We start from the raw sequence: 57,671 nt of genomic DNA, 5'->3' as shown, positions 1-57,671 counted from the left end.
CATGATAACCAATAATGAGGTGCAGATCCGGTGAATGTTTGGGCAAAAGACAAACTTCGATCCCATCTGCTTGGACCAACGTATAGGACGCCTACTTGTAGCTAAAGTCTAAGTTGTATACGAGTACAGATAGCCCTCGTTCACTAAAGGTATTTTATACATTTGAACTCATACTGTTTCCTCCTCATCCAAGTGGATGCTATTGAGGTTCACCCATTCCTTATTGGGGATCTTCGAATAGCTCCTGCATCATCTTTTCCTTGTTGTTCAGAAATTGTTTCATGATGATGAAATGATCGGTTTCCTCCAGCGTCCGGGTATCTATGCCTTCATGTGTCAGGTGGTACAGGATGGAGTCGGGATAGGCCATCAAAATCGGGGAATGCGTAGAAATGATAAACTGCGAGCCCTGCTGCACCAGCTCGTGGATACGTGCAAGCATGGCCATCTGTCGCAAGGGCGATAACGCAGCCTCTGGCTCATCCAGAATGTATAGCCCCTGTCCTCCAAATCGATGCAAAAATGCAGCAAAAAAAGACTCGCCATGCGACTGCTCATGCAACGATTTTCCCCCGTAGGAGTCTCGGATGGGCCTGCCCCCTCCTTCCCGATCCAGCTCGTCGATATGAGTCGCCAGATTATAATAGCTTTCTGCACGGAAAAAGAAACCGTCCCGCGGCTTGCGAACCCCTCTCACCAGCCGGACATACTCATGCAGCGATGAATGCGTGGCCTGCGTAGAGAAATTAAAATTTTTGGTGCCGCCCTCCGGATTAAACCCCCACGCGACCGCTATCGCTTCCATAAGCGTTGATTTACCCACACCGTTTTCTCCAACAATATAGGTAACAGACGGGTGAAATTTCAGCTCATTCCATTGACGCATGGCTTTTAAGTTAAAGGGATATTGACTCTCGTCAGCATCCTGCGGCCACATCAGCTCCAATCGACGTACAAAAAGATCACGATCCCATATACTCATGTCCGTTCAGCTCCATTACCAAGCAAATGACTAGGCTTTTTATCATTATATTGGAATTATTTACGGCAATCAATCTGAAAATCTGGTTTTCGTAACCCTTCTGTTGTTATTCGTTCGTTTATTACAGGTATAATATATAGTAGCCTTTCATTGGGCATGATATTTCCGTGTATCATTCAGAATCTATTTCATTATTTTTCAGGCAGGTGAATCTATGAATTCAAATCACAAACCGATCCAATCCTTTAAAATCGTACAGTTCATGATGACCATCTACAGGCAGCGGCTGACACGTATTTTGCTTCCACTGGCTGTATTGGCTTTTATTATATGGGAGGCCGGACGAGAGCTGAAAAGCTTCAATCTGGCACGTATGCTTCATGAGCTGCGGCAAATGGATGCTACCTTTCTCATCGAAATCGGCTTGTTCTCACTGATAGCCGTGGCCGCCATGAGCGCATACGATTACGTGATCAGGCATCATTTCAAGCTACAGGTTAAGCCCGGAACTACATTCCGGTACGCCTGGATTTCGAACACCTTCAATAATGTCTTTGGCTTCGCCGGCTTTACAGGAGCGGGATTGCGTACGGTGCTGTACAAAAAAAGCGGTGTGCCGTTAGGTGTTATCACCTCTGCGGTTGTGTTCCTTTCGCCCGTGGTCATTACCGGGCTTTCTTTGCTGGCCTGGGGCGCAATTGCCCATCTATATCCGGTACAGCCCGTGCTGGATGCTCATCCGTGGCTTCATTGGGCGTTATGGGGAATGGCGCTGTACCTGCCGCTGTTTTTGATTATGCAGCGCTCCAAACGGTACGCCACTTGGTTCAACAAGGGAGAAGGCCAGCTTTCTTGGTCCACCATCTCCGCCTCCATCGGCGCTTCGCTGCTGGAATGGCTGCTGGCTGGTCTTACTTTTGCATGGATCGGCTCGCACTTGCTGCATGAGCTGCCGACAAATGCCGTGTTCGGCATTTATGTGATTGCCGCGATTGCCGGGCTGATCAGTCTGGCGCCCGGAGGGGTCGGCGCATTCGACATCATTGCCCTGCTCGGGCTGCAAATGGCAGGCGCCAACTCGGATCGGGCATTGGCTGTGCTGCTGGCCTTTCGCGTCTTTTATTACATCATTCCGTGGCTAATCGGCCTGGTGCTGGCTGCGCTGGAAATGATACCACGCAACGAACGTCTGAGCCAACTGGCAGAGACGGGTTGGGAAACCTCACTCAACGCTTGGCAAAAGGTATGGGGCTGGCCCGGTCAATTCCGCTTTCTGGCCGACCTCGGAGTATGGGCACTCGGCAAGCTGGTACTCATCTCCGGCGTGGTGCTTCTTCTGTCGGCGGCTACGCCAGGTCTGCTGTATCGGCTGCGTTTTGCCGAGCATTTGCTCAGTCTGCCCGTCATGCGCCTGTCGCACGAAATCTCCGTCGTCATCGGAATTATGCTCGTGGTGCTGTCACACGGCATATCCCTGCGCATTCGCAGAGCCTTGCGGCTGACGCTGGTACTGCTGCTTGCAGGGTCCATTTTCACCTTCATTAAGGGTCTGGATTTCGAGGAAGCTCTATTCCTGTTGTTCGTAGCGCTGATGCTGTGGGTCTCGCGCACGCGGTTTTATCGGGTTAGTGCGCCGCTGAATCGGCACAATATTTTAATCTGGGGCGGATTGTCTCTGCTCGTGACCGGCGCTTACTTTATCATTGGGGCAGGCTCCAATACTCCGTTTATGCGCCATCTGCACGCCAAGGTCCATCTGGACTTTTTTATGAACCGCAGCGATTACGGGGTTACAGCGGTGTTCAGTCTGATTTTGGCGTGGGTGTTCCTGACGGTATATTTCTTCCTCCGTCCCCAGCGTGGAATCGGCAATCTACCTGATGCGCAGGAACTGGATAAGCTAAAAGAATTTGTGGAAAAGCAAGGTGGAAATTTGGTTTCCCATATGCTCTTTCTAGGCGATAAATATCTGTATTGGACCAAGAACGAACAAGTGGTTATTCCCTATGCCCGCAGCCGGGACAAACTGATTGTGTTAGGTGACCCGCTGGGTCCGGAAGAACGTGTGAGCGAAGCAATTCAGGAATTTCAGCGCTTCGCAGACCGGTATGCGTTAACGGCTGTATTTTATCAGGCATCACCGGAGTATTTGTCCATCTACCATGAGAACGGCTATCGGTTTTTCAAGCTCGGCGAGGAAGCGCTGGTGCCGCTGGAGTCCTTTACACTGACAGGTAAAAGCAATCAGGTGCTGCGCAGTGCCAAGAACCGCTTTGACCGTGAGGGGTACACATTCGAAATGATCCAGCCGCCTTTGGATAGAGCATTAATTGAGGAGCTTCATCACATTTCGAATATTTGGCTGGACGGACGGAAGGAGAAGGGCTATTCGCTCGGCTGTTTCAAGGAGCCTTATCTTCAGTTAGCCCCGATTGCGCTGTTAAAGGACCCTGAAGGAAAGATCATCGCCTTCGCGACAATGGCCCCTGCCTATGACTGTGGACAGACGGTCTCCATAGACCTGATGCGTCATCTGCCTGATACGCCAAATGGCACGATGGACTACTTGTTCACACGAGTGATCGAGTGGGCCAAAGACAGCGGGTATGCGACATTCAATCTCGGTATGGCACCGCTGTCCCAGGTAGGACAAAGCGAAAAAGCGTTGCGCGAAGAAAAGCTGGCCCGGCTCGTTTTCCAATACGGAGGGCATTTTTACGGCTTTCAAGGGCTACGCCGCTTCAAGGATAAGTTCAAGCCGCAATGGGAGCCGCGCTATCTGGCCTATCCGGCTTCTGTCTTTTTGCCTATTCTGACGCTGGAGCTGGTATATCTCGTTTCCAAGCGTTCGGATTAGAGCAAAAGCATTCTTGCAACCTTACCTAGGCATAACAAAAGGGTGTTCCCCCAACCACGCCGGTTGCAGGAACACCCTTTTTATGTTAAAAATTATTCTTAGAAGCTACCTTTTACAACAACTTCAGACAATGGGAAACGTCCTGATGGACGTGCCGGCACTTGTGCTTTACCTACCGTAATCAGCATTACTGGCAGGTAACGTGCAGGAACGTTGAATTGCTCGATCAATTGCGCAGGAATGAAACCGCCCATAGCGCAAGTGTCATAGCCGAGAGATTTAGCAGCCAGCATAATGTTTTGTGCCGCAAAAGCAGAGTTCAGGATCGCTGCATCGCGAGCTACTTGAGCGTTTTGGTAAGCACCGTTGATTTGGCCTACCAAGGCGTCACGGATTTCTGCTGGCAATGAGCCTGCTTCTACCGCTTGATCATAAATCACAGCGTTACGGTTCGCTTCCAAATCACCCAATACGACAATCGTTACGGAGCTCTCCGCTACTTGACCTTGGTTGTAGGCGATAGGCAGCAACTTTTGTTTGTCAGCTTCGGTTTCAATCACGAGGAATTTCCAGTGTTGAAGGTTCCAGGCGGAAGGAGCTTCTATCGCAGCTGTCAAAATAGCTTCCAGATCTTTCTCTGGCAATTTAAAATCCTTAACATAACTTTTTACCGCATGTCTTTCACTAATGACAGACAGAGTTTCGTTTTTTTGGATACTTGACATTCTGGACACACTCCTACATTTCTCATAAGTATATATCTGAATCTTGAATCCTTATTAACTTCCCAAACTATTGTAATTATAAAAACGATAGTGAATGATGTCAATATGTTAAGTATGACCCTGCACTCAAAATACAGTACAATACGGATAAGACATCCATATCGGCAGATGCCCGCCCGGATCGGACAAGACACGGTGAGTTCGTTTTGTTCTCATTTATATCAAAAAAGGAGCGTTACTATGATTGGATCGTTTAAAAAAACGGATATTGCTTTGTTTGCCGCCTGGGTTGTGGCTTGTGTGGCTACATTAGGGAGCCTCTATCTCAGCGAGATTTTGGGGTATGAGCCTTGCAAGCTATGCTGGTTGCAGCGCATTCTGATGTATCCCCTGACTCTGCTGCTCGGAATCGCTTATTTTCGGGGAGATACAGGAATACGGCGTTATGTCATGCCGCTGGCGATCATTGGTGGGGGTATTTCGGCCTACCATTTTGTGATTCAGCGCATCCATGCAGCCGCCAAAGCGGCTACGCAGGCTTCAACGTCCTGTGGAAGAGTATCCTGTGAGCAGGATTACCTGAACTGGTTTGATTTTATTACCATTCCTTTTCTCGCACTCATCGCTTTTATCCTTATTATTGCAGCCATGGGGTATATCATGCGTCAGGAGAAAAAATCGGCGCAAGGAGAGGTACAAGCAGAGCATCTTGCATAAGTATGTTAGAGACCCGAGATCGTTGGGCCAGTCACCACAATCGAGCGTATAATCCGCTTGCCGGAGGAAAGACTGTAACTAAATATATCCATTACATATGTGGTATAATAAAAAAGATTTGCAGTCTGTCCAATAACGCTTACATTTCTTATAGAGGGGGCCCAGTCCATGTTTCATATCAGCACCCCAATTCTGCAATATGGCGCAACCTTTGGCATGATCTTGATCGCTATTTCGGCTATTTTCATCCGTATGAAGACAGGTCACCGCCCGGTTAACGCCAAAAAGATTATCATCCCTCCGCTCGGCATGAGCACCGGCTTTATGATGTTTATCGTGCCAGAGGTACGGGTTCCCTTGCTTTGGGCGATGGGCGCTTTTCTGGTTGGCTGGTTTATTTTCTCGTATCCGCTGATCCGCAGCACCAAGTTTGAGATGCAAGAAGGACAAGTTTTTGTACAACGCTCACGCACCTTCTTTTTTATCCTGATCAGTCTGCTGATCGTTCGCCTGCTGCTGCATGAGTTTATCCAGCGCTACATAACCATACCACAGACGGCGGGGCTATTTTTCATCCTCGCCTTCGGGACGTTGCTGCACTGGCGACTTCGTATGTATTTTCAATATCGTCAATTTGTTCCGGACGAGAAGGAAGTCCGCATCTGACAAACCGATGCTTACATGTATCATGGCATATTGTTGCATAAACCAAAAAGACACGTTCTCCCCACGGGGGGTCGTGTCTTTTTGGTTTATATTTGCATCGCACGACGGAAAATTCATTCAACCCGTTAATCTATACGCTACCTGATTAAATGTCTGCTTTTTATTGCTGGGTCAAAATAATCGGGCCGTCCGCTGTAATCGCCAGCGTATGCTCGTATTGCGCCGACAAACCGCCGTCCATTGTACGCGCCGTCCATCCGTCTGCATCCACTTTACTGCGGTAGGTACCCGTGTTCAGCATCGGCTCAATCGTAATGACCATGCCTTCTTTCAGGCGCGGTCCGCGATGCGGTGGTCCATAATGCGGCACCTGCGGTTGCTCATGCATATCTTCTCCGATACCGTGACCGATAAATTCGCGTACAACCGAGAAGCCTTCCGCTTCCGCATAGGTTTGGATTGCATGGGAAATATCACCGATCCGGTTACCGATTACAGCCTGCTCAATCCCTCTGTACAGGGATTCCTTCGTAACGTCCAGCAGCTTTTGCGCCTGCTCGGAAACATTACCCACTGCATATGACCAGGCGGAATCTGCCAGCCAGCCGTTCAGGTTTACGACCATGTCAATCGTCACGATGTCCCCGTCCTTCAACGGTGTCTTGTTCGGGAAACCGTGGCAAATGACATCGTTAGGCGATCCACAAGTCGCAAACTGGTAGCCGTTGTAGCCCTTTTGTTCCGGCGTTGCGCCATGCTTTTTCATAAACGTTTCCGCGAAGGCGTCAATTTCCAGCGTTGTAATTCCCGGCTTGATCATTTTGGCAATTTCCCGGTGGCAAGCAGCCAAAATTTCGCCAGCTTTCTTCATATTTTCAATTTGTTCTTTAGTTTTAATAATAATCATTAAACGGTCTCCTTCTTATCCGTGTTCGTTCCACTTTCACTGCTGCTTTTTTCTGCTTCTTTTCTGCTTCTATTGTAACGCTAAAAGCATTGAAATGGAACCGATGTCAAATGACACCGTTTACAAGTATCTTTTAAGGGGTATATAATACTTCATAACTTGTATACAAGTATGCCCGAAAGAGGCAACCGAAATTTCCAGGATAGGAGTATGCACATGAAATATCCGTCAGTCTGGCTAAAGGGTGCATCGCTTGGTGAAAGGATTGCTTGTGAGCTTCGACTTCAGATTATCCGTGGCATGCAGACACCCGGCACGGTATTATCTGAAAATCAGATTGCTGCCGATTTTGGCACCAGCCGTTCTCCTGTTCGTGAAGCGTTGAAAGTGCTCTCTGGTGAAGGATTGCTTCGTTTGGAACGCATGGGGGCGATTGTCATAGGCATGACGCCCGCTGATATGGAGGAGCTTTTCGATGTGCGAATGCTGATTGAGCATTTTGTTGTACAAAGATTTGTACATAGAGACAATGCCGGGTTGGTGACCGCTTTAAACCGGATGATTGATAAAATGGAAGTCGCTCTCAAGCACAGAGACGTCGTTGAATTTTCTCTTCAGGATTTCAATTTTCATGAGGCTCTGGTGCTGGAAGCAGGCCATACTCGTATTCTCCACACCTGGAACGGAATGAGGCAGTTGATCCTGACGGTCATGCTGGCTGCCACAGAACAACGCTTTACGTCCAAGATTGAAGAATCTCAAGTCACGATTCACAAACATCGCACCTTCGCAAACGCCTTAAACCAAGGGAATGCACAGGAGTTGTCCGAATTTATTGAGGATCATTACCGCGACACCCGCAACGCGGTTAACGATAGCGTCCTGTCTCCGTATAGAAAGACATTATCTAAGCCGCAACATGCGTGACAAAGAGCCGATGTACCGCGCCTTTATGCGTTCTCCAACTGGCGCGGTTCTCTTTTAGGCTCAAGTTGTCGACAAGTATACTTACATCTTCCTACACTATATGAATAAGGAGGCATTACTTCATGAACACATTATTCGGCTTGAGCCATAACGCTTCGCTACTTATATGGGCGCTTGTTACCGTCATTCTTTTGATTTTGCTGATTGCCAAATTCAAATGGAATCCCTTCGTCTCACTGCTGCTTTCGTCGGTATTTCTCGGACTGGTTAACGGGATGCCGGGACATGAAGTTACTGCCTCCATCACCAAGGGCCTCGGCAGCACACTTGGCTCCATCGCCATCGTGATCGGTTTAGGCACAATGCTCGGTAAAATGATGGCAGAATCCGGCGGTGCCGAACGCATCGCGACCACACTGATGGATCGTTTTGGTGAAAAACGCGTCCATTGGGCGATGATGATCGTAGGCTTTATCGTGGGTATTCCGGTATTTTTCGAAGTTGGCATTATTTTATTAATTCCCATTCTGTTCACGGTTGCCCGTAAAATGAATATGTCTCTGCTGAAAATCGGTATTCCAATGCTGGCAGGACTATCGACGGTACACGGCCTTTTACCACCCCATCCGGCTCCGATGATCGCGATTGAAGCCTATAACGCCAATATCGGACGCACGATAGGGTATGCGCTCATCGTCGGCATTCCGTCCGCTATTATTGCAGGCCCGGTCTTCGGTGCCAGGATTGGCAAAAAAATTATGGTCAGACCATCCGAGAAGCTGGACGAGCAGTTCACCAATACAACAGGACGGTCGTTGCCTCCTTTTTGGATTACTTTGTTCACTATTTTGCTGCCTGTTATTCTCATGCTTAGTGGATCAGTCGCTGAAATTGTGGACCCGTCCAATACGCATCCACTTACGGTATTTTTTAAATTCATTGGTGATGAGGTTATGGCATTGCTGATTGCGGCTGTGTTCTCTTTTTTCTCACTTGGTTATGCACGTGGTTTAAAGAAAGAGGACTTGTCCCGTTTTACCAGTGAATCTCTGGCACCAACAGCCTCTATTATCTTAATTATCGGGAGCGGCGGTGCATTTAAAACGGTATTGATCGACAGCGGCGTAGGTCAGGCCATAGCTGCTGTCGCTACAGGAGCCCATATGAATGTGATTGTGTTTGCTTTTCTGGTCGCTGCGCTCATTCGTGTAGCCACCGGATCAGCGACAGTCGCGATGACGACAGGCTCCGGTATTGTCGCACCTGTGCTGGCACTTACGCCCGGCGCGAATGTCGAACTGGTCGTCCTTGCTACAGGGGCAGGGTCGCTGATCCTTTCGCATGTGAATGACGCCGGTTTTTGGATGATCAAAGAATTTTTCAATATGACGGTTCCGCAGACTCTAAAATCATGGACCGTTATGGAAACCATCCTCTCTCTGGTCGCCTTCGGTTTGATTATGCTGCTGAGTGTGTTAATTTAACGATAATGAGCTAATAACGGTAAGTGAAGGGGAGATTGAATATGACTGACACCCGATATATGATCGGCGTTGATATCGGCACGACCAGTACCAAGGCGGTGCTTTTCGAAGAAAACGGCAATATTGCTGCTCAGCATCATGTAGGCTATCCGCTGCATACACCTGAGCCGGATGCGGCGGAACAGGACCCGGAGGATATTTTCAAAGCTGTCGTGACGACGGTGCAGGAGGTCATGAAACAAAGCGGAGTGTCAGCCGAGCATGTGCTGTTCGTCTCCTTCAGTTCGGCCATGCACAGCGTTCTGGCGGTGGACAAGAACGGCAAGCCGCTGACCGCCTCCATCACGTGGGCAGATAACCGCAGCGCCAAGTGGGCTGAAGCGCTCAAGCATGAATACAACGGACATGACATTTACTTGCGCACCGGGACACCTATTCATCCCATGTCACCGCTGACGAAGCTGATGTGGATTACACGGGATTTGCCGGATATTGCGACCCAGACGTACAAATATATTTCCATTAAGGAATATATATTCGCCCGATTGTTCCAGCAATATGTCGTGGATCACTCGATTGCATCCGCTACCGGTCTCATGAATTTGCAGCAACTGGATTGGGACGAGGAAGCGCTGCGTATTGCAGGTGTCACGAAGGAGCAATTGTCTGAGCTGGTGCCGACAACTCACGTCCTGAAGGGACTGGATGCGACCTATGCGCATGATATGGGCTTGCTGGAGACGACTCCTTTTGTCATCGGAGCCAGTGACGGTGTCTTGTCCAACCTTGGTGTGAATGCCATCAAACCGGGGGTTGTCGCTGTCACGATCGGCACCAGCGGAGCCATCCGCACCGTGGTCGATAAGCCGTTGACCGATGCCAAGGGACGCTTTTTCTGCTACGCCTTGACCGAAAAGCTGTGGGTGATCGGCGGCCCGGTGAACAATGGCGGCATTGTTTTCCGCTGGATTCGCGATGAATTTGCAGCCTCCGAGGTGGAAACCGCCAAACGGTTGGGGCTTGATCCGTACCATGTGCTGACCCAAATCGCGGAACAGGTACGTCCCGGCTCGGACGGCCTGCTCTTTCTCCCGTATCTGTCCGGAGAACGTGCGCCCCTGTGGGACCCGAATGCCCGCGGCTCCTTCTTTGGCTTGTCCCTGCGTCACAAAAAAGAGCATATGATCCGCGCCGCTCTGGAGGGTGTGCTGTTCAACCTGTACACGGTTATGCTCGCCATGGAAGAGGTCATCGACAGACCTTCGGTCATTCACGCCACTGGCGGATTCGCACGCTCGGAGCTGTGGCGACAGCTTATGGCGGATATTTTCGATCAGGAGGTCATTATCCCGGAAAGTCTGGAAAGCTCCTGTCTTGGCGCAGCTATTTTGGGCTTGTACGCACTGGGACGGATTGATTCGCTGGACGCTGTATCCGATATGATCGGCACCACTCACCAGCATAAGCCCGTGGCGGAGCATGTGGATATTTACCGTGATTTACTGCCAATCTATATCCGCATTTCGCGTAAATTTGAAGAGGAATTCAAGGATATTGCCGAGTTTCAGGCCAAATCCTTAAAACCTTTAAATTAGTGGAACCCGTTCCAACACCGCTGCGTATTACCGTTTCATAGGAACCTGTCTATGTCAAAAAATGATCTAAAAAATCAGTCGGACAGGATCAGAAGGAGGATTAGACGATGCTCAAAAAATTACTGCACCGCCTGCTACATTCCACCTCTCATTCTCATAAGCGGAAATACAGCAGCTCGGACCGTTATTACGAACGTAAACGCCGCTCTTCATCCGATTTAGGATACAAGAACAGCCATAACGGGCACCAATATTACAAGGACAAACGCCGTCATTACTCCAGTTCTTAGCCAAACAACAAGAATCAGTGACGGAATAGAGCGTAACACAAGAAGCAGGCCACAGGCTCCTTCAAACCCTATAAAGCGAAGACCCTTCTCATCTCAAGGGCCTTCGCTTTATTGTTGTGCGCCCTTCGTTATGCAGGGCAACATCTGTGATTTTACAGGAAATCGGCTATTAACAGAATTACAGAAACAGGGTTTTGGAGATGATTACCAACAAAATAAACAGAACTAGAATCGCTCCTACAGAGGTCCAGGCTCCGCCGCACCCCATACCGCCCATTCCACACATATGACTCATTTACAACACTCCCTTCGCTCATTTACAGGATCATTGTATGTAGACCTGGTCAAATGCGTAAGGGGGCATTCCCCCATTTTTGCGGCGAATGCCTGTTTATTTTTAGGGACTAACGTTATGGGTTAACCTAGCAGCAACAATGCTTCCTCCATCTCTTGCATAAACTGTCGGCTATTCTCATACCTTGGGCCAATCTGAAAAAGCCGCTCCAGCAGATGGCGCACAGGTGGACTCAGCTTCAATTCTTCCTGCCAGCTTGCCGGCGGTTGGTCCGGCTGAGGCTCGTAACTGCTGTACAGCATAAAAAGCATCAAATGCCCGACATCGTACAAATCGCTGTAGACGGCGACATCTTGTCGCTCAGGTGCGCGCTTTTCCAGCATGGATTCGGTAAATACATCCTCCTGCTGCTCGCCCATCGCCAGTGCAAGGCCAAAGTCGATCAGGTACGGTTTCCCTTCGCGGTGGATCACATTGGGAATGCGGATATCCCGATGGATATAGCCCCGTTCATGCACATGCAGAACCCGCTCCATTAACTCCAAAATGTAGACGATACATTCCTGTTCCGTAAAAGAACGTTCCTGTTCAAATATAAGCTCCTCCAGCGTCTTGCCGGAGATATATTCCATGACCAAGTACATTCCATTCCGCTGCTCTACACTTTCGAGCAGCTTCGGGATATGGGGATGTTCCATTTGCCGCATAATGTTGGCCTCACGCTGCAACAGTTGAACACCCTTCGCCCGCTTGCTAGGTCTGGGCAGTTTGACCGCCACCTCCTGTCCGCTGTGCTTGTCCAGACAGAGGTAGGTCAGACCATAGCTGCCCATACCCAGCAACGAAAGAATATGATATCGCCCACTCAACAGATCGCCGGGCTGTTTCGGGTAATCCATCCAAGATTCATAAGCATTCCGTAACCAAGCAATCATTCTTATATTCCTTTCCTATACATGCCGCGGCAACGTTCCATATGCGACTTGCTCTTGTCTTCTTGAATGCCGCCAGCTCCCCCTGCAATGATAGCTGAATTAACCAGTGAAACGGACTGAGAATTTGCCCTATATCCATTCACTCCGGTCTGTTCCGCTATTATACCATCCACAATAAAGACCACCAGAACCAGGCAGGTCTGATGGTCTTATTGGCCGATGGTCTTATCATTATCATGCCTATGCCTCTCTACGTCTGCGTGGTGCCAAACCGAGCCAGGACAGCAGCGAACCGCGTGACTTGCGTTGTCTGCCCTGATAGGTGCGCAAATTGGTGATTAGCTGCCGATCCCGTTCCTCCTCCACCCGTTCTTTCATCCAGCGCTTTTGGTCCTCCAACTGATTGGAAAGGCTGGCGTTCTTCTCCACCAAACGGCTATGCTCTACTTCCAGCTCTTCCAAACGACTCCGCATCTCTAGTAGAGCGCTCTGCACCATAATCTGCATCTCCGTCAGTGCTTGGGATTCTATGGGCTCCTGCGTTTCTATCTGCATTGGTGTTTGTTCCAGTTCTTCTTTTTCCCTCTCCCTTGTTTGCTCCAGCCTGCGCTCAATCGTTAACGCCAAGGTATGCGTCTGTTGTTCCTGCGGTTGCAGCTGCATCGGGCCTTCCGACTGTTCCTGTACGCTAACTTCATCCTCTAATCCTGCCGATTCAAGAGTAGCGGCAGCTTGCGCCTGTATTACAGACTCATCTCTGCCCTCTGCTGCAGCCAATATTTCCTCCCAGGTTGCAGCCAGCGACTCACCATCCGATACGGATGGCAGCAAGCAAACGCCTGCATCCTCGATTTGGAAGGGTGCAGTTACCCTCTCAAGTACCGCCTGAACCGCCTGCTCCATCGTCAAATGCTCCTCACGCAACGCCCCTCGCATCACCTTTAAGCACTCTACATCCTCTGGACTGAACATTCTCGATTGGTTGGCGGAACGCGGGAACACATAACCCTGCTCCTCCAGCGCTGCTGCATATTTACGAAGGGTGCTGGCCCCGATTCCCAACTGCTTTGCTGCTTCCGTCGTCGATCTGCTTTCTTCCATTGATCATTACCTCCCTGGATGGTATGGAAAGAAATAAGCTTGTATATGTACAATTCGCGGAATCAAATGGAAACCCTTTGGCAAAAATGTTCTAATATTGCGGACTGCTAGGAACCTTTGTCATAAGCGAATATTTTATAAAAATGCAAGAAGCGACTTCATATTGCCACCGCCCCCCTGATTTCTGGAATTAAGCCTATGATCAAGCAGCATTTAAAATCTGACAAAGTAGTGTTACCTCGCCTATTTCCCATTCAATAAGGGTGTCCTTTTTAGAAACGTCATATAAATGTCATACTCCCCATAATCCTATGGCATTATTTCTACCATCAGCGCGGCGTAAAGCACAATCAATGCGGATACCGCCTCAAAAAGAAGCTACTCACTCCCTGCAATACATACCTGCAAAAATACTGCTTATTCCACGTATCTTCTATATTACAGCCTATACATGTGCCTCTGGTGATCGTTATTTTTATATTTTTCGGAATGAAGGCAAAACGATGGATATTTCCAAAAGATCAGCAATATGTTATGTTATGTAACGTAAAATGGGTTTCAGACATAATTTGTAGCATATTAACGTTCGCTGGAACGAGGAGGAAACATAAATGAAGGGGAAGGCAAGGAAAGTAGCTATTGTCGGCGCAGGGATGGTCGGTTCGAGCTGTGCCTACTCAATGGTCAATCAGTCCATTTGTGACGAAATTATGATGATTGACCGCACATATGATCGAGCTTTGGCCCATGCGCTGGATCTGTCCCATTGTATGGATTTTACGTCTACACGTACCAAGGTATACGCAGGAACGTATGCAGACTGCACGGATATGGATGTTGTCATTATCACGGCCGGGGCTAACCCCAAACCAGGTCAAGATCGTCTGTCTGTACTGGATGATGCGGTGATCATTACGCGCGAAATTGTTACGGCGATTATGGAGAGCGGCTTCGACGGCATTTTCGTCATTGCGGCTAATCCTGTCGACATTGTGACCTATCTCGTACAAAGCATATCCGGTCTACCACGCAACAAGGTAATCGGCACAGGCACCTCCATTGACTCGTCCCGGCTTAAGACGCTGCTTTCCGAGGTATTTTCCATAGATCCACGCAGCGTACAGGGGTATGCTCTTGGCGAACACGGCGATTCGCAATTCGTCGCATGGTCACACGTGACCATTGGCGGCAAACCGATCCTGCATATTCTGCGTCAGCATAAGGAGCGTTTCAGCCACGTCGATCTGGACGACATCGCCCGTAAAACAAAGGATGCAGGCTGGGAGATTTTCACCCGCAAAGGCGCTACTTATTTCGGCATTGCCAATGCGCTGGCGTACATTACCCGTTCCATTTTAAATGATGATGGTAAAATCATAGCGGTTTCCGCCGTATTGGACGGCGAGTACGGGCACACGAATGTCTGCACGGGCGTTCCGGCGATCATCGGCAGCAAAGGAATTCAGGAGGTCATCGAGCTGGAGCTAAGCCTGGAAGAACAAGCCAAGTTCGACGCCTCCTGCCGCTTCATCAGCGATAATATCCGTGCCATGTCGGGCTTAGTTTAAATTGTGTCATACGCCGGATTGAAATGTGACCCGGAAGAATGATAACTTTAAAGGGGCTGTCCCAAAAGCCCTTAAAAAGCATATCGAAGAAGAACAAACACACCGATATGTTCAAAAGGGACGAAGCAGAGGTTTATCCTGCTTCGTCCCTTTTGCGTTTTTCCGTCATTGCGGCTTTTTTGAGCAGATTGTGGGCAAGGCAAAGCCACCCGACCTCCAGGCTTACTTTTTGCAAGCCGCGAAGCAGGAACCTTCGGAAACCCCGATTGTTTTTTATTTGTCCAAACACGCTCTCGGGCTCAGTCATGCGCCGAACGGAAAGAGTGTATCCTTCCTCGCTGCGCAGTCGTTCCCGCATGTCGTTTTTTTGCCGCATATAGGTCAGACTGACGGCAATCTCCCGGTTGCCCTTGGCTGTGGTGCATTTCGCTTTTAGGGGACAATCGCTACAATCTTCACTTCGATAATGGCGTGTCCGAATCGTGTAGCCGCTCTCCGTGACCGTCTGGCCTTCGTATCGAAAACGTAACATTTTTCCAGCCGCACAGGTCCATGTATCTTCCGTTTCGTTGTAGCTCCAGTTGTCCACTTTGCCTATCGCTTGCTTCCAGGCCCTGGTTTTCTCTTTGTGGTATGTCCCGTATTTGACGATCGCTTGGATGTTGTGCTCTTCGAAATAGCTGTAATTTTCTTCGCTTCCATACCCTGCATCGGCAATGACCATCTCTGGTCGTCTCCCGAGTGATTCTTCCAGATGTTCCAAATGGGGCTTCAAGCATTTCGTATCGGTAGGCCGCTGATGCACGCTGTAACCGAGCACAAACTGGTTTTCCGTGCCCATCTGCACATTGTATCCCGGCTTCAGTTGACCATTTCGCATGTGATCTTCCTTCATTCGCATGAACGTCGCGTCCGGATCGGTTTTGCTGTAGCTATTGCGCTCGCCCGCGGTTTCGATCTGATGCTCATACTTTTGGAGCCGCGGCAGCAAGTCCTTGCGTAACTGGCCCACGGCTTTCTTTAAGGTTTTGTTTTTCGGTTTTTCTTGCAAAGCTTCCTCCAGTTGTTGAACCGCGTTTTCCAGCTTTTCTGCCGTGAGCGAGGAAGCTTCGCCAAGCTCAGGAAGGTCTGTACCCGCGTGGAGCGCATCTTCTTCGCTTTCGGCCGCTTCGATGGTTTGGAACAGGGTATGTACTTTTTCTTGCAGCTTGGCCTGATGCTTGACAACGGCCTTTTTCCAGACGAAGGTGTACCTGTTTGCATTCGCTTCAAGCTTGGTTCCGTCCAGAAAGTAGTGTTCCAAGGACACGTATTGCTCCTGAACAAGCAGCTCCAGTACATGGGTAAACACGGTTTCCAGCACCTCTTTCATCCGCTCCGAACGGAAGCGGTTGATGGTACGGAAATCCGGTTGTTGCCGCGCAGCGAGCCACATGAACATGATATTTTCGCGGACGGCCTTGGCGATTTGACGGGAAGAGTAGATGCGCTGGGTGTAGGCGTAAATGATGATTTTGGTGAGCATTTTAGGATGATAACTATGACGGCCACCGCCAGGATACGCAGCGTTGAAAATGGAATCACTCAGGCGGTTGACTGCGTCGTTTACCACACGGACGATGTGGTTTTCGGGGATATCTGCCTCTAAATCCATTGGTAAGAAAAGTTGATCCATGGTATATTGAATGTACAAAGAAACCGTCTCCTTTCGAATGGTTGGGTGGTACCTCCATTTTACCAAGGAACGGTTTCTTTTTGTTTTACAATTTGGAGAAAAGGGCCGTCCCCAGCCAATTTTATGACTTTTGGGACAGCCCCTTTAATAGAGCCCTTGAAAAAACAGATAGAGCTGAATCCTCATATTCCGTCCTATATTTCTTTACGACGGAATACCGTCAGGCCCGCAATTGCAAACACGACAAAGCTACCCAGGACAACCGTAATCAGCGTATCCGCTGGTACGATGAAAGCCCCGAAGCTGTCTCTTCTGGTAGGCATCATCGCCAGCACAGGCTGTACCCACGGATAGTACGGGCCGTAGGTCTGTGAGTTGGCGACCAGAATATTGGGCACTGTGAAAACAAAGTTCAAGGCGAGCGGCGCGGCAAAGCTGGACCACAGGAAAGACACCATTAGCTGTAACGCAGCCAGCGGCAGACAAGCTACCCAGCCTGCGAGCAGACTTTGGGCGATGACTGACCAAGGGATCGGCCCATTCATGTCTCGCACAGCTCCAACACCCAGCAGCGCTCCCCCGAACAATAGTTGTGTCAGTCCCACCAAAGCCATAATCATCGTCAGCTTGGCCACGTAGAGACTGGTGCGGGATAATGGCAACGACAGCAGTTGCTTCCAGCCGCCGCCCCCATGCTCGAATCGGCAGACCATAGATGCAAATACGGCGGTCAGCATCGGCATGAACAGCAGCGCATGTACTGTGAGCATGCTAGAGAGTAGTGCCAGCCAATTTCCTCCGGGGTTCGCCAGCAAGCCAATCAGGACGGCAATCGCCGGGCTGACGAGCGCGAGCAACCAGACGGGCGACTTGACTATTTTCATCCGTTCGACAGAAAGCAGCCGTACATATCCTCCTAACATTACGCCACATCCTTTCTGCTAAAATGAGCCGCCGTCAGCAGACTGAGAAGCGCACCCGTTCCGCAGCCGATGGACGCAAACATCCACGCTTGAGGCGCAACCCATGCGAATTGCGGCCAAGCCAGCGGAAACCATTCAGATAACTGGGAAGCAAACAAGCTGCCGATGCCTAGCGTAATGCCCAGTGTTACAGGCAGCGCCTGATTATGAAACGTGACCGTTAGCCACAATAGCAGTACGAGCATGGGCAGTGTTCCTCCCAAGGGCCAAAACCCAATCCGCAGCAATTCTCCTATTGGGGCAGGCTCTCCCCCGAAGCCAAGTATCATGCCCAGTCCCCACGTTCCAACGGTAAGGAGCAGGCAGGATACACACAGCATCCCGATAGCCAGCGCCAGCTTGGCCATATAGACACTGAACCTGGAGATAGGCAAGGCCAATAGCTGCTTCCAGGAGTTGGACGAATGCTCCACATTCGCCAGCATGGAAGCGACCATCGTGGCCCCTAACACCAGCGCAAGGGGAACAAACATAGCGATGTTATCCATCAAGGCTTCCCACAGATGACCCTTGCTGCGCGGAATCAGATAATCATAACGAAGCCCGAAATTCAGCGCCTGCATCGCCACCAGCCCTAGTGGTCCAAGGAACACCAGAAACCAGATACCCTTTCTGCGCGCTTTGAGCAGATCCGCAGTCAGCGCCCGCAGCATCATAGGGAAGTCCCTCCTTTGCCGACGACCTGCATGAACATATCCTCCAGGGATTTGCGGCGTTCCTCTACACGGTATATAGCATGCGTATTTTCGACCAGCCTTCTGACCAGCAGCGCCACAGCCGCATCATTCATGTTTTCAAAATCCAGAGCAGCCCCGTCCCTCACCGAATGATAACCCTGCTCACGTGCAATGAGCTGGGCTGTTTGCGGGTCGGACGTGACGATGCGAATACCTCCTGCGGATTCCTGCCGGAGATTGTGAATCGTATTCTGGAAAACCAGCTCTCCTTCGCGGATAATTCCCACCGTATTTGCCATATGCTCCACTTCGCTCAGCAGATGGCTGGATACCAGCACGGTGATTCCTCGTTCCTTGGGCATCGCCTGAATCAATGCGCGCATTTCCTGAATGCCCTCCGGGTCCAAACCATTTGTAGGCTCGTCCAAAATAAGCAATTCCGGATTGCCCAGCAGCGCGGCGGCGATACCAAGCCGTTGCTTCATCCCCAGCGAGTAGCCCTTGACCGGGCGTTTGGCATGCTTGGTCAGTCGAACAACTTCCAGCACTTCCGCAATGTTCTCTTTGGGCACATTTAAAATGCGACGAATGGCCTCCAGATTTTCCACTGCGTTCAAATGACCGTAATACGAAGGGTATTCCACCAGCGAACCGACTTTACGCAAAATATCCAGCTTATGTCTGCGGATATCCTTACCGAATATGTGGATCGTTCCTCTTGTCGGGCGAATGAGTCCGAGCAGCATGCGGATGGTTGTCGTTTTCCCCGCTCCATTCGGACCGAGAAAGCCATAAATATCTCCCCGCCCTATTTTCAGAACCAGCTGGTTGACCGCAGGGCGGCCTTTGTATATTTTGCTGAGACCGTTCGTTTCAATAATGTATTCGTTCAAGTTCCTCACCTCGACACCTATCGTAACGTGCCAAGTTTAAGGCCAAGGGAACTCTTAGTTTAAGTTTTGTTTAAAAAACGGATTTGTATCCCGGCGGATGAACTAACAATATCCCTCTCCAGATTCATTTCACGGGCCAGCAATTCTGTAATCGCCAAGCCAATCCCGGCTCCTTTTTCACTGGATTGCTGCTCCATTCCCGGTCCTTTATCCGCAATGACTAATGCCTCTTTCCCGTTATGTTCCTCTACATGGATACCAATATATCGGCCTGAGGCAGCATGGCGAACTACATTTTGAAAGAGATTGTCCAGCAAACGGCGGAAGCCCTGCTCATCGACCTTCCACACGATACTATGCTCAGGCAAGTCGATATCCACCTCCAAACCTTCCTTCTCCCAAACGGGATACCAGCTGGCCGCGCACTCCCGTACCAGCCGCAGGATATCACGCGGTTCGTTATTCAATGTATATTTGCCGCTGGAAAGAAGATTATAGGCGAGCAGGTTGTCGATCAGACTTCCGAGGTCTTTTAACTTGTTTTCCATCAGTGTAATAGACTGCCTTCCCCTGTTACTCAGGTTTTCCTCGTCCAGTGTGTACAGATGGCTGCGCACGACCGTAAGCGGCGTCCGAATATCGTGTGACAGATCGGCGACCAGCCTTTTTCGCAGTTCTTCCTCTTGGCGCTCACGTCCCCGGCTCTCGGCCAGCTGCTCGACCATCTGATTGAACGCTTCCTCCAGCTTGCCGATTTCATCCGGTCGTCCGGTGCTGACGAGAATGGGCAATCCATCCTCTCCCCTCTGCGACATGGCTGCCTGAAGCTGCACCAGTCTGCGCCGAATGCCTCCAAAAAACAGGAGAGATACGAATATAAATGCTGCGAGTATTAGTAAAATAAAAAAGAGATAGTACAGTGTCATGCTATTGCCCATACGCGACTGATCAAAAAACGAACGAGGAACTTTCAATACCATATAGCCCTGATCGGCGTTCTTCTGGCCACCACCAATAAATGCGACTACAGTAAACGGTCCCTGATAGCTTGCTTGTTTCATGAATGTAATAGCTTGCATCGCGTCCCAATGCTCTGGAAGGTCTGGTTGTGTCGGCGACTCGAGTCTTGTTTTCCCCGCTGCATCCACCCAAAATATCTGTGAATCGGGAAACGTATCTCCCTGTATTTTTTTTAAATGGGTTGAGATTTGCTCCGGGGTGGCTCCTTTTAAGGCTACAGCTTCACGATGCCAGCTATCTTTGGTCCGTGAACTGGAGAGATAATGTGAATTTGCAGGCTTCATATCCGTAACCCAATCAGACAAGACACTACTTACAATTAACGTAGCAGGTAACATAATCGGCAATAGCATCATAGCAACCACAATAATGACCAGATAGCGGAACAACAGTGAACTACGAAAACGACCTCCCTGACATGGCCTGGAGCTGCGACGCAACCTCGCCCAACCCTTGCGCGTCCTGCTCATTACGCTTTCACCCGATAGCCTACACCACGGATCGTCTCAATGATGCGGGGAGTGGCAGGATCTACCTCCAGCTTTTCGCGCAAATGTCGAATGTGGACCATTAAGGTTTTGTCCCCGTCGATATACGGATCGCCCCACACGGCTTCATACATTTGCTCCTTCGTCATAATCTGGCCCAAATGCCGCAGCAAATAAGTAAAAATATGATATTGCTTGCCTGTCAGCGCAATTTCTTCCCCGGTATCACGGTTCACAATACGGTTATCGGGAGGGTACACCGCCAGATGTCCCAACTGTAAGGATTCCTCGGGCACCGCGCCTGATCGACGCAGCAAAACCTCCATACGTGCAATCAGCTCGTCCGGGTGAAAGGGCTTCGTCACATAATCGTCGGCAAAATCCAGCCCTTGCAGCTTATCGTCAATGGAGGTTCGGGCGGACAGCATAAGAATCGGAAGTTCCGGGCGTTCCTTCTTGAGCCTTTTTCCAATCGTAAATCCATCCAGACCGGGCAGCATCACATCCAGAATCACAAGCTGGCATGTACGGGCTGCTTCCACAGCCCCATCCCCGCTGCACAGCCACACCACAGCGTAATTCCGCTCTTCCAAATACCGATGCATCCAAGCGCCGATATCCTGATCGTCCTCGATGTATAACACATTTGTTTTCATTCACGCACACCTACTTATCGTTTTTCTTTTATGTAATGGGCATTATAGCATTTATGGTACATAACCCGCGTAAAAAGGTTAATAACTACCTTATACGACATACGCTTCACAATTTCAAATTCTAATGCTCGTGAAAAAGGAGGCCTAGCCGATGCTGCTGGAAGCGATACACCATCATCCGAAGCGTAATTGGGCTTTTGGTTATGATGATGCAACTATATTTTTACGGCTTCGTGTGAAGAAAAATGACCTGACCGCTGTACACGCTCTAACCGGAGACAAATACGACTGGGATCGCACCCGACAGCTCATTCCAATGTCCAAATTCGCCACCGACGGCAGATTTGATTACTACGAGTGTACCGTAAGGCCCACTCACCGTCGGCTGAAATATGGATTTTTGCTGGAAGACGGCGAGGAACGCATTTGGATGAATGAGGATGACTTTACCACCAAGGAACCTCAAAGCCCAGACAGCCTGTTCCAATATCCGTTTTTGAATCCGATTGATATTCTCAAACCACCTGCATGGGTGAAGGATGCAGTTTTTTATCAGATTTTCCCGGAACGCTTTGCGAACGGTGACCCATCCATTAGCCCGGAAGGTATAGAGGCCTGGGGTGGCACACCGCGAAGAGACAATTTTTTCGGTGGCGATCTACAGGGAATTCTAGATCATCTGGATCACCTGAACGAGTTGGGGATTAACGCCCTGTATATGACTCCTGTGTTCAAGGCGACGACCAATCATAAATACGATACCGAGGATTATATGGAGGTGGACCCGCATTTTGGGGACAAGGAGACGTTAAAAAAACTGGTGGATGCCTGCCACGACCGGGGAATCCGGGTACTGTTCGATGCAGTGTTCAACCATTCGGGACGTACCTTTAAGCCGTTCGTGGACGTGCTGGAAAAAGGCGAAGCCTCCCCTTACAAGGACTGGTTCCACGTACATAGCTTTCCGCTGGAAGTAGTCGATGATATACCAACCTACGATACCTTCGGGCTGGAGCCGATGATGCCCAAGCTGAACACCGAGCATCCCGAGGTGAAAAAGTACCTGCTGGATGTGGCAAAGCATTGGATCGAAGAGATCGGCATCGACGGGTGGCGGCTGGATGTGGCAGATGAGGTGGATCACGCCTTTTGGCGGGAGTTCCGCACCACGGTCAAACAGGCTAACCCGGATGCGTACATTCTGGGTGAAATGTGGAATGAATCGTCTGAATGGCTACAGGGCGACCAGTTCGATGCGACGATGAATTATCCGTTTACTTACGCGGTGAATGATTTTTTCGTCAAAAAAGAAACCGATGCCCAAAGCTTCGCCTTTGCCATCGGACGGCAGCTGGCCCGCTATCCGCAGCAGGCCTCTGAAGTGGCCTTCAATCTGCTGGATAGCCATGACACGCCGCGCCTCCTGACGCTGTGCGGCGATGACAAGCGGCTGATGCGGCTGGCCGCTCTGTTCCAGTTCACGTACATGGGCGCGCCCTGCATCTATTATGGTGATGAAATCGGTCTGGATGGAGATGCCGATCCAGGCTGTCGCAAGTGCATGGAGTGGGACCCTGACAAGCAGGACCGCGAGCTGTTCGACTTTTACCGCGAGCTGATTGCGCTGCGTAAGGAGCACCCGGCGCTGCGTGCTGTGGGAAGCCTCACTTTTCTGGAGGCAGAGCCGGAGGGCACATCCCTCGCCTACGAACGCCGCAGCGAGGAAGAGGTGCTGCTCGTGCTGCTTAACCGTTCCGGTAAGAGCCACATGTTTGAACTGAACATTCCCGAGCAGGAATGGGAATTGGCTTTTGGCGAAAGCCAGTGGTCCGCAGGAGCGAAGGGCTTACGCGCTGAGCTTCCAGCCTATGGCTACGCCGTGCTGAAGACAGCGCCTGCGAAGCGGGTGGAATAGACGCTCTCCTTTTAATAAACGGAGTAGTCTCATCCCTTGAGGCTACTCCTATCTACATACAAACATTCCCAAAACGGTGGTATAATATGTTCAGATAAACGCTGATTTAGCATCCGGATTGTGAAAGGGGTGGTTCATTTGGAACATACAACCACGATACGCACAGAGCTGGAGCAATTCATGGCACGAGAAGACCTAAGCATTATCCAATTTTGCGAAATGGCGGATGTAGAAATGGAGGCAGTCCATGCTATTTTGGGTAAAAAAATGCCATTCTCGGTAGAGCAACTGGATCGGGTTACATACGGTATGCGACTGAATCCAGGCCATTTTTATGAGCATTACATCGAGGAATGTCTGGTCGAGGCTGTGCCCGATTGGCGTCACATTAAACCTTTTTTATACCGATGTGAAGAACTGGGCAGACTGGATTGCATTCGGCAAACCATCTATTTATGGTTGGATAACACGACTTACGCTCCTCTGTTGTTCGAAGTAGCTGAGGATTTTTTGATACATGACAAACATGCCGCCGCAGCCCTTCTCTACAAAAATATTGTTAAAAGGGAGGGCGGCCGACGTTCAGAACGACTGGCCTTGTGCCAGTATCGCTTGTTTATTCTTGGGCTGGGACCCGATAAAGAGCAAAACGTAGATGCTGCTAACCGGGTTTTTCCCCTTTTGGATCAGCTTGACGACATAGACCGACTCGACGCATTAAGAGAACTGGCGAACGCCTATATGCAATGGAAATGGTGGGATTTGGCCAAGGACCTGGCTCAGGATATGGACGATGAGGCTAATATTCAATACCTTCTCATGCACCAGCCCAATAAAGTTAATCAGGAACCACTCAAAAAGCCACAAAGACCAATGTTCTTTTATATGGCCTATTCTAACTATCTTCGTGCGAACATTTGTGAGGGCCAGGGAAACTACAAGCAAGCGCTACAATATACTTACGCGTATGCTGATCTAAGCTGGGTGAAGGAAACGGATGAGGAAACCAAATACTGGCTAAACAAATGTAAAGAATGGGCACGCTCCAGTATATTTTTATATAAAATGCTAACCGGAGATGTAAGTGCTATTTTGGATTATGTTACATGCATTGAGGCCTCACAAACGGAGCTGATGCCGGGTTTATTAAAAATCATCAGAGCCGCCAATCAGCAGGATATCAAGGTAGATTATTTTCTTAAAAAGTTCGAAACAGACATTACAGCCTTTATAGCGCGGGAAAAAGCTATTGTTACGTATACGCACAAGATCACGCCAGATTTATATATTCTTTTTCTGTATGAACTGGCTCACTATTATCTCAGCAGAGGGGCCTTTGACCTTGGTTTTAGCTTTTTAATCGACAGCTTGGACAAATCTCTGGAAGTCGACGATAAATCGAATACGATCAAATGTATAGGGATGTATGAGCATTTTCGCTTATTTGCTTCCCGTGAGACGGATGCAGAGTATACGAGATTAATGACCGGAATGTACTTGAAAGATGATGACTAACATGACCTCATTAAAATTTGCGATTATATAAGTGGACTAAAAGTTACCTATAGTGCCATTCCGCCTACTCCGTTTTCCATGTATATTTTTAATTCAACTTGCCTAAGCTCAAACAACGCGTGCCGATTGGGTATCAGCACGCGTTGTTCGCATAGCTTTTTTTATCTGATTACTTATTTTGAACATCTGTTCTTACGACCCCGACATCAGAAGCATTGATAGAAATGGGGTTGCCACCTTGTCCTGTCTGAGCTGAAGAAGATTGTCTGACGTCTACCGAAATTCTTTTATTTTTAAAACCGCTCCGTCTCTTTCTTCCCAAAGCAATTACCTCCTTTAAATCTCTCATTTGCGAGTCCCCTGTTCAGACGGATATAAACCATCCTTGAGTTGATCTCAACTGCGAAGAGATATGTTATATGAATATGCTAGAGTAGGAGAAGTTGTATCGGCGAATAGCAGATCATAGAGAAAAGAGGCTGTGAGTTGGAAAATACTTGGTGCTTGACCTTGTATGGCTTTAACTGCCGGATCTGTCGACCCCGATGTTGCAAAGCAAAAGCCCAAAGAGCCTTACCCTGCTGAACTGGGAGGAGCTGGTGAGTCATATTTTCAACTGTTTCCCTCCCTGATGATCAGGTCATTCCCTACACTTTTTTTATACACTTTATAATTGACGTTCCTCTTCCTATAATCAATATCTTACTTATCCAATTAAAAAACCATGCTTTGAGATCAGCCTGCGGCAAGACCGAGATCCAGGCTCAAGACAAAAAAGAGATTTACGTAGGCTTTTTTGCAGGGCCGTATGAAGATCAGTTCCGTCAATGCATTCTGCCTGTATTGGAGAAAAAGGGATACAATAAGGAATCCCCCCCCCGTGCTGGCTTATTAAGTCTTAAAAGGCAGTACAACGATCATTTCAAATTGTCTGCTTCTCCTTCAATTTTCAGATGATCAACATATTTTCAGCTACACCAACATCACCGGCCCAGTGGTGACATTAACATTTAAACCTTAACTTTTTTTAAATCAAAGAACTTGATTTTTACTCCAATGCAGATGAGTGCAAGCATCAGAAACAATACACCGCTCCATACAATCTGGTGTGTTCCCATTTGGGATAAGAACCAGCCACCTGAGGCGGTGCCTATTGTTACACCCAAATTTGCAAAGGATACAAACAAGCTATTGCCAAACTCAGTTGCTTCTGAGGTCTCAGAGGTTAGCCAGGTTTGGCTTATAATGAGGCCGCTTGTAAAAACAGCTCCCCACGCAATGATAATAAGGATCATCGGAATCGTGTAATTTCCCGCAAAAAATACCAGCAAATAAATGATTCCGAGCAGCAGAGGATAAAAAATGGTTGTTTTAACTATACTCTTGCTTAATAGCTTAGCTGCCTGTAGATTACCGAAAACACCGCTCGCTCCGAAAAGAATTAACATGATACTTATCGTTTTACCATTCATGTTTGTCACTATTCTAAGGTATTCAGCAAAATAAGAATATACGGAGTACAATGCTGCAAGAATGAAACAAGTGGCCGCAATGTTAAGCCACAATTGTGGCTTAACCAAAATTTTCAACTGTTTCCCATAAGATAACTTTTCTTTTACTGACATGGATGGAATCCAAGTTATTATACCGATTAATGTGCAAGCATTAATAACAGCAGAAAAGAGAAAAGCAGCTTCGAGTGAAAACTGATCCCCAATAAATGATGTGATTGGAATGCCTAAAACCATCCCCACAGTTAATCCTGTAAAAACTCTGGAAACTGCTTTAGCACTTTGTTCTTTGGGAACAGAGCTTGCAGCTGCTGAAAATGCTACTGAGAAATAAACAGGATGGAGAAAAGCAGGTAAAATACGACAAAACAATAGGACAGAATAGTTGGGGGCAAATGCTGAAACAAGATTGGCAATTGTAAAAATAGCAAGCACTCCTGCTAAGATTTTTTTTCGGTTTATTCCGGAAAATAATAAAATCATGAACGGACCAGAGATGGCAATGATAAGCGCAAACATGCTTACAAGCATACCAGCTTGAGAAATGCTGACTTGGAATTGATTTGAAATCTGCGGTAAAATACCTATAACTCCAAGTTCGGTATTAACTATTCCAAATACGCCGAGGGCAATGATAAAGGTTACAAATGACGTTTTCATATGGATGTGAAGTTCTCCTTATATTTTAAAGTAATATAAATATAAAACAGTATTAAGATCATGCATTCCCAATACATCAAGTGATGTTTGTTTTAGAACAATGTATACCGTTTAATATTTGCTTCTGTAGTTCTTGACCTAGTTTTTGGAATTTAAGGATTATATTTGTCCATCTTATGTTCTAATTCATAATTCTTCTCCATCTCCTTGTAGATAACGATTTTATCTGCAAGCAAATTTAGATTTTTCTGAAGCTCAATCATATGCTCTTGAACTTCTTTATAGTGCTCTTCGAGAAGTACCCTCCTTGTAGTTATTGTTGAATCGCCCTGCCTCCTTAACTCAGCGATTTCGATCATTTTGTTGATTGACATTCCTGTAGCTTTCAGTCGAGTCAAAAACTTAATCCAAGTGATATCTTCAGGTGAATAATAACGGTAACCATTTTTATTTCGGTGGATTGAGTTAAGAAGACCAATATTCTCGTAATAGCGAAGCGTGTGAACACTAAGATTCGTAACATCAGCAACCTGTCGAATAGTTAGTAATTTTTCCATGAACACAGTATATACTTTCGAGTTAACTCGAAAGCAACACTTAATTGTTTTGTAGATGTCTCTATGAAATTTTCTGACTAAAGTATCTACCTTTTCACATAAATTAAGTTACTGAATGTCATCGGGTTTTTAGACGCCTTCATCCCTTGGGAGATTCCCGAGGAGTGGGTTCAATAGTCATCATTCTGTGGTAATAAGACCATGTTCTTGCCCTCCTACACGTACCGAGCGCTCATCAAAGATTGTACTCGGTCAACCACAAATCGCTAGATGAAGTCAAAGATGGCGTAACCATTGGAGTACCACAGGACACATTCAATCAGGAACGGACTGTACGGCTCATTGAAGAGCTGGTCTGGGTTAAATTCAAAAGCTATGCCGAAGTGGTCAACTTTAACGTAAATAGCGTTGAGCCTGCCAAATATAAAATGAATTTCAAGGTGCTGGATTCGGCACAAATTCTCGTTTCTCTGAAAGACCTTGATTTCGGAGTTGTGAATGGTAACTTTATTACCGATGCAGGCAGGAAAATCTCAGATGCACTTAAAATTGAAAACGCACCGGAACAGCATCGCATCGTCGTGACGCTTAACAAGGTAAATAAAGACACCCAATGGGCCAGGGATCTCAGGAGCATCCGTCAGGCAAGATTACGCTGGAAGCAGCGGAATTTCATGTGGAGCATCCTGAGGAAACGGCTGCCCCTTGGCAAGAACTATTCTCGTTAATTCATATTGTATAAAAAAGCGCCGTTTTGCAGAATCTATGGAATATGCCGAAGCATACACACCTTACCCGAACGGGACGGAGAAGCGGAGGAACATAGATGAAGCGAATGTTTGCCTTATGGTTATGCACTGCGGTTGTTGGCATGTTAGTAGTTACGGGTCAACCCGCACTAGCTACGCAGGCTGTTGACGGACAGCCTTATCATTTTGGATTTAAAAAAAGCAAGGGAGGCGAGCTGCCTTCCATTGCGCAAGAGGGCTTTATGCACTTGATCGAAAGACAGGGAGGCATCTTTTTGGGGGATACAACCAAAAAAGAACTGTATCTCACCTTTGACAACGGCTATGAGAATGGATTTACCCCCAGAGTGCTGGATGTATTGAAGGCTAAAAAAGTCCCGGCTGCCTTCTTTGTGACCGGGCATTTTGTAAAAGACCAGCCTGCTTTGATGCGCCGTATGGCCAGTGAAGGCCATATCATCGGGAACCATTCATGGAGCCATCCTGATATGAGTACAATTTCTTCGGCACAGATCCGGTCCGAGCTGGATAAGGTACGAAGCGCATCGGCCGAACTGACCGGACAAAAAGAAATGAAATACGTCCGACCGCCACGCGGCATTTTTAGCGAAAAAGCCTTGGCTTCCTGCCGGGAAGCCGGATATACAAGCGTATTCTGGTCTGTGGCTTACAAGGACTGGGATACGAATATCCAGCAAGGAGCAGACTATGCCTATCGTCAGGTCATAAATCAGCTCCACCCCGGAGCGGTCATTCTGCTCCATTCCGTGTCCAAGGACAATGCCGAAGCGCTCGGTTCTATCATTGACGAAGCTCGCAAGCAAGGGTATGAATTCAAAAGTCTGGACGACCTTAAGGTCAAGCATTACCACTAGAGAAGCATCTTAATCCGGCAAGTCTTGTATGTATTAGCCCGATCCTACTGCCTGGTATAGACAGTGGGATCGGGCTTTTTACTTTACGCACGCTCAAAGAAGGGTTTGGATATAATAGATCGGATTATCGCCAAGATCCGTGAGCTGGCTGGAATGAAGCCAGAACGATTATTCCAAGTTTAACTTATACACTCTGGCTTCATAAGGACGCAGCTTTAGGACGTTCAGATTCTCACCTTTTACCGACTCGTAATTGGACAGAAGCAGCTCTGCTTTGGCGGCAGGATAGCCCTCCTCAGGCCAGTGGAATACCGGGTTACGGTCAAAAAAGTTCAAAATAACTAGCAGCTGCTCCTTCTCCAACGTGCGGGTAAACACATACAGCTCGGTATCCAGCGGCAGCAGCAGCTTATATTCACCATAAACGATTACCTCAAGCTGTTTACGCAGGGCAATCAGCTTACGATAATAGTGAAAAATCGAATCCGGGTTATGTCTTTCCGCTTCAACGTGGATATGCGTGTAGTTATCGTTGATTTTCATCCACGGCTCTCCATCGGTAAACCCGGCCGCACACCCTCCATTCCACTGCATGGGTGTCCGCGCATTATCCCGGCTTTTTCTCCAAATTGCCGCCATAATCTGCTCTTCCGGTTCGCCAAGCTTCCGTTGCTGCTCATAATAATTCAACGTCTCCACGTCCCGATAATCATCAATCGACGGGTAAGCGATATTCGTCATGCCGATTTCCTCACCCTGATAAATGTACGGCGTACCTTCAAGCATATGTATGAAGGTTGCCAGCATTTTGGCCGACTCCACACGGTATTGTCCATCATTCCCGAATCGCGAGAGGGCGCGCGGCTGATCATGGTTGTTCAGATAATTCGCATTCCATCCCTCCTGATGAAGCACCGTCTGCCATCGACTCATAATTTTTTTTAACTCTACCAGTGTCCACGACTTGGATTTCCATTTTTCTGTCCCCTGTCCCTGGGCATCTATAAACATGTGTTCAAACTGGAAAACCATATTCAGCTCATGCCGCTGATCTCCCACATAATCGAGTGCCTGTTCAGGACCCAAACCCGATGTTTCACCGACGGTCATTAAGGGGTACCGCTCCAGCACTCTTTCATTCAGCATGCGAAGAAGCACATGCACTTGTTCCAAATTGGAAAAGAGCTGATAGGCCCGTACCAATGTCCGTTTCTCGGGATTATCGGCATCCGGCAGCCCTTCGGCTTTGACAATATGGGCAATGGCGTCAAACCGGAAGCCATCGACTCCCTTTTTCAGCCACCATTCCACCATGCGGTACAATTCAGCGACCACTTCTTCATTGTTCCAGTTCAGATCCGGCTGATGCTCGGAATACAGATGCATGTAATATTCGTCTGTAAGCTTGTCATATTTCCACACAGAACCGGAAAAATACGATTCCCAATTGTTTGGATATCCGCCATTTTTGCCTGTTCGCCAAATGTAGTAGTCCCGTTTCGGATTATCCTTGGACGAGCGTGATTCCGTAAACCACGGATGCTCATCCGATGTATGGTTTAAAACCATATCCATCATAATTTTGATGCCTCGTTCATGCGCCTTGTGAAGGAGTTTATCAAAGTCCTCCATCGTTCCGAATTCATCCATAATGGCATAATAATCGCTAATATCGTAGCCGTTATCATGATTGGGTGATTTGTACACCGGACAAATCCAGATGACATCAATGCCCAGCTCACTCAGATAGTCCAGCCTGGACAGAATGCCTCGCAAATCTCCTTTTCCGTCTCCGTCCGAATCCTGAAAGCTGATCGGATAGATCTGGTACACAACGGCTTCCTTCCACCATATCTTTTTAGGCATGTTTCCCTCCTGTAGCTTCTCTGTACATCCAATAGCATATGCTCTTAACATACACGCAATACCTGCTGGCGAATCGTTTGTATGCTGGGGAGAAGGGAGATTGAAAAAATATTTTTTAAAACAGGTTGTAAAAGTTACTCCGGCGTTACCTATATATATGAACCGTCCTATCTATGAACCGACAGAAGCGGTCCCATTCTCTAAATCAAAGGAGGAAGTCACATGAACTATCGGCCCAAAGAACCAAAGGATCTGATTGTGGAGTCGGCTGTGATCCCGCCGAATATCAATGTGGATGTGGAATCAGCCACCGAAGGAGGGAAGCGCCGCCTGATGCTTAGCGATAATCCGGAGACGCTCACCCCCGTGACTGTACCTGCCCGGCAAGCTACCCTGTGGCATGATGTGGTGCGCACGGCAAGCCGGACGGTCAAGCATCGCATTTTCGGCTGGCATTACAACAAAATCGGCGGACCCGTCAAACTGGGCATCACCATAGAGAACAAAAGCGATCCTACGCTGGAAGTACGTCATATCGAGCGGGCTCTTGAGATTGCGCCTGAGGATGGGAACTGGATTATGGATGTCGGGCAGTCGATTGCCAAAAGCTGTTTGGCAGGTACGATGAAGCGCTTGAAGCCAGTAGACCGTCATAAATTTGGCAAAGGCACAGCGCTGCTGGAGGAATTCGAACTTTCCGAGGGGTCCCTTGCCGGATTCACCTATGACTTCACCATAGAATATGCCGAAGGCCACGGTACACTGGACTATGTAATCCGCACCGTGGTCAGCAAGGATACACAGGCCGACCTGCGCGGGATTCATGCGGAGCCGCTACCACCCGTACCGCCGCCGCAGGCGCATCCGCGCGGTGCATGGTCCTTTTCCGAAACGAACGCGCGGATGCCGGAATACGTGGTCGGGCAAAGTGCCAACTACCGGACATGTGCCACCAAAAAACTGGACGGCGAGACTCCCGCCGATCTGCTGTTTACCGGGGCCCGCAGCGAGCTGGGTCCTGCACTTGATAACCGTGGACAATTCGGTGTTATCTATAACGCGACGATTCCCATCGTTAACGACGATGACGAGGAACGTACGGTCCGCATCTACGCCAATCCGCGTGGCGGAGCGTTCGCCGGGTCTGTGCGTGTGGATGATCGTGTATATGGTATCCCTCTGCTACGAGATAATACCAAGGTATGCCGATTGGCTGATATCAGCGTCCCTCCCGGCAGATCCAGCTATGATCTCAGCTTCATGGTCGCCGGCAGTGCAACTACGCCGCTAGGTCTGTACGTTATTACACTATAGCTGCGCTCACGATGACTGGATGAGCGAACGTGGGGCCAAAATTTTCACAGGATATGGTCTGCTCTATAGTAAATGGAGCTGTCCTAAAATGCTGGTTTTAAACTTTATTGGACAGTCACGCTTCGTCATTAATATAAAAAAGCGCGAGTGCAAGGGTTATTCCCCCCTGTAGCTCGCGCTTTTTGGTTCATGCTCACCCAATTGAGCAGGTTATGGTCAAGCGAAGGCACGTAGTCCTCTTCGCCGCCATACCGGCATCGGCGATGACCATACCCGGTTTGTGTCAGAATAAATATCGCTCTATTTGAACCGCTGGACCTGCCTCGAAGGCATAATGGTCAACTCTGGAATATTGACATGCTCCGGCTGCTCTAGTGCATAAAGGGCAGCTTCTGCAACATCATCGGGATGCAGCGGCAAAACGCTCGAAGTAAACGCCCGAATTTCCTGCTCGGGATATCCGGCCACCTGCGAAAATTCCGTCGCCACCGCCCCGGGGTGAATCGCAGTTACACGAATTCCTTGCGTACTGGTCTCCAAACGCAATGCGGAGGCTATGGCGCTAGCGCCGTACTTGGTAGCGCTGTATAGTCCTCCTCCGGCAACCACTTCCTTCGCTGCAATAGAGGAAACAATGACAACATCCCCCTTGGCCTGTTCCTTCATTGGCTGAAGTCCGTACTTCAATGTCAGGACAAGACCGTGCACATTCGTCTTGTAAAGCTCCTCCCATCTTTCCAGATCCACTTCTGCCAGTGGGCTTCGATACCCGAAGCCGGCATTGGCGACGATAATGTCAAGCCGCCCCCAGCGTTCAAGAATGGCTTGAACCGCCTGCTGTACGTCTTCCGCTTTTTGGATATCGGCAGGTATTGCCATGACCTCGTACAATTCCTCTTGGTGCAAGTCGCGAACCAATTCGTCCAATCGTTCCTGACGGCGGGCCAATACAGCTACATACGCGCCTCGCTCTGCCAGTTTTTTTGCAATCGATGCCCCAATGCCGCTACTTGCGCCTGTTACCAAAGCTACTTTCCCGGCCAGGCTTTCCTTCGCTTTCCAAGATAATTTCAACTCATCCAATATCATGTTAAACCCTCCCAAGCTTATTTGGTTAAAAGCACGCGATGAACACCCTGGCTGCCTCCAGGAGCTGTACCTATATATAAATATCCGTCATGGTTTACAACCGTGGTTACCCCATAAACCGAGCCTTCAGGATCATGCCAGCTTCCGATGAGTTTACCCTGCGGATTAAGCTCCACAGCAAGCCCATGCTTCACAGGTGCGCTTGCACCGCTGAGCAGCGATTGAGGCAATTTGGCCATCATTCCAGCCAGCCACGGGCTTCCATGCATCTGATCTACAAAGGGAATACGTGTCGTGAAGAGACCGACCCAGAAATGGCCTTGATCATCACGCGTAATGTTATCCGGAAAACCGGCGAGATTATCCGCAAAAATATCCGAAGTCCCCTTCTTCGGCCCTTTGAGCCAGTATCTGGTCAATTGGTAGTGATACGACTCTGCCACAAGCACAAAATCTTCGTCCGCAGACAAGGCAACCCCGTTCGCAAAATAAAGGCCTTCCAACAGAACTGTCGTCTGCTTGGTCGCCGGATCATATTTCAGCAAACGTCCATGTGGCTTGTTCTCGGCGATTTCTTTGAAGACTACACTGCCATAATTGGAGGTGTCAGAAAAATAAATGGTACCATCTTTGGCAATATCCAGCTCGTTGGCCAAATAGATCGGTGTGCCGTCGACTTGATCGGCCAACACCGTCACGTTTCCGGAAGGATCTACCGATAGCAGCCCCTTCTTAACATCCGTAACGATCAGATTTCCACTTGCGTCAAACATAAGTCCATTGGGCGTTCCTTTGGTATCTGCATATAGCTGGGCCTTTTGCGGATTGCCCTTTGTATCAATGGCAGCCTTATAAATTTTCCCGTCGGAGTCTCCCGTATATAAATTTCCTTTCTTGTCAAAGGTGATAAATTCCGGAAACTTAGGGGCATCTGTAACAAGCTCTGCGGAGCTGAGTTTATTGTTTTGTTGCCATGGACCCGCTTGTTCAAAAGAGGGGGCCGAAGGTGCAAGCCATTTTGCAGGCTGGACAGGGGAAGGGATGAGCATAAAAATAACCACTCCCAGAAGGATTACCGCCAGCAGCGATAATCCGGTTCTGCGTACCCATTTACGCGGTTTCTTATTCTTTCTTCCTTGAGAATCTTTGACAGACAAATCAGGTTTACTGGGCATTAGAGTGCCTCCTATGTGATGTGAATAATATTTATATTTGAACGACGATTTTACCGAAATACTGTTTTCCTTCAGCCAAAAGTGCGAAGGCTTCGCCGATTTGGCTGAGCGGGAATACCCGGTCGATGACAGGATGTAAACGATGGCGGGAAATGGCACGATTCATGTTTTCGAAATGTTCCCGGTTACCGACTTGGCTGCCGCGAATCGTCGCAGCCTTCTGCAAAATGCTGGTGACATCGAACTCAGGAATGGTCAAGCCCGATAAGAATCCGACCATGCTCACAGTCCCTCCGGTACGAAGTGCATTGATGGATTGCACCATTGTTGCCGCTCCCCCTACATCCAGGACATGGTCGACTCCGCCTGTCAGCTCCAGAGCCACCTTACCCCACTCGGGAACTTCCGAATAGTTGATTGTCTGCCATGCGCCGAGAGCCTTTGCCCGTTCCAGCTTGTCATTGCTGCTCGATGTGATAATTACCCGTGCTCCCGCCATCAGAGAGAATTGAAGCCCAAAGATGGAAACACCGCCTGTTCCTTGCAAGAGCACCGTATCCCCCGCTCGCAGCCCGCCGGATTCCATCAGCATGCTCCATGCGGTTAATGCCGCAATCGGCAAGGTGGAAGCCTCCTCCCAAGAAAGGTGATCCGGAATGGCGACGACCCCTTCTTCATGCAGAACGATATATTCAGCCGCCACTCCACTGAGCGGGCCTCCCAGACTGTCCTTTAAGACCTCCGCTCTCGTGCTCCCGCCAATGAATTTCTGTTGTAAATTTGCCGCTACCCTTTGTCCAACCTGAAATTTTGTCACCCCTTCGCCCACAGCTACAATTTCACCTGCTCCATCGGATAACGGAATGAAGGGAAATTGAAGGCCGATCGGCATTACTCCGTTGATAACTACCAAATCCCGGTAATTTAGGGACGCTGCCCTTATGCGGATCAGAACTTCCAGCCGTCCCGGCACCGGTATGTCAAGTTCCGTCAAGGTTAACTCTTCAAAGCCAAAACCGTTTTTCAGTTGCACTGCTTTCATTTTGGTTGTCCTCCCTGTAATGTTAAACTTTTTACCTAGTATGGATACAGTGTATCACTCAAGAAACGATGTTTCCCATGTAATACACTGTATCCAATTGTCTTCAAAACGTCAATCTTTACTTTAAAAATAAAAACGGTCGTAGACTGCTTCCGGGCTTTTATCGTTCCTTACCAAGTAAAATTGGAGACTGGGTGGCTTCGCTTGTCCAGAACTTGCTCAGGTGGGCAAGCATGACCAAAAAACGCGAGTTGCAGGGGTGAAATAACCTCTGCACTCGCGTTTTTTTTACATTAATGGTGATATAAGCGCTGTCCAATAGAATTGGAATTTGCTTATGCGACAGCCTTATTTAAGCTCCAATTTTATAAACTACGTCTATTTAAATTTGTTCCTGACTATATTACGCTACTAAGCATAAAATTAGAGGGCGGACTCGGCTCCGGCTTGCCAAACAAATAACCCTGCGCCAGGGACACACCTGCTTCACGACAAAATTCAAAATCCTCCATCTGCTCAACGCCTTCAGCCAGTACCTGGCCGCCAAAACGAGAAGCCGATTCCACGATCCCTGTAATTTGTCGCTTCTGATCACTGTTGCGATAACAGCCATCAATTAAACTGCGATCAATTTTGACATAATCCGGCTGGAGACAGTTCATCAGCTCTGTCGTAGAATAACCTGCCCCCACATCGTCCAGTGCCACTGAAACTCCACGTTTGCGATATAGTTCAAAAATATGATGCAAAACATTCAGGTCATCAATTTCTTCCGTCTCTACGACCTCAAACACAAAATCCTCCGTATTCATGGACAACCGATCAATCGTCTCAAAGGTATGATTCAAGCAATAGGCCGGTTTATAAATAGTGGAAGGAAGAAAATTAATAAAACGTTTGATTCCCGCAGGAAGGCATGTTGCACTTTTTTCAATCGCAGAAATACGGGCTGACCGATCCAGATGAGCATGCAAGCCAGCTTCACGGGCAATTTCAAACAGCCGAAAAGGCTGAAAAGGCCGCTCCGAATGTGACGGACGCAACAAAAATTCAAACCCGATAACATTCAGTTTGTGGTCGACAATAGGCTGCATATGGCTGGAAAAGCTTTGATCCGTAATAATGTCCATGACATTCGGATGCTTGATTCGGGCTTGCAGTTGGCTGAATGGAAGCCAATCCTCATACTCTTCGATATGAAACGTTCCGGTCACCACAACCTCCATATGTAACAACCATTCCTTCGGCAGAAGAGCCAGTCTGTCCATCAATTGCTCCAGCTCCGAAGGACTGTGATAGCGAAACGCAGCGCTATCCTCGCGCCCTCGTTCCTGTTTCATTTGTTCCGACAGCATACCCAAGTTGTCCACCGCTTGAGTAAGCGACACCCTAGAATGCCTGATTCTCAGCAATCCCTGATCCTTAATGGGTAATATGATGCTGCAATTGCTGCAAGTCATAATGGTCCTCCTCGGAACAATTTTCCGGTTTTTTCACCATTATATCACAAATAACTAGAACAAAAGTACTATAAAATTACGAAAAACAAGCTTGTTTCCATTTTAAACTTAGGACTTGAGTGTATACTAGACAAGAAATAAAGCCTTTTGAACCATTTTCCAATTAAGTTACTGTTATTCTAGAAAATCAAAAAAGCAGCAAGTCTCTCGGCTACAGAGACTTACTGCCTTTTTAATTTCAAATGAAAGCTAGAAACACAGACTTATTTGGAAGCCTTTGGCTTGGTTGTTTTAGCTGGTTTAACCACCGCAGGTTTAGTTGCTTTTACGGCAGGCTTCGCTGTTGCTTTCGCTGGAGTCACGGTTTCCTTTACAGGTGTCGTTGCTGCATTGGGCTTCGCGCCAGCTTTCAGACTATATTTAGCAAAGCCGTCAGCCGCGCTGCCGAGGAATGAAATCTGCTGGTTTCCGGCAAGCACGTCTTTAGCATCAGGCGAGGATTCGAAGGTAATCTTAGCCTCACCGAAAGGAGCAATAGACCAGTTGCCATCCGCAGCCGGATTAATCGTTCCGTTCGTACGGATGTAATCAATAACGACCTGGCGGCTTTCGTCCGGTGCTGCCATCACAATGCGTTTGCCATCCGGATTTGCCAGTTTGGATGAGGAAGCACGATAGTTGTTGGTCGCTACGATAAACTTCTGTGCAGGATCAATTGCTTTCCCGTTGTATTGTAAATCCTTGATACGATGAGCAGAAGGATCAATAACGGTTCCCTTGGCATCATATCGTGCAGGCTGAGTCACATCAATCTGGTAATTCACACCGTCAATGACATCAAAATTGTAGGTAGGGAAATCTTTGTTAATCAGCGATTGTTCCTCGGTTTTCTTTGGATCGATACGGTTAAACTGGCCCGCAGACCATTCCAGCCATTCCTGAATTTCAGCACCGGTAACTTCTACGGCCTGAACCGTGTTCGGATACACGTACAGATCGGACACGTTTTTAATGGCTATCGTGCCTTCAGGAATGCTGGTATAATACTCGGCACCGTTTCGACCACCAGCCTTGAATGGGGCGCCAGCCGACAATACGGGAAGATTTTCGTATTCGGTTCCCTTAAGATGGTTCTGTACGTACCATTTTTGTGCATTCGTCACAATCTGAATGGATGGGTCATCCTGCACTAATGCAAAATAACTGTTGATCGGTGCAGTCGTTGTTCCCACCGGTTGACGAACATAATCCAATGTTCCTTTATGTTCGTCCTGGACCGCCTCTGTCAGTTTGAATTCGGGTTTGATCTGTTGCACCGCTGGATTGGTAGTATTCACAACCGGGCGCACTTCCGACTGAGAGTTGGTTACATTCCACACGCGGTTTTTCTTTTCAAGGCTCAGGTCAATAATGCCCAGCTCCTTGCCCCATGAGGAAGCTTCTACAGCCGGTACGCCATTAATGGTTCCTTTATCCAGGTCTACACCGCTCATTCCTTTAAAATCAGGGCCGGGGAAAGATTTATGCGCGTGTCCAAATAAAATAGCGTTAATTCCGTCCACCTTGCTCAAATATTTAACGGCATTCTCCATCAATGGAGTTTGCGGTACATCCTCATAACCTGTGTGTGCCAGCACAATAATAATGTCAGCACCCTCGGTTTTCATTTGTGGAATAAACTTTTTCGCCGTTTCCACAATATCCTTGGTAACGACTTTGCCCTTCAAATTACTTTCATCCCACTGCGTAATTTGTGGTGTTACCAAGCCAATCACGCCCACTCTGAGTGGATGAACTTCACCCTTTTCATCCGTCACTTCTTTATCCAGAATGCGATAAGGGGTAAAATAATTTTTAGTGCCTTGGCCCCCATCATCGTAATACACGTTCGCATTTACGTAAGGGAAATCAGCTCCCTTGAGCGATCTCTCCAAAAAGTCGAGACCATAGTTGAATTCGTGGTTCCCCACCGTAGCCGCATCATAGTCCATCAAGTTCATCATCTTGTAGACCGGATGGACACCGCCTTCTTTCTCGAAGGTTTTGCTTCTGGCCATATAATCACCCAGTGGATTGCCCTGCAACAAATCGCCGTTATCGAACAACAGGCTATTTCTTGTTTCGCTGCGCGCCTGCTGGATCAGTCCGGCTGTGCTAACCAAGCCGTATTCGTTCGTTTCCTTGTCTGCATAGTAATCGTAATTCATCAAGGCCGCATGAATATCCGTTGTTTCCATGATCCGCAAATTCACTGTAGCACTATCCTTGGATTCGCTAGCAGCCCAAGACGGAGCGGCTGAAAACACCAGCATGCTACAGGCAACGACTGCTGCTGTAAGCCCTCTAAACCATTTTTTATGAAATATCAAAATATATCCCTCCTCATTAAGATGTAGGCCTCATACACATACTTTTGCACATATATGTAAGCTTTGAACTCACCATTCCTATTTTAATCCAACGCGGGACAAAAGAGTAGTCATTTACCCTATTTATTTATGAAGAAATAATTAATTTTCCGAGAACATAAAAACCAGCAAACCTCCCAAATAACTTGGAGAATTGCTGGTTTCCTTATATTCTATCCGATTCTATTTTTCCCACACCTGACGTCCAGTTTGCTTACCCACGTACTCAATACGATTCGGGTTTACATCCAGAATGACATAATCGGGGTCATCCGGGCCGGAAAACCATTCCTTCAACGAATCATTCCACACTTGCTTGCGTAGTCCCTCATCCGCTGTGACCTGGACGGTAGCCTCAACCTCTACGACTTCCTTCGTACCGCCCACTTCATAACCCAACAGCAAATAAGCGTTCGGATTGTCCTTTAGCTCATCCACCTTATGCGTTTTACGATCCGTTGCCAGATGGATGTTCAACCCTTCGTTAAAAAGAGCCATATAGCGCACCTTCGGCTTGCCGCCCTCCACCGTACCCAACGAGCAAAATTTGTTGTTATCCAAAGCCTTTACAATGGCTTGTTCCAGTTGGCTGCGATCCAATGTTTCCGTTTTACCCACGGTACAACAACTCCTTTTCGTAAATTAGAATTCCTGTGAATTGGTTTCCGACAAGATCATGGTCATTTTCAGAACAAAGCTCACAGTAAAAGTGTACCCTAGCGTACGGCAAATGAACCGTCACTTCTTCCCCAATGCTGGACAGACCCGCCTTCTAGGCATATAATCGTCGTAGTAAACCCGAATTGAATAACCCATTCGACTATACAATGCCAGGGGTGCTGGAATCGGCCGGCTGAGAGTGTGTCCCAAGACACTGACCCTTACAACCTGATCTGGGTAATGCCAGCGTAGGAATGCTTAAGCAAGATACGCCCTTTCTTTTCTTATTACGGCGGGCCATCCCTTACTTTGGTATATACAAGCGCAAGCGTCCCGGAACATCGGGGCGCTTTTTTTGTTGAAGATGATGTTGTTGGAACAGATAGCGTCTGGCAGAGGTTATTTTTGTGAAATGGGAAACATAAGCTGTCTGATCCGACGGATTACGGGTAATAAAAGGAGAGAACACAACAATGAAGCGCATGAAAATGTTAAGCCTGGGGCTGATCAGTCTGTGGCTCATGGCCCTGACTCTGACCGCATGCGGCGGAAGCTCCCCCTCTGCACCGCAAGGCGCGGCTCCTGCCGCCGACACCCAAGCGACCTCCCCGACCAAGGGACTCAAGGATGTTAAAGTCGTGCTCGACTGGACGCCAAATACGAATCATACGGGCCTCTATGTCGCCAAGGACAAAGGATTTTACGAAAAAGCAGGCTTGAATGTACAGATCGTTCAGCCCGGTTCGGGCGGAGCCGATCAAATGGTTGCTTCCAATGCTGTACCTTTTGGTATCAGCTATCAGGAGGGCGTCACACAGGCTCGTACGCAAGGGGTACCGCTCGTATCCATCGCTGCGGTCATTCAGCATAATACATCAGGCTTCGCAGCCCCGGTTGACCGCGGGATTAAGAGCCCGAAGGATTTTGAAGGTAAAACCTACGGCGGCTGGGGTTCGCCCGTAGAAGAAGCGGTCATGAAATCCATCATGGACGCAGACAAAGGTGATGTAAGCAAGGTGAAGATCATCAACATGGGCAATGCCGATTATTTTACAGCCGTCAAGCGGGATATCGACTTTGCCTGGATTTTCTACGCATGGACCGGGATTGAAGCCCAACTACGGGGTGAGCCACTGGATATGCTGTATGTAAAAGATTATTCCAAAAGCCTGGATTACTATACACCTGTCATCGTGAGCAACGAACAGACCATTAAAAATGATCCCGAGCTGGTCAAGGCCTTTATGGACGCAACCGCCCAAGGCTATGAATATACCATCGCTCACCCGGAAGAAGCCGCAGATATCTTGACCAAAGCGGTTCCGGAACTGGATAAAAAGCTGGTACTCGCCAGCCAAAAATGGCTAAGCCCGCGTTATCAGGACGATGCCACCCAATGGGGCGTACAAAAAGCGGAGGTATGGAAAAACTACTCCGACTGGATGTACGAGCGCAAACTGCTCAGCAAACCCTTGGAAGTCGATAAAGCCTTTACAAACGACTTCCTGCCCAAGCGTTGATCATTTTGTTAATACGCTAAATTACCAACTAAATAAAGTCGAACTAGGGACGTGCACCAAGCGCCACTACGCGGACGGATGGTGCTCCCCATCGCTGTTGTACCCAGACTTCTTTTATAAATATCCAGAGGTGAAATCCGGGCAAGGTGATGCTTCCGAAGCGCGCCCACTTCGTTCTCGTTCCACTTGGTTTGTTTTTTAGTTTCGTCTTATTCTAAGCGCTAAGTAGGTGCGCTTGTGTGTAAAAAATGCCACACAAACCACTTTAAAAATAAGGTGCTTTTAAGGCGGTTGGCAGCGTAGCGTTTCATTTGAATCTGGAGAAGCGCAGCGTTCGCCTTTGCCGTGGGATTCTTACCTTTTAAATTATTCAAAGAATCCCACGGCAACAGCGATCGTAAGATCAAATGAAACGCGGAGCGGTCTCAACCACCTTAAACCAATTTATTTTCCTATAACTTAAACAATAAAGGACAGGTGAATTCACATGGCTAACACACTGCTCAGTATTCAAGTGATTCCTAAAACCCCAAATAACGAGGACTCTTATGCATATGTAGATAAGGCGATTGAAGTTATTCAGCGCTCTGGTGTCAAACATCAGGTGAACCCATTGGACACAACCATGGAAGGTGAGCTGGATGAGCTGCTGAAAGTGGTTAAGGACATGCACGAGGCACTGACAGAAGCGGGCAGTCCAAGTGTCATTTCACAGATCAAAATCGCACATAACCCGCAGGGTATCAGCATGGATAAGCTGACCGAGAAATATCGCCCATGAACCCGAAAGGCAAAAACGCATCCTGGTGGAAAAGCGTATGGCCGCCCCTTGTGGCGGTCCTCTTCTTTTTAGCGGCCTGGCAGGGAGCGGTTTCCTATTTACATGTTGAATCCTGGCTACTGCCAGCTCCGTCCCTGATCGTGCATGAAGGAATGGCCCAGTCGATGCTGCTTGGCGCCCATACTTGGGCTACCGTTCGCTTAACGCTGGCGGGATTTGCTATCGGTACAGCGACAGGACTATTGATTGCTATCGTTCTTCATACCATCCCTTTTCTCAAATCGGCTCTGTATCCGCTGCTCATTCTTAGTCAAAACATTCCGATCATCGCTCTCGGTCCGTTGCTGATGGTGTGGTTTGGTTTTGGCGTGTTGCCCAAGCTGATGGTGATTACACTGGTCTGCTTTTTCCCCGTGGCTGTAGCGGCCATGGACGGGCTGACACGGACGGACCGCACGATGATGAGCTATATGCGCATGTCGGGCGCAGGCCGCATGGCTATTTTTATGAAGCTGGAGTTACCACATTCCCTGCCACAAGTATTTTCGGGCATCAAGATTGCTGCCACCTACAGCGTGATGGGCGCAATCATTGCTGAATGGATCGGAGCCAGTGAAGGAATTGGATATTATATGAATCTGCAAAAATCGGCCTACCGCACGGATCTGATTTTTGCCGCCATTGGCATCATTGTTACACTCAGTTTGCTAATGTTCGTAGCTATTCTACTGCTGGAAAAATGGCTGGTACGCTGGAAACCCGATCAGGAATAGCTTCCAAATGATATGACCAGAATACGCTGGAAGCGCAGGATACCAAAGAAAGGACGTGGTGCGTATGAGTCTGCATCCGGCTGACTTATCACCGCAAAATATGGCTGATAAACAACAAGTCCAAGGGATCGGGAAGCCGCAGGAGCGTTCCTCCACTCCTCCAGCTCTGGAACTGGACGGCATCAGCCTGGCCTTCCGTGAAAAGCGAAGCTTGCTACCCGTATTGCAGGATGTATCCCTGACCGTCAAACCCGGGGAATTCGTCTCCCTGATCGGTCCATCCGGCAGCGGCAAAAGTACGCTGTTTCACATCATCGGCGGGCTGCTTAAGCCCCAGCAAGGACACATCCGTATGCACGGACAGGACGTGACCGGTGAGCGTGGGCATATCAGCTATATGCCACAGCAGCCCGCGCTTTTTCCGTGGCGTACCACGCTGGACAATGTGCTGCTCGGGCAGGAAAACGGGCCGCGTAAAGATACAGCGGCGCAGCCCCGGCACGTCAGCGAACGCGAACGCCGTGAGGATGCCCTGCAATGGCTGGAGCAGGTCGGGCTTGGCCCATTCGCAAAGGCGTATCCGCATACGCTCTCTGGCGGCATGCAGCAGCGGGCGGCTTTCCTGCGCGCGCTACTCAGTCCGCAAGAGCTGATGCTGCTGGATGAGCCGTTCAGCGCGCTGGATGCGCTGACGCGTGGAGACATGCAGCAATGGCTCCTGCGGATGTGGGAAAAGAACCGCCGCTCCGTGCTGTTCATTACCCACAGCATTGAGGAAGCGTTGCTGCTCTCCGACCGCATCTACGTACTGTCGGCACGACCCGCTTCGGTGATACATGTCGTAGACGTTCCCTTCCCCCGTCCTCGCAGGGAAGAAATCACCCTCGACCCGCGCTTTATCGAATGGAAGCGAAAAATGACAGGCTGGATGCGCGAGGAAAAGCACAGACTGGAAGGCGACACGGGCAACCCTGAAGGCGTCCGTGAGGATGCTTCAGGTGACGAGGTAAAGCCGTTATGAATGACTTGAAGAACATGAAACTGGACGTGAGAACACCATCGGCAGCACCCGCGCCGCTCATCGACGCGCATATTCATGTGGATAGCTATCCGCCTGAGCAGCAGGAGCTATTGCTCGCTTCGCTTGCTGATAGCAGCGTCGAAGCCGTCATAGCCGTGTCCATGCATCTTGCCTCCAGCCAGGCCAATTTGCGCTTGTCTGAGCGTTTTCCCGGGCTGGTACGACCCGCCTTTGGCTTTCATCCCGAACAGCCTCTTCCATCGCAAGCTGAGCTTGATCTGTTGTTCGACTGGATGGACAAGCATGTAGAGCATATGGTTGCCCTAGGCGAAGTCGGCTTGCCCTACTATAATCGGCTGGAAGCCTTGGAGAGAGGCGTTTCCTTCGACCTTGCTCCTTACATAGAACTGCTGGAACGTTTTGTCCGATTTGCGCGGAAGCATAACATGCCGATTGTGCTGCATGCTGTTTACGAGGACGCGGACATTGCCTGCGACTTACTGGAACGCCACGGCGTCACGCAAGCGCATTTCCATTGGTTTAAAGGCTCTGCCGCCACGACTGAACGCATGGCCCGTAACGGCTATTATGTCTCCTTCACACCGGATCTCTTGTATGAGGACGAAATCCGAAGTTTGGCAACACGGTATCCATCCGGTCAGGTGATGGCAGAAACGGACGGCCCTTGGCCCTTTGAAGGGCCTTTTGCCGAACAACAGACCCATCCACGCATGACCGCCGAAGTCATTCGCGCGTATAGCAAGCTGACAGGGCAAGATGAAACTGCCGTTCGGCAATTATTTTATGACAATACGAAACGCTTTTACGCACTGTCTGCTTTCTAAAGCCATATCAGCTATTTCCTGAAAAGATATACAAGCCAGCTTACAACAAAAGCAAAGAACCTCCTATTACGCGGACTTCATCATGCGCAAAAAGGAGGTTCTTTGTATTTTTCAAACATACCTACGGCTTCTGCCATTAATATGTTGCTGCGTTATTTTTATCGCCTACCCGACCTTTATTGCTTCAAAAATCCCTTTTGCTCCAAAAAAGACTTCATCTGCAAACGTGCAGGCTCGGTCAGTCTTGCTGCCATCTGCTCTGACCATGGGGTAGACCGCTGACCAGCTGTGCGTTCCTTCAAATATTCAGCCGATGTGTGATCATACAGATCCACAGCTTTCATCGTCTGATTTTTGTCGTAGCCGTTCATATGCAAAACACCGGACAGTGGAAGACGTGGACGTAAGCTCCCTTCCTGATCCGGTACACCAATACACATACCGAACACCGGATATACCAGCTCAGGCAATCCCAACAGCTCAGATACCTCGGCTATTTTCGTACGGATACCCCCGATGTAGACAATGCCCAAACCGAGCGATTCGGCGGCTACCGCTGCATTCTGTGCAGCTAACGCGGCATCAATGGTCGCAACCGTATAATTTTCGACGGAACCTTCATAGGAAGGCTGACCCGGCTGATGGTGAACTGTGACCTGCTTCAAGCGGTACAAATCTGCACACCATACCAGAAACACCGGGCATTGCTCTACGTAAGCCTGACCACCCGCCAGTTCAGCCAGCTTTGTTTTCAAAGAAGGCTCTGTAACGGCAATGACGGTATAAGCCTGTACATTGCTGGACGAGGAAGCCATCTGGCCTGCTGTCACAATAGCTGCGAGCTGCTCGTCGGTAACGGCATCTGACTTGAATTTTCGTACAGACCGGTGATTCATCAACAAGGAAATCGTATCATTCATGACTGCTTCACTCCTAATCCATAATATAAGCTCTTTATCTGCGTCAAGCTGTAGGCATACGAAGAAATTCTTGCATGCTTGCATGGCACTCCTACAAATATTATGAAACCTTAGCGTATGATAAGCAACTATAAGCCATTTAGCTAGGAAGGATTCTATGAAAAAGGGCTGAACATAACAAAAAAGCAAGCACGCAGGAGGTTAATCCTTGCGTACTTGCTAAGAAACAGTATGTTCTTTCTACAATTCATTCAGTCGTTTCGTACAAGCGCAGAAAATAAAAGAGACAAGTGTTCACTCCACACCGATGGTTCTTATTTACCGCTATCACATATTAATTCCAACCGTGATTAGAAGGTGAAAAAATTGTAATTGATCCTGTATTGCCGTTGGTAAAGCCACTTAGGGGTACAATACTAACGAGAGCGAATATCACCATCACAGATACTAATGCCTTCTTCATGCTTCAACAGCTCCTTAAAAAGGTTTTGATACTGCTCTATTTGCTCATTTGAAGCATACTGCCGATAAACTTCAAATAGTACAACAAACTTTTTGAAATCTGCATCATTAATCATATTATATGATGTTAAAAACAGTAAAATAACCTGTGCAGAATCTTGATATCTTTGATGTTTGGTATAGTAAATAGCCCGATGATACAAGAATCTGAAATAGTGAGTTCTATTTGTAGCGTCTTCGAGATTTCCAAAATCCTCAATTTTTTCCGAGAATCTTTCAAGTAGATCATCTACATCAACCGAATGAAGCGAAGCAGTCTCCATGATCGTGACGAGTCCGGGTAATAACTCTTCCGGGTTATCCTCTAAAAATTGAACATACTCAGGCAGCACGCTCAATTTTCCAGACAGCAAATCATTGGTATACAGATTTGCTTTAGCAAAAAATTTGAATCGCTCGACTTCTTCCCAGCCGATTTTGTCCAACCCCGAAAACCAGCCCAATTCCGAATACTTCAAAATGTATACTCTGGACTGATCGTAGAAACCGAGTTTTTGAAGAGCCGTTCCCTTGGCCAAATAGCTGAACCCGTAATAGAATACTAAAGGCCTCTCTGCACTAAAAAGACAGGGAATTTTTTGTAAACGCGCTTGTTGCTCTTCTTTATACATTTTTTCAGCCAAGCTGTGCAGATAATCAGATATGGTTGATATATCTTCCCAGGCATGTTGCGAGAATCTCAAATGTAGTAATTCTACACATTTATCTAACCTGTGGTGATCCGTTAATAAATAAGTAGCATCTTTCCCTTCTAAAACTTCTTCCATCCTACTTCCTCCCATTGTTTTATTCGCGTGCTATGGAGTATGTACGCCAAGATGTAAGTTCCAGAAATTAAAGTCATCTATTGCAAATATATACACAATTTCACCCGTGGTCAATTTATTTTTTACATAAATACAGGAATTATTTGATATGATTTAGGTTTGTTCAAACTACAAAATGAACCAACCCTAAGAAACAACACAAAGGAAGCTCCAGACCTTCATCCGTCTGGAGCTCTCTTTGTGTTGTTCAGCTATTAGAGGTCGCCAGGATCTGAACCGGCAATTCCATCGAATTCCGCATTAACGTCATTATTGGCACCACGCCATTGAAGGGTGTAGCTTCCTGAACGCAAACCATCTGAGAAACCTTTAGTAGTACTTTTCCAAACAAGTGGTTGACCACGGTAAATTGTTGTAGATCCGTCGATATATACTTTACCTGACTCATTGTGCGTTAAACTTACCTTGACTGGAGTGCTGGCATTATTTTTCAGAGTAATTTTAACATGCCCATAGCCTTTAGGAATCTCAAAGGCGCTTTGGACAGTTGCTCCTCCTTGAACTCTACTGCCGAAAGAATTTCCGATTTTTTGTGGAGTTACTACATGGTCACTAGTAGTTGTTGTACCAGCATCTTGAGTCGCCGTAGTGGATGTATTCGCAGAATCAGTTACAGCATTTGAATCCGCAAAGATCGCACTGGGCACGGCAATAGCTCCTCCTAACAAACCTAAAGATAAGGCTGACGCAATTAAATGTTTTTTCTTCATTGATTATTCCTCCTTATATTTGTATAAAACTACCATCTCATCATACCAAAAGATTCCATGTATTGTAGCGTTTCGACAAAAAATAGTGCTAAAGAAGTAATATTATTCTTTAAATCCATATTAATCCTAAAATTAAACGTTCGGATTTACTCTAAAATCTGTCCAAATCTCCCAGACTCATTTCACTCGTTTTACGCCGAAAATCCGAATGATCCCCCTTATTAAGTTTTTCAAAAAAAAGCGCACTAAAGATTATGACCTAACAAGCAAGTGAGCCACGATTTCTTTCGGGTGCTCGTTCAGTCGATTCATAAATTCGTGACATGGAGACGAATTTGATAAAATGTCTTGAAAATACGTTGTTAATGACATCACTTTTGAGCCACTTCCAGACGCCCTCCATGACTTGTCTATCGTCGATATCCCCTGGACTTGTTATTAATTCAATACTCTCTAAAATGGAAGTCTTGCCCACATTATTTTTCACTACTACAAGATTGAACTTAAAAAGGGTTGCCCTAAGGACAACCCTTGATATCTACAGTTTCACCCGTTGGAGACGCAGTGCATTCAGCACCACCGAGACGGAGCTAAATGCCATGGCCGCTCCCGCCAGCCACGGGGCAAGGAAGCCCAATGCTGCAATCGGGATGCCAATCACGTTATAACCTAACGCCCAAAACAGATTTTGCCGTATATTCGTCATCGTGCGGCGGCTCATTTCGATCGCATCGGGAATGCTGTTCAGATTACCGCGCATGAGCGTGATATCCGCAGCCTCCATCGCCACATCCGTACCTGTGCCCATTGCCATCCCGATATTAGCGGTAGCCAGCGCGGGTGCATCATTAATGCCATCCCCGACCATAGCTACGATCAGACCCTGCTCCTGAAGCCGTTTTACTTCTTCCGCCTTGCCCTCTGGCAGCACCTCAGCCAGCACCCGATCAATTCCAGCCTCGGCAGCAACAGCCCGCGCGGTCCGTTCATTGTCACCCGTAATCATGATGACCTCAATGTTCATTGCACGCAGACGGGCAACTGCCTCCCGTGACGTTTCCTTAATCGTATCCGCCACGGCTACCAGTCCAGCATAGGAACCGTCCACCGCAATCAGCATTGCTGTTTTGCCCGCGTTCTCCAGCTCATGCATATGCTGCTCGGCCGATTCGCCAACCGTGATGCCCTCACGACTCATCAACCGACGTGTACCTGCCAGCACTTGCTTGCTTTCCACATAAGCCTTCACGCCATAGCCCGGAATATTTTCAAAATCCGTCGGCTCCACTAGCTCAATGCCGCGATCCGCAATGCCCCTTACAATGGCTTCCGCCAGTGGATGCTCCGAGCTTTTTTCCGCCGCAGCCAACAACCGCAGCAAATCCGTTTCGCCCAAGCTCCCTTCTCCGACCACAACATCCGTCAGCTCAGGCTTGCCGTTCGTGACCGTGCCCGTTTTATCCAGTACCACGGCATTGACCGAACGAGTCATCTCCAGATGCTCGCCGCCCTTGAACAGAATGCCGTATTCAGCGGCGCGTCCCGATCCCGCCATGATAGACGTTGGCGTAGCCAATCCGAGCGCACAAGGGCAAGCAATGACAAGCACCGCAATCATTTTCTCCAGGGAGCCTGCAAAATCAGCCGGAGTCACAAGGAAAAACCAGACGATAAAGGCCAATGCAGCTATAGCTACAACGATTGGAACAAAAATTCCTGATATTTGGTCAGCAATCCGCTGAATCGGTGCCTTGGAATTTTGCGCATCTTCCACGACCTTAATAATACGTGCTAACGCCGTATCTCCACCGACACGCTCAGCCTGAATACGAAGCACACCGTTTTTATTGAGTGTGGCTCCTGTGACCGCAGAGCCTGCCTCTTTTTCCACCGGAAGGCTTTCGCCACTCAGCATGGATTCATCCACCGCCGAGCGTCCGTCCACCACCACACCGTCTACAGGGATTTTCTCGCCGGGACGTACAATAAAGATGTCCTTCACGCGAACCTGCTCAATCGGTATATCAAGCTCTTGCCCATCACGTACTACACGCGCTGTCGTCGCCTGAAGACTCATGAGACTCTTGATCGCCTCGGACGAACGGCCCTTGGCTACTGCCTCGAACCATTTGCCTACGAGAATAAGCGTAATCAGAACCGCGCTTGTCTCATAGTACAGTTCAGGCATTTTCATAACAGCCATACCGCCCATGCCATCCATCACGGTCGACGGGCGCAAGGTGAGATACAAGCTGTAAAAATAAGCCGAAGACGTGCCCAGAGCAACCAGTACATCCATATTGGAGCCGCCGTTGCGCAACGCCTTGTATGCTCCTACGTAAAACTGCCAACCAATCACAAACTGTATCGGCGTAGCCAGTGCGAACTGGAACCAAGGGTTCAAAAACAAGCTCGGTATATACATCCATGAGGTAAATGAAAAATGAGTGACCATCGCCCATAACAGCGGAAGTGACAGTACCGCAGATACGATCCACTTCCATTTTTTACGACTCAAATCCTTGCTGCGCACGTCTGCGATGTTATCCTCGGCACTCTGCGGGATGGCTCCATAGCCAAGCTGCTCAATCTTGCTCACCAGATCACCGACCGCAATACTTCCCGCCGCATATTCCACATGCGCTGTTTCCATCGCCAAATTCACCGTAGCGCCCGTCACACCCGGCATCCGGTTCAGACCCTTTTCAATCCGGGTCGCGCAGGCTGCGCATGTCATGCCCGTCACATTCAGATTGGCTTCCTCACTCACGGTTCCAAAACCAAGCGAAGCAATTTTATCGCGAAAATCCGGAGTGTCGGTCTGCTTCGGATCATACGATATCGACGCCTGCTCCAGAGCCAGATTCACATTAGCCTGCGCCACGCCGTCTATTCGATTCAATCCCTTTTCAATACGGCTGGCACAGGCAGCACAGGACATCCCCGTAATATGAAGCGTTATCTGCTTGTCACCGTCGGTCACACGGTTTTCCATGGTTACTCTCCTCCTAGATACCCCCATGGGGTATATTCATGTTCAAAAGAAAAAGCCTCTTCATGGAAGCTTTTCCTTTAAAACAAATTTTTTACGCGTTACATATCCTTAACTTAAACGACGTCGTAGCCTTGGTCCTCGATTGCAGTTTTCAGAGCTTCCACGTTCAGCTTGGACTCATCGTATTCTACAGCCACTTGTTTCGCTTCAAGACTGACCTTACCGGAAGCGCCGACTTTCTCCAAAGCTCCTTCTACTGCTTTCACGCAATGATTGCAGCTCATGCCCTCTACGTTCAACGTTACTTGTGCCATTTGTATTTCCTCCTCTGGGGTACTTTATGTACCCGATTTATGTGTATGGGTATTGCTCTTAACGGATCAGCTTCTTGACCGTAACCAGCAGCTCGTCGATCACTTCTGGCTCTCCGGCCTGCATGCGCTCAATAACACAGCTTTTCATATGCCCTTCCAGCAGCAGCTTGCCGACACCATTCAGGGCGGACTGGACAGCCGCAATCTGGTTCAGCACATCGTCACAGTAGGTATCCTTCTCGATCAAGCCCTTGATTCCTCGAACCTGACCTTCAATACGGTTCAATCGGGATGTAAGACTGTTCTTGAATTCTGCCGAGTGATGACTTTTTCTAACGGTCTTTTCCCCTTCTGCTCCGCAATGAGCCTCATGGACTTCAGCGTTGGAAACAGATTGCTCTTCAGCCATACATCAGCCTCCTGTGTTGTATTATGCATTCATGCATTGTTTATATACTCCTAGCATAATATACCCCCGTGGGGTATGTCAAGCTTCCAGAAAAAAGTCAACTGTTCGCCTTATTTCAAGCTTTCGCGCGCGCTTTCTTGGCAAGTACCATAAAGCTTAATAACGCACCAACTTCCGCTATAGCGATGACGATAGCCATTGGTATAGGCGTTGTTCCACTGCCCAGACCCACCAGCGGTGAAGCGATAGAGCCCAGCAACAGAGGCAGCAAGCCGAGCATGGCAGACGCACTGCCTGCGGAGCGCTGCTGGCTTTGCATCGCGAGTGAGGTGGTGGTTGTACTCACGATCCCGACACAGGATACAATAAAGAACAGCGGAACTAGAACAGCAAATAGTTGACCCCCGGTAAGGGCCACCGTAAGCAGGCTAATTCCCGCTACAGCCGCAATCAACAACCCCGACAAGAGCAACTGCTGTTCGCTGAAACGGCCGACAAGCCTCCCGGTCAATTGGGAAAATAGTACAATCCCCAAACCATTCACCGCGAAAATAATACTGTATGTCTGAGGTGAAACCCCGAAAATATCCTGAAGCACGAACGGCGAGCCAGCGATGTACGCAAACATGGCTCCTGTAATGAGCGCCTGCGAGAAGGCGTATCCCATAAAGCGCCGATCTGTAAATAAATGACCGAGTGTACGAAGCGTCTGCTTCAAACCACCCGCTGAACGGCGGCTGACAGGCAGCGTCTCCGGCAGGCCTAACACGACGGCAATTAACATAGCCACCCCGACTACGCAAAGCACCATGAACACACCACGCCAGGATACAAAATTCAAAAGCACACCGCCCAGCACAGGAGCAGCAATCGGAGCCACACCGTTCACCAGCATGAGCAGCGAAAAGAAGCGCGTCAGCTCTTTGCCCGAATATAGATCACGCGCAACGGCTCTGGAGATGACGATCCCCGCAGACCCGGTAAGACCCTGAATAAAGCGCAGCCCGATAAGCACGCCGATATTCGGCGCAAACACACATAACAGCGAAGCAGCGGCGTACAGGACAAGCGATACGACCAGCGGCCCTCTACGTCCTCTTACATCACTCAGCGGACCCGCAACGATCTGCCCGACTGCCAGACCCAACAGACAGGCGGTCAGACTGAGTTGCGCCAGCGAAGTCGTTGTATGCAAATTGTCGGCTAATGTAGGCAATGACGGCAAATACATATCTATGGACAAGGGTCCGAAAGCGCTCAACGCTCCCAGAACAAAGGCAATCCATAAAATCCGGGATTTGGTCATATCTGCGGCAACCACTACCGTATTGGAAAACCGATTCATAATAACAATCATCCTTTTCTGAAAATATGAAATATCACTTCAACATATTATGATAACATTCATTTTAACTTGCTTCGATCATTTACACGCTAATCCGCAATTTTTTTTCGAAATCGCTACATATCAGGCAGGAATTTACCAATTTAAGGTCGAATCATACCTTAACCAAAACAAAAAATTTGCGAAAGCTGGAGAATAACTATGGTCTATGATGGAGTGCTGCTTGGTCTCATTGTAGGTCTGTTCAGAGGGGGCTGGCGACAGGGTTTAATCCGTTTCAGCCAAATACACCTCATAGCTGGCTGGATGTTCCCTGTGCTGCTGCTGGTGCAGTTCATTATTTTTTATGCTCAGGAAAAATGGGCTTGGCTCGCGTCCATCAACGGGTATCTGTTTATGGGCATCTATGCGGTTGGATTGATTTTTCTCTGGTTGAACAGACACCACAAGGGATTCAAGCTTATTTTAATCGGAGTCCTGTTGAATTTTGTCGTCATGGCGGTAAATGGCGGCAGGATGCCGGTCTCGTTGAGCGCTTCTGAGGTACTAGGCCCCTATTATACAGATATGCTTAAATCTGGAAGCGTTATTTCGAAGCATTACATGATGGATGCGACTACGCGTTTATCATTTTTGGGTGATATTATTCCACTCTCCAAGCCCTATCCCCGTACGCAGGTGATCAGTATTGGAGATGTCGTCATGAACTTTGGGATGTTTCTGTTTATTCAAAGTGTCATGGTCGTGAACAAGAAGAAGACCACCCAGCAAGAAACCCATCCCCGCCACGCCTAGTGTGCGCCTTATTCCAAGGAAGGGAGTGAACCCTATGAAAAATTTGAAATATTCCCGTGTGATTATCAACGCTATTATCGTCGCTTCTGTCGTAATCGCTTTGACTTCCGGTTACAAAATCGGAGGCTAATACCGATAAGGAAAAGGGAAGCACAGGCTCAACAAAACAGGCTGGATTCCGGCCTGTTTTTTCATGTGAAATTTTCGATTACAAAATTGTAAATTATCCCATTTACCCCCTGGTAGCTTTGACATCAAGATACGACAAGGCAGGAGAATGAAATGATGAGTATAATAAAAAAGCTGCAAGAACGGGTTAGCGCGACGGGATTATACGTTTTTCTCATATGTATGGCAGGCTTGGCCGTCCTCTTGTATACGAACCATTGGTCCTTTATGCATTATTCGCCTACAGAGTGGGTCACGATCTACTCCCTGCTGGGAGCAGTTCTGATTTTGGAGCATTTTACCTTCCAGCTGCCGCCAGCCAGTAACAAGCAGTCGATGGATTCCTCCGTGTATCTCGCTTGCATTTTTGTGCATAGTGCTGAAATCGCTATGCTCATTTTATTGTTCAATGTACTCATTGCCGCAATCCGGTATAGAGAACTGTCCTGGTGGAAGCATGCCGCCAATTTTTCCATCTATGCGCTTTCAATTTTCCTATCTTCTACCGTCTTTGAGCTTAGCGGCGGAACGCAGGGAGGCTTGAACGAAGAGCATTTTACTGCCTACCTACTGGCGCTGTTCTGCTACTTTGCGGTCAATACCGTTACACTGGGTCTCTACTTTTATATTGCTTACAAAGGCTCTCTTCATGAGCTAAAAAGGGCTTTTCTCGCTGAATCCCTGCTTGTTTACTTATGCACACTTATCCTGTCTCTCGTACTCACCACACTGATTTATCATAACGGTATTTTGGGGCTTCTGTTGTTCCTTGCGCTAAGTATGCTTCTATCCCACGCGTTCAAGCAGTTGTTTGCGATGTATCGGGAAATTGAAGAAAAGGCCAACATGGACCGCAGAACAGGGCTGTACAATCACAGTTATTTTGAAAATGCACTCGAAACCGAGCTGAATATAGCCAGAACTCATAATACTCCCCTCAGCCTTGCCCTAATTGATATTGATGATTTCAAAAAATACAACGATCACTTCGGTCACCTGAAGGGCGATCAACTGTTGGGATTCCTCGGAGAGATTCTCAAAAAGGAAACTTCCGGCTCCAATATTATCGTATCCCGCTATGGCGGAGAGGAGTTCACTCTGCTTATGCCCGACTATACCGCGGAGCAAGCTTACGAAATAGTCAATGCCATCCGAAAAAGGCTGAATGATTCCCGCTACGAGGGCGTCGAAATCTTTCCGCATGGCTGCTTGTCCTTCTCCGCAGGTATTGTGCAGAGCCGCGTCGACATCTATGACAGATCACAATTGGTCGATTTGGCAGATAAAGCCTTGTATTACGCCAAGAAGCAGGGGAAAAATATCGTTCATACACACGGCAGCCTGAATGAGGTGGAACGCGAAGTCGATCTCGGACAGGATATTCGTGATATTGAGCAGCAACTTAATTTGTTTTTATACAAGGATATTAATACCTTCAAGCATTCCAAGCGAGTGTTCAAGTACGCAGTAGACATGAGCGAAGTGCTTCAGCTCAGCCAGGAAGACAAGCGTCGTTTTGTACTGGGCTCGCTCATTCATGACATCGGAAAGCTGGAGATCCCCTGGAATATTCTGAATAAAAAAGGGAAGCTGACCGACGAGGAATGGTGTATGGTGAAAGCGCATGTCACTTGGGGCAGAAGAATTGTAGAGGCCAACGAGCGGTTCATGGATCTGGTTCCTTTTGTGGAGCTTCATCATGAACGCTATGACGGAGGCGGCTATCCATTCAGCTTCAAGGGCGAGCAAATTCCCCGGCTGTGCCGGATGCTGACGATTATTGACTCCTTCGATGCCATGACCACCGAACGTCCCTATCAACGCACCAAAACGTTAGATGAGGCCATTAAGGAACTGCGTGACTGCTCTGGTAGCCAATTCGATCCGGAGCTAACGGCTATTTTTATCCACTATGTCCAGCATAAGCAGCCCGCTTTCCTGGATTCCATAAAAGCAGACCACTAATTCCCCTATGCTTGTCCCTTTACCCCTACCGTTAAAATCGTCCAGATTTAACAGCGGCAGGGGTTTTCATATTATTTCAAATTTCATATAAGTGTCATAATTCGCTTCATCTATTCCTGCCAAATGCACTATGATTAAAGGTATGAATGTAGGTTTGACCGTATGAGATGTCACACTTCGGGACATCCTCGCTTCAAGTAATCGAGAGAAGGTGAATTCACGGGCATGTTGCACCTGTTAAGACCAGCCCGCGCGGCTTGTCTTCTGCTGCTGTGTCTACCGTTACTTTTACTGTTTCCTCACTTATCATGGGCTCATGCATTTATCGTTGAATCCAGTCCGACTGAAAATCAGGTTTTGGACAAGCCGCCTTCCCAGGTGACCATCACCTTCAATGAGAATTTGCAGTCTGCTTTTATGTCGATGAAAGTGACCGATGAAACAGGAAAACGGGTCGATACAGGTAAAGCGCGGCTTAATCCTGAACATGAAGGCACGATGGAAATCAAGCTGATTCCGGGGATGAAAAGCGGAGTTTACACTGTCAATTGGAGAGCCTTATCAGCGGACGGACATCCGGTCAATGGAGTGATTCCATTTCAAGTCGGCAATGGTTCCAGTGCGCATAAGGACCCCGTTGCCGCCTCCGAAAGCTCGGGAGCATCGCGGCCTGACTTAATCGCTACCCGCTGGTTGCTGTATATAGGACTGTCGCTGCTTTTGGGAGCGCTCTGTTTCCGGCTGTTTACCCTGCCAAGCGTGAATCGAAGGAAGGACGTAAGTGAGCAGCAGTATGATCCCAAATGGTCAAACACTCCGTTCCCTCGCTGGAGGACGCTGCTATGGAGCGGCTACGGCATAACGTCTGTCGCCATCCTGATTAGCCTGCCGCTTCAGGCATCCTGGGATGCCGGAGTTTCCATCGGGGAGGGCTTTTCGCTTCCGATCCTTGGAGAAGCCCTACAGTTTACGGGTGCAGGGCAAATCTGGTTTATCCAGATGATTCTCGTGCTGCTATTGAGCGTAGCGCTGATTTACGCGCTGGATCACAGCATCTCCGACCGCCAGCGCCGTCTCTGGGGCTATGGCTCCGTCGTCATGACGTTGGGCCTTATGCTGTCCAAGGCCTTCACGGGCCATCCGGCGGCGGCTACCCATCCGGCTCCAGCCATCGCGGCGGACTTCGTCCATCTGACGGCGGCAGCCTTTTGGGTTGGCACACTTGCCGTCATGACAGTGTGCCTGCCTGTTGCCGGGCCAGAGCTGCCCGAGTCTGAGCGGGCAGTTCTGCGGCAAGCGGCCCTGCGCCGCTTTGCCGGCTGGGGTATCGCCATGGTGGCGGCGCTGCTCGCCACCGGCATTTATGGAGCCGTGCTGTACGTCCCGGCTCCCTCCATGCTGCTGAACACGTCCTACGGACTCGTTCTGCTCGGAAAAGCAGCGCTGCTGCTGGTTATGCTGGCCTTCGCGGCCAGCCAATTCCGCAGCGCCCGGCAAGCGGCGGCAGCCAAGCGTGCCACCGGG

General features: G+C 48.5%; 49 protein-coding genes, 1 pseudogene and 1 riboswitch (1 of these 51 running past the window's edge). Of the genes and pseudogenes, 21 read left to right on the top strand and 29 right to left on the bottom strand.

Annotated features, from left to right (window positions below; translation table 11 throughout):
* Positions 1-220: 220 nt before the first annotated feature.
* Positions 221-982: an AAA family ATPase gene (locus tag AC0WRU_RS02875; protein WP_476127136.1), complete on the bottom strand. Its 762-nt coding sequence runs from the start codon at positions 980-982 to the stop codon at positions 221-223.
* Positions 983-1,196: 214 nt separating this feature from the next.
* Between AC0WRU_RS02875 and mprF the strand changes: the two genes are divergently transcribed.
* Positions 1,197-3,839 (top strand): bifunctional lysylphosphatidylglycerol flippase/synthetase MprF, encoded by a 2,643-nt coding sequence (gene mprF / locus AC0WRU_RS02870; protein WP_476127135.1) that lies wholly within the window; start codon positions 1,197-1,199, stop codon positions 3,837-3,839.
* A 98-nt stretch (positions 3,840-3,937) separates the two neighbouring features.
* Here the strand turns inward: mprF and AC0WRU_RS02865 are convergent, their stop codons facing one another.
* On the bottom strand, positions 3,938-4,564 hold the full coding sequence (locus AC0WRU_RS02865; protein WP_476127134.1) for a nitroreductase family protein: 627 nt from the start codon (positions 4,562-4,564) through the stop codon (positions 3,938-3,940).
* A gap of 240 nt (positions 4,565-4,804) precedes the next feature.
* Between AC0WRU_RS02865 and AC0WRU_RS02860 the strand changes: the two genes are divergently transcribed.
* Positions 4,805-5,281 (top strand): disulfide oxidoreductase, encoded by a 477-nt coding sequence (locus AC0WRU_RS02860; protein ID WP_476127133.1) that lies wholly within the window; start codon positions 4,805-4,807, stop codon positions 5,279-5,281.
* 168 nt (positions 5,282-5,449) lie between these two features.
* Positions 5,450-5,947, top strand: coding sequence for a CcdC family protein (locus AC0WRU_RS02855; RefSeq protein ID WP_476127132.1), 498 nt, complete (start codon positions 5,450-5,452; stop codon positions 5,945-5,947).
* A gap of 160 nt (positions 5,948-6,107) precedes the next feature.
* Here the strand turns inward: AC0WRU_RS02855 and map are convergent, their stop codons facing one another.
* Positions 6,108-6,854, bottom strand: a complete 747-nt coding sequence (gene map, locus AC0WRU_RS02850; protein ID WP_476127131.1) for a type I methionyl aminopeptidase — start codon at positions 6,852-6,854, stop codon at positions 6,108-6,110.
* Between the two features lie 216 nt (positions 6,855-7,070).
* Here map and AC0WRU_RS02845 point away from each other — a divergent pair, with 216 nt between their 5' ends.
* The 4 genes from AC0WRU_RS02845 (at position 7,071) to AC0WRU_RS02830 (ending at position 11,150) form a co-directional block, all read left to right on the top strand.
* Positions 7,071-7,781, top strand: coding sequence for a GntR family transcriptional regulator (locus tag AC0WRU_RS02845; RefSeq protein ID WP_476127130.1), 711 nt, complete (start codon positions 7,071-7,073; stop codon positions 7,779-7,781).
* A gap of 122 nt (positions 7,782-7,903) precedes the next feature.
* Positions 7,904-9,265, top strand: coding sequence for a GntP family permease (locus tag AC0WRU_RS02840; RefSeq protein WP_476127129.1), 1,362 nt, complete (start codon positions 7,904-7,906; stop codon positions 9,263-9,265).
* A 41-nt stretch (positions 9,266-9,306) separates the two neighbouring features.
* Positions 9,307-10,860 (top strand): gluconokinase, encoded by a 1,554-nt coding sequence (gene gntK / locus AC0WRU_RS02835; RefSeq protein WP_476127128.1) that lies wholly within the window; start codon positions 9,307-9,309, stop codon positions 10,858-10,860.
* A 107-nt stretch (positions 10,861-10,967) separates the two neighbouring features.
* A complete protein-coding gene (locus AC0WRU_RS02830; protein WP_044646279.1) occupies positions 10,968-11,150 on the top strand; it encodes a hypothetical protein in 183 nt (60 codons plus the stop codon).
* A gap of 178 nt (positions 11,151-11,328) precedes the next feature.
* Here the strand turns inward: AC0WRU_RS02830 and AC0WRU_RS02825 are convergent, their stop codons facing one another.
* The 3 genes from AC0WRU_RS02825 to AC0WRU_RS02815 all read right to left on the bottom strand — a co-directional run bounded on the left by AC0WRU_RS02825 (position 11,329) and on the right by AC0WRU_RS02815 (position 13,481).
* Positions 11,329-11,445, bottom strand: coding sequence for a YjcZ family sporulation protein (locus tag AC0WRU_RS02825; RefSeq protein ID WP_209441007.1), 117 nt, complete (start codon positions 11,443-11,445; stop codon positions 11,329-11,331).
* 122 nt (positions 11,446-11,567) lie between these two features.
* Complete coding sequence (locus tag AC0WRU_RS02820) at positions 11,568-12,380, bottom strand: serine/threonine protein kinase (RefSeq protein ID WP_476127127.1); 813 nt, start codon at positions 12,378-12,380, stop codon at positions 11,568-11,570.
* 240 nt (positions 12,381-12,620) lie between these two features.
* On the bottom strand, positions 12,621-13,481 hold the full coding sequence (locus AC0WRU_RS02815; RefSeq protein WP_476127126.1) for a MerR family transcriptional regulator: 861 nt from the start codon (positions 13,479-13,481) through the stop codon (positions 12,621-12,623).
* Between the two features lie 611 nt (positions 13,482-14,092).
* Between AC0WRU_RS02815 and AC0WRU_RS02810 the strand changes: the two genes are divergently transcribed.
* Complete coding sequence (locus AC0WRU_RS02810) at positions 14,093-15,049, top strand: L-lactate dehydrogenase (protein WP_476127125.1); 957 nt, start codon at positions 14,093-14,095, stop codon at positions 15,047-15,049.
* Positions 15,050-15,182: 133 nt separating this feature from the next.
* Here AC0WRU_RS02810 and AC0WRU_RS02805 read toward each other — a convergent pair whose 3' ends face one another.
* From AC0WRU_RS02805 to AC0WRU_RS02780, 6 genes are all read right to left on the bottom strand, one after another.
* Positions 15,183-16,742 carry an IS1182 family transposase gene (locus AC0WRU_RS02805; RefSeq protein ID WP_476127124.1) on the bottom strand — a complete coding sequence of 520 codons (1,560 nt, stop codon included), beginning with the start codon at positions 16,740-16,742 and terminating at the stop codon, positions 15,183-15,185.
* Positions 16,743-16,918: 176 nt separating this feature from the next.
* Positions 16,919-17,647 carry an ABC transporter permease gene (locus tag AC0WRU_RS02800; protein WP_476127123.1) on the bottom strand — a complete coding sequence of 243 codons (729 nt, stop codon included), beginning with the start codon at positions 17,645-17,647 and terminating at the stop codon, positions 16,919-16,921.
* On the bottom strand, positions 17,647-18,363 hold the full coding sequence (locus AC0WRU_RS02795; RefSeq protein ID WP_476127122.1) for an ABC transporter permease: 717 nt from the start codon (positions 18,361-18,363) through the stop codon (positions 17,647-17,649). The genes AC0WRU_RS02800 and AC0WRU_RS02795 overlap by 1 nt, the downstream gene beginning before the upstream one ends.
* Positions 18,360-19,277 carry an ABC transporter ATP-binding protein gene (locus tag AC0WRU_RS02790; protein WP_476127121.1) on the bottom strand — a complete coding sequence of 306 codons (918 nt, stop codon included), beginning with the start codon at positions 19,275-19,277 and terminating at the stop codon, positions 18,360-18,362. The genes AC0WRU_RS02795 and AC0WRU_RS02790 overlap by 4 nt, the downstream gene beginning before the upstream one ends.
* 59 nt (positions 19,278-19,336) lie before the next feature.
* Positions 19,337-20,767 (bottom strand): HAMP domain-containing sensor histidine kinase, encoded by a 1,431-nt coding sequence (locus AC0WRU_RS02785; RefSeq protein ID WP_476127120.1) that lies wholly within the window; start codon positions 20,765-20,767, stop codon positions 19,337-19,339.
* Complete coding sequence (locus AC0WRU_RS02780; protein ID WP_476127119.1) at positions 20,767-21,441, bottom strand: response regulator transcription factor; 675 nt, start codon at positions 21,439-21,441, stop codon at positions 20,767-20,769. The genes AC0WRU_RS02785 and AC0WRU_RS02780 overlap by 1 nt, the downstream gene beginning before the upstream one ends.
* A gap of 151 nt (positions 21,442-21,592) precedes the next feature.
* On the opposite strand from AC0WRU_RS02780, the gene AC0WRU_RS02775 reads away from it, so the two are divergent.
* Positions 21,593-23,356: an alpha-glycosidase gene (locus AC0WRU_RS02775; protein WP_476127118.1), complete on the top strand. Its 1,764-nt coding sequence runs from the start codon at positions 21,593-21,595 to the stop codon at positions 23,354-23,356.
* Between the two features lie 138 nt (positions 23,357-23,494).
* Positions 23,495-24,871 (top strand): transcriptional regulator, encoded by a 1,377-nt coding sequence (locus AC0WRU_RS02770; RefSeq protein ID WP_476127117.1) that lies wholly within the window; start codon positions 23,495-23,497, stop codon positions 24,869-24,871.
* Positions 24,872-25,040: 169 nt separating this feature from the next.
* On the opposite strand, the gene AC0WRU_RS02765 is transcribed toward AC0WRU_RS02770, so the two are convergent.
* The 3 genes from AC0WRU_RS02765 to AC0WRU_RS02755 form a co-directional block, all read right to left on the bottom strand.
* On the bottom strand, positions 25,041-25,220 hold the full coding sequence (locus AC0WRU_RS02765; protein ID WP_049827310.1) for a hypothetical protein: 180 nt from the start codon (positions 25,218-25,220) through the stop codon (positions 25,041-25,043).
* A 661-nt stretch (positions 25,221-25,881) separates the two neighbouring features.
* A complete protein-coding gene (locus AC0WRU_RS02760; RefSeq protein WP_476127116.1) occupies positions 25,882-27,042 on the bottom strand; it encodes an MFS transporter in 1,161 nt (386 codons plus the stop codon).
* Positions 27,043-27,194: 152 nt separating this feature from the next.
* Positions 27,195-27,599: a MerR family transcriptional regulator gene (locus tag AC0WRU_RS02755; RefSeq protein ID WP_025683214.1), complete on the bottom strand. Its 405-nt coding sequence runs from the start codon at positions 27,597-27,599 to the stop codon at positions 27,195-27,197.
* A 224-nt stretch (positions 27,600-27,823) separates the two neighbouring features.
* Here AC0WRU_RS02755 and AC0WRU_RS02750 point away from each other — a divergent pair.
* Both AC0WRU_RS02750 and pdaA read left to right on the top strand, forming a co-directional pair.
* A pseudogene (locus tag AC0WRU_RS02750) lies at positions 27,824-28,327 on the top strand (MetQ/NlpA family ABC transporter substrate-binding protein); the annotation flags it as partial.
* Positions 28,328-28,425: 98 nt separating this feature from the next.
* Positions 28,426-29,223, top strand: a complete 798-nt coding sequence (pdaA, locus tag AC0WRU_RS02745) for a delta-lactam-biosynthetic de-N-acetylase (RefSeq protein ID WP_476127115.1) — start codon at positions 28,426-28,428, stop codon at positions 29,221-29,223.
* A 168-nt stretch (positions 29,224-29,391) separates the two neighbouring features.
* Here pdaA and AC0WRU_RS02740 read toward each other — a convergent pair whose 3' ends face one another.
* Positions 29,392-31,089 (bottom strand): glycoside hydrolase family 13 protein, encoded by a 1,698-nt coding sequence (locus AC0WRU_RS02740; RefSeq protein WP_476127114.1) that lies wholly within the window; start codon positions 31,087-31,089, stop codon positions 29,392-29,394.
* Between the two features lie 222 nt (positions 31,090-31,311).
* Between AC0WRU_RS02740 and AC0WRU_RS02735 the strand changes: the two genes are divergently transcribed.
* Positions 31,312-32,403, top strand: a complete 1,092-nt coding sequence (locus AC0WRU_RS02735) for a hypothetical protein (RefSeq protein WP_476127113.1) — start codon at positions 31,312-31,314, stop codon at positions 32,401-32,403.
* Between the two features lie 300 nt (positions 32,404-32,703).
* Here the strand turns inward: AC0WRU_RS02735 and AC0WRU_RS02730 are convergent, their stop codons facing one another.
* The 6 genes from AC0WRU_RS02730 to AC0WRU_RS02705 all read right to left on the bottom strand — a co-directional run bounded on the left by AC0WRU_RS02730 (position 32,704) and on the right by AC0WRU_RS02705 (position 40,195).
* Positions 32,704-33,492, bottom strand: coding sequence for an SDR family oxidoreductase (locus tag AC0WRU_RS02730; protein ID WP_476127112.1), 789 nt, complete (start codon positions 33,490-33,492; stop codon positions 32,704-32,706).
* 17 nt (positions 33,493-33,509) lie between these two features.
* Entirely contained in the window at positions 33,510-34,667 is a 1,158-nt protein-coding gene (locus tag AC0WRU_RS02725; RefSeq protein ID WP_476127111.1) for an SMP-30/gluconolactonase/LRE family protein, read from the bottom strand.
* Positions 34,668-34,698: 31 nt separating this feature from the next.
* Positions 34,699-35,709 (bottom strand): zinc-dependent alcohol dehydrogenase family protein, encoded by a 1,011-nt coding sequence (locus AC0WRU_RS02720; RefSeq protein ID WP_025683221.1) that lies wholly within the window; start codon positions 35,707-35,709, stop codon positions 34,699-34,701.
* Positions 35,710-36,107: 398 nt separating this feature from the next.
* Positions 36,108-37,169, bottom strand: a complete 1,062-nt coding sequence (locus AC0WRU_RS02715) for an EAL domain-containing protein (protein WP_476127110.1) — start codon at positions 37,167-37,169, stop codon at positions 36,108-36,110.
* A 263-nt stretch (positions 37,170-37,432) separates the two neighbouring features.
* Positions 37,433-39,538, bottom strand: coding sequence for a bifunctional 2',3'-cyclic-nucleotide 2'-phosphodiesterase/3'-nucleotidase (locus tag AC0WRU_RS02710; RefSeq protein ID WP_476127109.1), 2,106 nt, complete (start codon positions 39,536-39,538; stop codon positions 37,433-37,435).
* A 222-nt stretch (positions 39,539-39,760) separates the two neighbouring features.
* Positions 39,761-40,195 carry a pyridoxamine 5'-phosphate oxidase family protein gene (locus AC0WRU_RS02705; protein WP_025683224.1) on the bottom strand — a complete coding sequence of 145 codons (435 nt, stop codon included), beginning with the start codon at positions 40,193-40,195 and terminating at the stop codon, positions 39,761-39,763.
* A gap of 204 nt (positions 40,196-40,399) precedes the next feature.
* Positions 40,400-40,509, top strand: a riboswitch (TPP riboswitch).
* A 201-nt stretch (positions 40,510-40,710) separates the two neighbouring features.
* Here AC0WRU_RS02705 and AC0WRU_RS02700 point away from each other — a divergent pair.
* The 5 genes from AC0WRU_RS02700 to AC0WRU_RS02680 all read left to right on the top strand — a co-directional run bounded on the left by AC0WRU_RS02700 (position 40,711) and on the right by AC0WRU_RS02680 (position 45,177).
* The gene (locus AC0WRU_RS02700) at positions 40,711-41,757 is read left to right on the top strand and encodes an ABC transporter substrate-binding protein (RefSeq protein ID WP_476127108.1); all 1,047 of its coding nucleotides are present in this window, start codon (positions 40,711-40,713) and stop codon (positions 41,755-41,757) included.
* A 487-nt stretch (positions 41,758-42,244) separates the two neighbouring features.
* On the top strand, positions 42,245-42,538 hold the full coding sequence (locus tag AC0WRU_RS02695; protein WP_134911458.1) for an MTH1187 family thiamine-binding protein: 294 nt from the start codon (positions 42,245-42,247) through the stop codon (positions 42,536-42,538).
* Positions 42,535-43,311, top strand: coding sequence for an ABC transporter permease (locus AC0WRU_RS02690; RefSeq protein WP_476127107.1), 777 nt, complete (start codon positions 42,535-42,537; stop codon positions 43,309-43,311). The genes AC0WRU_RS02695 and AC0WRU_RS02690 overlap by 4 nt, the downstream gene beginning before the upstream one ends.
* 64 nt (positions 43,312-43,375) lie before the next feature.
* The gene (locus tag AC0WRU_RS02685; RefSeq protein WP_476127106.1) at positions 43,376-44,332 is read left to right on the top strand and encodes an ABC transporter ATP-binding protein; all 957 of its coding nucleotides are present in this window, start codon (positions 43,376-43,378) and stop codon (positions 44,330-44,332) included.
* Complete coding sequence (locus AC0WRU_RS02680; protein WP_476127105.1) at positions 44,329-45,177, top strand: TatD family hydrolase; 849 nt, start codon at positions 44,329-44,331, stop codon at positions 45,175-45,177. The genes AC0WRU_RS02685 and AC0WRU_RS02680 overlap by 4 nt, the downstream gene beginning before the upstream one ends.
* A 176-nt stretch (positions 45,178-45,353) precedes the next feature.
* Here AC0WRU_RS02680 and nfsA read toward each other — a convergent pair whose 3' ends face one another.
* The 7 genes from nfsA to AC0WRU_RS02645 all read right to left on the bottom strand — a co-directional run bounded on the left by nfsA (position 45,354) and on the right by AC0WRU_RS02645 (position 53,219).
* The gene (gene nfsA, locus AC0WRU_RS02675) at positions 45,354-46,097 is read right to left on the bottom strand and encodes an oxygen-insensitive NADPH nitroreductase (RefSeq protein ID WP_476127104.1); all 744 of its coding nucleotides are present in this window, start codon (positions 46,095-46,097) and stop codon (positions 45,354-45,356) included.
* Positions 46,098-46,513: 416 nt separating this feature from the next.
* Positions 46,514-47,386: a DNA-binding protein gene (locus AC0WRU_RS02670; RefSeq protein ID WP_476127103.1), complete on the bottom strand. Its 873-nt coding sequence runs from the start codon at positions 47,384-47,386 to the stop codon at positions 46,514-46,516.
* Positions 47,387-47,640: 254 nt separating this feature from the next.
* Positions 47,641-48,156: a hypothetical protein gene (locus AC0WRU_RS02665; protein ID WP_476127102.1), complete on the bottom strand. Its 516-nt coding sequence runs from the start codon at positions 48,154-48,156 to the stop codon at positions 47,641-47,643.
* Positions 48,157-48,694: 538 nt separating this feature from the next.
* Positions 48,695-51,151, bottom strand: a complete 2,457-nt coding sequence (locus AC0WRU_RS02660; RefSeq protein ID WP_476127101.1) for a heavy metal translocating P-type ATPase — start codon at positions 51,149-51,151, stop codon at positions 48,695-48,697.
* A 113-nt stretch (positions 51,152-51,264) separates the two neighbouring features.
* On the bottom strand, positions 51,265-51,465 hold the full coding sequence (locus tag AC0WRU_RS02655) for a copper ion binding protein (RefSeq protein WP_025683234.1): 201 nt from the start codon (positions 51,463-51,465) through the stop codon (positions 51,265-51,267).
* A gap of 58 nt (positions 51,466-51,523) precedes the next feature.
* Positions 51,524-51,874 carry a metal-sensitive transcriptional regulator gene (locus AC0WRU_RS02650; protein ID WP_476127100.1) on the bottom strand — a complete coding sequence of 117 codons (351 nt, stop codon included), beginning with the start codon at positions 51,872-51,874 and terminating at the stop codon, positions 51,524-51,526.
* 115 nt (positions 51,875-51,989) lie between these two features.
* Complete coding sequence (locus tag AC0WRU_RS02645; protein ID WP_476127099.1) at positions 51,990-53,219, bottom strand: multidrug effflux MFS transporter; 1,230 nt, start codon at positions 53,217-53,219, stop codon at positions 51,990-51,992.
* A gap of 201 nt (positions 53,220-53,420) precedes the next feature.
* On the opposite strand from AC0WRU_RS02645, the gene AC0WRU_RS02640 reads away from it, so the two are divergent.
* The 3 genes from AC0WRU_RS02640 to AC0WRU_RS02630 all read left to right on the top strand — a co-directional run.
* On the top strand, positions 53,421-54,014 hold the full coding sequence (locus AC0WRU_RS02640; RefSeq protein ID WP_025683240.1) for a DUF5317 domain-containing protein: 594 nt from the start codon (positions 53,421-53,423) through the stop codon (positions 54,012-54,014).
* 282 nt (positions 54,015-54,296) lie between these two features.
* Complete coding sequence (locus AC0WRU_RS02635; protein WP_476127098.1) at positions 54,297-56,147, top strand: bifunctional diguanylate cyclase/phosphohydrolase; 1,851 nt, start codon at positions 54,297-54,299, stop codon at positions 56,145-56,147.
* A 225-nt stretch (positions 56,148-56,372) separates the two neighbouring features.
* Positions 56,373-57,671 carry the 5' portion of a copper resistance CopC/CopD family protein gene (locus AC0WRU_RS02630; RefSeq protein WP_476127097.1) on the top strand. 420 nt of this gene lie beyond the right edge of the window, so the window shows 1,299 of its 1,719 coding nt (coding positions 1-1,299); its start codon is at positions 56,373-56,375; the stop codon falls past the right edge of the window.

Source organism: Paenibacillus sp. 1-8, from assembly GCF_056316205.1.
Note: the sequence above shows the minus strand (reverse complement) of the source record. Positions and strands in the feature narration are given on the sequence as shown.

Bases quoted from the DNA above. Each gene is read 5' to 3' on its own strand.
- AC0WRU_RS02875 (WP_476127136.1), bottom strand. From the start codon at position 982: ATGAGTATATGGGATCGTGATCTTTTTGTACGTCGATTGGAGCTGATG.
- mprF (WP_476127135.1), top strand. From the start codon at position 1,197: ATGAATTCAAATCACAAACCGATCCAATCCTTTAAAATCGTACAGTTC.
- AC0WRU_RS02865 (WP_476127134.1), bottom strand. From the start codon at position 4,564: ATGTCAAGTATCCAAAAAAACGAAACTCTGTCTGTCATTAGTGAAAGA.
- AC0WRU_RS02860 (WP_476127133.1), top strand. From the start codon at position 4,805: ATGATTGGATCGTTTAAAAAAACGGATATTGCTTTGTTTGCCGCCTGG.
- AC0WRU_RS02855 (WP_476127132.1), top strand. From the start codon at position 5,450: ATGTTTCATATCAGCACCCCAATTCTGCAATATGGCGCAACCTTTGGC.
- map (WP_476127131.1), bottom strand. From the start codon at position 6,854: ATGATTATTATTAAAACTAAAGAACAAATTGAAAATATGAAGAAAGCT.
- AC0WRU_RS02845 (WP_476127130.1), top strand. From the start codon at position 7,071: ATGAAATATCCGTCAGTCTGGCTAAAGGGTGCATCGCTTGGTGAAAGG.
- AC0WRU_RS02840 (WP_476127129.1), top strand. From the start codon at position 7,904: ATGAACACATTATTCGGCTTGAGCCATAACGCTTCGCTACTTATATGG.
- gntK (WP_476127128.1), top strand. From the start codon at position 9,307: ATGACTGACACCCGATATATGATCGGCGTTGATATCGGCACGACCAGT.
- AC0WRU_RS02830 (WP_044646279.1), top strand. From the start codon at position 10,968: ATGCTCAAAAAATTACTGCACCGCCTGCTACATTCCACCTCTCATTCT.
- AC0WRU_RS02825 (WP_209441007.1), bottom strand. From the start codon at position 11,445: ATGAGTCATATGTGTGGAATGGGCGGTATGGGGTGCGGCGGAGCCTGG.
- AC0WRU_RS02820 (WP_476127127.1), bottom strand. From the start codon at position 12,380: ATGATTGCTTGGTTACGGAATGCTTATGAATCTTGGATGGATTACCCG.
- AC0WRU_RS02815 (WP_476127126.1), bottom strand. From the start codon at position 13,481: ATGGAAGAAAGCAGATCGACGACGGAAGCAGCAAAGCAGTTGGGAATC.
- AC0WRU_RS02810 (WP_476127125.1), top strand. From the start codon at position 14,093: ATGAAGGGGAAGGCAAGGAAAGTAGCTATTGTCGGCGCAGGGATGGTC.
- AC0WRU_RS02800 (WP_476127123.1), bottom strand. From the start codon at position 17,647: ATGTTAGGAGGATATGTACGGCTGCTTTCTGTCGAACGGATGAAAATA.
- AC0WRU_RS02795 (WP_476127122.1), bottom strand. From the start codon at position 18,363: ATGATGCTGCGGGCGCTGACTGCGGATCTGCTCAAAGCGCGCAGAAAG.
- AC0WRU_RS02785 (WP_476127120.1), bottom strand. From the start codon at position 20,767: ATGAGCAGGACGCGCAAGGGTTGGGCGAGGTTGCGTCGCAGCTCCAGG.
- AC0WRU_RS02780 (WP_476127119.1), bottom strand. From the start codon at position 21,441: ATGAAAACAAATGTGTTATACATCGAGGACGATCAGGATATCGGCGCT.
- AC0WRU_RS02775 (WP_476127118.1), top strand. From the start codon at position 21,593: ATGCTGCTGGAAGCGATACACCATCATCCGAAGCGTAATTGGGCTTTT.
- AC0WRU_RS02765 (WP_049827310.1), bottom strand. From the start codon at position 25,220: ATGAGAGATTTAAAGGAGGTAATTGCTTTGGGAAGAAAGAGACGGAGC.
- AC0WRU_RS02760 (WP_476127116.1), bottom strand. From the start codon at position 27,042: ATGAAAACGTCATTTGTAACCTTTATCATTGCCCTCGGCGTATTTGGA.
- AC0WRU_RS02755 (WP_025683214.1), bottom strand. From the start codon at position 27,599: ATGGAAAAATTACTAACTATTCGACAGGTTGCTGATGTTACGAATCTT.
- pdaA (WP_476127115.1), top strand. From the start codon at position 28,426: ATGAAGCGAATGTTTGCCTTATGGTTATGCACTGCGGTTGTTGGCATG.
- AC0WRU_RS02740 (WP_476127114.1), bottom strand. From the start codon at position 31,089: ATGCCTAAAAAGATATGGTGGAAGGAAGCCGTTGTGTACCAGATCTAT.
- AC0WRU_RS02735 (WP_476127113.1), top strand. From the start codon at position 31,312: ATGAACTATCGGCCCAAAGAACCAAAGGATCTGATTGTGGAGTCGGCT.
- AC0WRU_RS02730 (WP_476127112.1), bottom strand. From the start codon at position 33,492: ATGATATTGGATGAGTTGAAATTATCTTGGAAAGCGAAGGAAAGCCTG.
- AC0WRU_RS02725 (WP_476127111.1), bottom strand. From the start codon at position 34,667: ATGCCCAGTAAACCTGATTTGTCTGTCAAAGATTCTCAAGGAAGAAAG.
- AC0WRU_RS02720 (WP_025683221.1), bottom strand. From the start codon at position 35,709: ATGAAAGCAGTGCAACTGAAAAACGGTTTTGGCTTTGAAGAGTTAACC.
- AC0WRU_RS02715 (WP_476127110.1), bottom strand. From the start codon at position 37,169: ATGACTTGCAGCAATTGCAGCATCATATTACCCATTAAGGATCAGGGA.
- AC0WRU_RS02700 (WP_476127108.1), top strand. From the start codon at position 40,711: ATGAAGCGCATGAAAATGTTAAGCCTGGGGCTGATCAGTCTGTGGCTC.
- AC0WRU_RS02695 (WP_134911458.1), top strand. From the start codon at position 42,245: ATGGCTAACACACTGCTCAGTATTCAAGTGATTCCTAAAACCCCAAAT.
- AC0WRU_RS02690 (WP_476127107.1), top strand. From the start codon at position 42,535: ATGAACCCGAAAGGCAAAAACGCATCCTGGTGGAAAAGCGTATGGCCG.
- AC0WRU_RS02685 (WP_476127106.1), top strand. From the start codon at position 43,376: ATGAGTCTGCATCCGGCTGACTTATCACCGCAAAATATGGCTGATAAA.
- AC0WRU_RS02680 (WP_476127105.1), top strand. From the start codon at position 44,329: ATGAATGACTTGAAGAACATGAAACTGGACGTGAGAACACCATCGGCA.
- nfsA (WP_476127104.1), bottom strand. From the start codon at position 46,097: ATGAATGATACGATTTCCTTGTTGATGAATCACCGGTCTGTACGAAAA.
- AC0WRU_RS02670 (WP_476127103.1), bottom strand. From the start codon at position 47,386: ATGGAAGAAGTTTTAGAAGGGAAAGATGCTACTTATTTATTAACGGAT.
- AC0WRU_RS02665 (WP_476127102.1), bottom strand. From the start codon at position 48,156: ATGAAGAAAAAACATTTAATTGCGTCAGCCTTATCTTTAGGTTTGTTA.
- AC0WRU_RS02660 (WP_476127101.1), bottom strand. From the start codon at position 51,151: ATGGAAAACCGTGTGACCGACGGTGACAAGCAGATAACGCTTCATATT.
- AC0WRU_RS02655 (WP_025683234.1), bottom strand. From the start codon at position 51,465: ATGGCACAAGTAACGTTGAACGTAGAGGGCATGAGCTGCAATCATTGC.
- AC0WRU_RS02650 (WP_476127100.1), bottom strand. From the start codon at position 51,874: ATGGCTGAAGAGCAATCTGTTTCCAACGCTGAAGTCCATGAGGCTCAT.
- AC0WRU_RS02645 (WP_476127099.1), bottom strand. From the start codon at position 53,219: ATGAATCGGTTTTCCAATACGGTAGTGGTTGCCGCAGATATGACCAAA.
- AC0WRU_RS02640 (WP_025683240.1), top strand. From the start codon at position 53,421: ATGGTCTATGATGGAGTGCTGCTTGGTCTCATTGTAGGTCTGTTCAGA.
- AC0WRU_RS02635 (WP_476127098.1), top strand. From the start codon at position 54,297: ATGATGAGTATAATAAAAAAGCTGCAAGAACGGGTTAGCGCGACGGGA.